General features: G+C 73.5%; 9 protein-coding genes and 1 pseudogene. 6 read left to right on the top strand and 4 right to left on the bottom strand.

Annotated features, from left to right (window positions below):
* Positions 1-26: 26 nt before the first annotated feature.
* From CU044_RS06605 to CU044_RS06595, 3 genes and pseudogenes are all read left to right on the top strand, one after another.
* Positions 27-11,645: pseudogene (locus CU044_RS06605) on the top strand (type I polyketide synthase); the annotation flags it as partial.
* A gap of 51 nt (positions 11,646-11,696) precedes the next feature.
* Positions 11,697-17,870: a type I polyketide synthase gene (locus tag CU044_RS06600; protein WP_129767499.1), complete on the top strand. Its 6,174-nt coding sequence runs from the start codon at positions 11,697-11,699 to the stop codon at positions 17,868-17,870.
* Positions 17,871-18,004: 134 nt separating this feature from the next.
* Positions 18,005-19,189, top strand: a complete 1,185-nt coding sequence (locus tag CU044_RS06595) for a cytochrome P450 (protein WP_129767498.1) — start codon at positions 18,005-18,007, stop codon at positions 19,187-19,189.
* An 88-nt stretch (positions 19,190-19,277) separates the two neighbouring features.
* Here CU044_RS06595 and CU044_RS06590 read toward each other — a convergent pair whose 3' ends face one another.
* From CU044_RS06590 to CU044_RS06575, 4 genes are all read right to left on the bottom strand, one after another.
* Entirely contained in the window at positions 19,278-19,472 is a 195-nt protein-coding gene (locus tag CU044_RS06590) for a ferredoxin (protein ID WP_129767742.1), read from the bottom strand.
* Between the two features lie 59 nt (positions 19,473-19,531).
* Positions 19,532-20,707: a cytochrome P450 gene (locus CU044_RS06585; RefSeq protein WP_129767497.1), complete on the bottom strand. Its 1,176-nt coding sequence runs from the start codon at positions 20,705-20,707 to the stop codon at positions 19,532-19,534.
* A 71-nt stretch (positions 20,708-20,778) separates the two neighbouring features.
* Entirely contained in the window at positions 20,779-21,834 is a 1,056-nt protein-coding gene (locus tag CU044_RS06580) for a DegT/DnrJ/EryC1/StrS family aminotransferase (RefSeq protein WP_129767496.1), read from the bottom strand.
* Positions 21,835-21,845: 11 nt separating this feature from the next.
* Positions 21,846-23,309: a glycosyltransferase gene (locus CU044_RS06575; RefSeq protein ID WP_129767495.1), complete on the bottom strand. Its 1,464-nt coding sequence runs from the start codon at positions 23,307-23,309 to the stop codon at positions 21,846-21,848.
* A gap of 204 nt (positions 23,310-23,513) precedes the next feature.
* On the opposite strand from CU044_RS06575, the gene CU044_RS06570 reads away from it, so the two are divergent.
* The 3 genes from CU044_RS06570 to CU044_RS06560 form a co-directional block, all read left to right on the top strand.
* Positions 23,514-27,758, top strand: a complete 4,245-nt coding sequence (locus tag CU044_RS06570; RefSeq protein ID WP_275670180.1) for a beta-ketoacyl synthase N-terminal-like domain-containing protein — start codon at positions 23,514-23,516, stop codon at positions 27,756-27,758.
* A 44-nt stretch (positions 27,759-27,802) separates the two neighbouring features.
* On the top strand, positions 27,803-37,420 hold the full coding sequence (locus tag CU044_RS06565; protein ID WP_129767493.1) for a type I polyketide synthase: 9,618 nt from the start codon (positions 27,803-27,805) through the stop codon (positions 37,418-37,420).
* Positions 37,421-37,531: 111 nt separating this feature from the next.
* Positions 37,532-50,997, top strand: a 13,466-nt coding sequence (locus tag CU044_RS06560; RefSeq protein ID WP_129767492.1) for a type I polyketide synthase, incomplete at its 3' end; no start/stop codon positions are given.

Here is a 50,997-nt window from a genome sequence, read left to right as displayed (position 1 = left end):
TGCTGAACTCGCTGGCCGGTGAGTTCGTGGACGCGTCGCTGCGGCTGACCGGTCCCGGCGGCCGGTTCCTGGAGATGGGCAAGACCGACATCCGGGAGACAGCCGACCTGCCCGACGGCGTGCACTACCAGTCCTTCGACCTCGGCTGGGTCGACCCCGAGGGCATCCAGCGGATGCTGCTCACGCTGGGCGAACTGTTCGAAATCGGCGTACTGGAGCCGCTGCCGGTGCGGTCGTGGGACGTACGCCGGGCGCGCGACGCGTTCCGCTTCATGAGCATGGCCAAGCACATCGGCAAGATCGTGCTGACCATGCCGCCCGTATGGAATCCCGAGGGCACGGTCCTGATCACCGGTGGTACGGGCGGTCTGGGCGGTGTGCTGGCCCGCCACCTGGTGGCCGAGCGCGGCGTACGGCACCTGCTGCTCACCAGCAGGCGCGGAGCGGAGGCCCCCGGAGCCGCCGAACTGGCCGCGGAGCTGCGGACCCAGGGGGCCGAGGTCTCGGTCGCCGCCTGCGACGTGGCGGACCGGGCGGCGCTGGCCGGGCTGCTGGCGTCCGTGCCCGCCGCGCACCCGCTGACGGCCGTGGTGCACACGGCGGGTGTGCTGGACGACGGCATCGTCGGCTCGCTGACCCCCGACCGCCTGGCCCGTGTGCTGCGTCCCAAGGTCGACGCGGCATGGAATCTCCATGAGCTGACCCGCGATCTCGACCTGGCCGCGTTCGTGCTGTACTCGTCCACCGCCGGTGTCATGGGCAGCCCCGGACAGGCCAACTACGCGGGAGGCAACACCTTCCTGGACGCCCTGGCCGCGCACCGCCGCGCCCATGGGCTGCCCGCGCTGTCACTGGCCTGGGGCGCCTGGGAGCAGGGCGTGGGCATGACCAGCACGCTGGAGGACCAGGACGTACGCCGGGTCAGCGGCGGCTCCGGAATGCCGCTGCTCCCGGTGGAACAGGGCCTGGCCCTGTTCGACGCCGCCACCACGAGCGACGAGCCGCTGATCGTCCCGCTCTCCCTCGGCGACGGCGCGATCCCCTCGGCGGCCGGTGTCCCGGCCCTCCTGCGCGGACTCGTACGGACCGGCCGCCGCGCCGCGAAGAGCGGAGCCGCCGGAGTGTCCCGCGCGGGCCTCGTCGAGCGGCTGGCCGCGCTGCGCGAGAACGAGCGGCCCCGGCTGCTGGCCGATCTCGTCCGCGCCGAGGCGGCGGCGGTGCTGGCGCACTCCTCGCCCGAGGCCATCGCCGTGGAACGGGAGTTCAGGCAGCTCGGCTTCGACTCCCTGACGGCTGTCGAACTGCGCAACCGGCTGGCGTCCGCCACCGGACTGACCCTGCCCGCCACCCTCATCTTCGACTACCCGACACCGGCCAGGCTCGCCGCGTACCTCCTCGATGAACTGGTCGGCGAGGACGACATCGCGGCCGTCACCGCGCGCGAGTCCCGCGACAGCGCCGACGCCACCGACGATCCGATCGCGATCGTCGGCATGAGCTGCCGCTTCCCCGGCGGCGTGGAGTCCCCCGAAGGACTCTGGGAGCTGGTGCTCTCCGGCGGCGACGCCATCTCCGGCTTCCCCGACGACCGGGGCTGGGAGGCCGACGCCTCCATCGGCGCGATCGAGGGCCAGGGCGGATTCCTGCGGGACGTCGCCGACTTCGACGCCGGATTCTTCGGCATCTCGCCGCGCGAGGCCCTCGCCATGGACCCGCAGCAGCGCGTCCTGCTCGAAGTCGCCTGGGAGGCGGCGGAACGCGCGGGCATCGCCCCGGCCACCCTGCGCGGCAGCCGCACCGGCGTCTTCGTCGGTGTAAGCGGCCAGGACTACGCCGGTCTTGTCATGCGGTCGAAGGACGACATGGCGGGCCATGCCACCACCGGCCTCGCGGTCAGCGTCGTCTCCGGCAGGCTCGCCTACGCGCTGGGGCTGGAAGGCCCGGCGATGTCGGTCGACACGGCCTGCTCGTCGTCGCTCGTCTCGCTGCACCTCGCCGCCCAGGCGCTGCGCGGTGGTGAGTGCTCGCTCGCCCTCGCGGGCGGTGTGACGGTGATGACCACCTCCGCGAATTTCGCCGGCTTCTCCCGGATGGGCGGACTGGCCGGGGACGGCCGCTGCAAGGCGTTCTCCGAGTCCGCCGACGGCACCGGCTGGTCCGAGGGCGCGGCCGTGCTGGTCCTGGAGCGGCTGTCGGACGCGCGGCGCAACGGACACCGGGTCCTGGCGGTCGTACGGGGCAGCGCCGTCAACCAGGACGGCGCCTCGAACGGTCTGACGGCCCCCAACGGGCCCGCGCAGCAGCGGGTGATCCGGCAGGCGCTCGCCAACGCCGGGCTCTCCCCGGCCGAGGTGGACGCGGTGGAGGCGCACGGCACCGGCACACCGCTCGGTGACCCGATCGAGGCACAGGCGCTGCTGGCCACCTACGGCCAGGACCGCGACCAGGACCTGCCGCTGCTGCTGGGCTCCGTGAAGTCCAACATCGGCCACACCCAGGCCGCCGCGGGCGCCGCCGGTCTGGTGAAGATGGTGATGGCGCTGCGCCACGGGACGCTGCCGAGGACGCTGCACCTGACCGAGCCGTCGAGCCATGTCGACTGGTCGGCGGGGGCCGTCGAACTGCTCGCCGACACCACCGCGTGGCCGGAGACCGGACGCGCCCGCCGGGCGGGCGTCTCGTCCTTCGGGATCAGCGGCACGAACGCGCATGTGGTGCTGGAGCAGGCGGGCACCGAGCGGCAGGCGGACGGGGCGGAGCAGGCCGGCCCGGACCGGCAGGCGGACGGGGCGGAGCAGGCCGGCCCGGACCGGCAGGCAGGCCCGGAGACGGACCGGGACAGCGCCGACAGCGCGCCGGTCGCACCCGTGGCCGTCCCGCGCGCCGTGCCGTGGCTCGTCTCGGCCAGGAGCGAAGCGGCGCTGGACGGACAGCTCGAACGGCTCAGGGCCTTCGCGCGGAAGCACCCCGAGTGCTCCGCCGTGGACGTCGGCCACTCGCTGGCGACGAGCCGTTCGGTCTTCGAGCACCGCGCGGTACTGCTGGCGACCGACGAGGGCGTCTCGGACGTCGCCCGCGGCCTCGCCACCGAGCGCTCATCGGCGGTGCTGTTCTCCGGCCAGGGTGCGCAGCGGCTGGGCATGGGCCGTGAGCTCTACGGCCGGTTCCCCGTCTTCGCCGAGGCGCTGGACTCCGTACTGACCGCGCTGGACGCCGAGTTGACGTCCGGGCCGGAGCGTTCGCCGCGTGACGTGATGTGGGGCGACGACGCGGAGGCGCTCAACGACACCGGCTTCGCGCAGCCCGCGCTGTTCGCGGTGGAGGTGGCGCTGTTCCGGCTGGTGGAATCGTGGGGTGTGCGCCCGGACTTCGTCGCCGGTCACTCGATCGGTGAGATCGCGGCGGCGCATGTGGCGGGGGTGTTCTCCCTGGCCGACGCGGCCCGTCTGGTGGCGGCCCGTGCCCGGCTGATGGCGGCGCTGCCGGCCGGCGGCGCGATGGTCGCCGTACGGGCCACCGAGGCGGAGGTGCTGCCGCTGCTGTCGGCCGGGGTGTCGATCGCCGCCGTCAACGGCCCCTCGTCGGTGGTGATCTCCGGCGCGGAGGACACCGTGCTGGAAGTGGCGGCCCAACTGGAGGCCCAGGGGCGCAGGACGAGCGGGCTCCGGGTCTCGCACGCGTTCCACTCGCCGCTGATGGACCCGATGCTGGACGAGTTCCGCACCGTCGCGGAGGGCCTTGCCTACGCCGAACCGTCCCTTCCCGTCGTGTCGGGACTGACGGGCGGACCGGCGCCGGCAGGCGAGCTGTCCTCGGCCGAGTACTGGGTACGCCAGGTCCGCGAGGCCGTGCGCTTCGCCGACGGGGTGCGCGCGCTCGCCGACCGCGGTGTCGGTACGTTCCTGGAGCTGGGCCCGGACGGGGTGCTCTCCGCGATGGCGCGCGAGTCCCTGCCCGCCGGCGCCGTGGTGGTTCCGGCGCTGCGCAAGGACCGTGACGAAGAAGCCGCGCTGGTCACCGCGGTGGCCCGGCTGCATGTCGCGGGCGTCGCCGTCGACTGGACCGGGGTCCTCGCGGGCACCGGCGCGCGGCAGGTCGATCTGCCCACCTACGCCTTCCAGCGCGAACGGTTCTGGCCCGAGGTGGTCGAGGCCGCGCCCGCCGACGGCACGGACCCGGCCGACGCGGAGTTCTGGGCCGCGGTGGAGCGGGAGGACCTGGAGTCCCTCGCGGCCGGCCTCGACGTGGACGGCGATTCGCTCGGGGCCGTACTGCCCGCGCTGTCGTCGTGGCGTAACCGGCGCAAGGCCCGTTCCACCGTGGACGCGTGGCGCTACCGGGAGAGCTGGAAGCCGCTGACCGTCAGCGGCTCCGCGGCCGCCCTGGCCGGCACCTGGCTGGTCCTGGCGCCCCCGGCACCGGTCGCCGGCGCGTGGGTGACCGCGCTGATCGACGGGCTCGGCCCGGCGGCCGTACGGGTCGACATCGACGCTTCCGACATCGACGCGTCCGGCGTCGGCCCGTCCGGCAGTCTGGTCGCCCGGATGGCCGAGGCCGCCTCGGGCGCCCCGGCGGAGATCACGGGTGTGGTGTCGCTGCTCGCCCTGGACGAGACGGCCGGCCCCGCCGGTGTGCCCGCCGGGCTGATCGCCACCGCCGCGCTCCTGCGCACGCTCGGCGACGCGGGGATCGCGGCCCCCCTCTGGGCCGTCACGCGCGGCGCCGTCTCACCCGTACGCTCCGAGCCGCCCACCAGTCCGGCGCAGGCCGCCGTCTGGGGCCTCGGCCGGGTCGCGGCGCTCGAACACCCCCGCCAGTGGGGCGGGCTGGCCGATCTGCCCGAGGAACTGGACGAGCGGTCCGTACGGCGGTTCCTCGCCGTCCTGGGCGGCCGGGACGGCGAGGACCAGGTGGCCGTCCGCGCCTCGGGCGTGTTCGGCCGCAGGATGGTGCCCGCGCCCGGCACCGAGGAGGGCGCCGGGTCAGCCGAGGAGCGGTGGCAGCCGTCCGGCACCGTGCTCATCACCGGCGGTACGGGCGCGCTCGGCGCCCGGGTCGCCCGCCGGCTGGCGAGCGAGGGCGTCCGGCATCTCGTCCTCCTGAGCCGCCGCGGCCCCCGGGCGCCCGGCGCCGAGGAACTGCGGGCGGAACTGACCGCTCTCGGCGCCCGGGTCACCCTCACCGCCTGCGACGCCGCGGACAGGGAGCAGCTCACGCGGGTCCTCGCCGAGGTCCCCGAGGACAGCCCGCTGACGGGCGTGGTGCACACGGCGGGTGTCCTGGACGACGGCGTGCTGGCAGGGCTGACGGCCGAACGGTTCGAGACGGTGTTCCGCGCGAAGGTCGCCTCGGCGCTGCTGCTCGACGAACTGACCCGGGATCTCGACCTGACGGTGTTCGCGCTGTTCTCCTCGGTGGCGGGCGCCGTGGGCAACCCCGGCCAGGCCAACTACGCCGCCGCCAACACCGTTCTCGACGCTCTGGCCGAGCGGCGCAGGTCGCTCGGTCTGCCGGCGACCTCGATCGCCTGGGGCGCGTGGGACGGCGACGGCATGGCCGCGCACGGCACCCACCTCGGCATGGCCGCCCACCAGGCGGACGGCGCCACTTCGAAGACAGGCTCCGGCGCGCTCGACCCCGCCCTCGCGGTCTCCGCGCTGCTCCGTGTCGTGGTGGAGCCCGAGCCGACCGTGGTCCTCGCCGACCTCCAGCAGCCGCGGCTGCTGAGCGCGCTGCTGAGTCTGCGCCCCAGCCCGCTGCTCGCCGGTCTGCCCGAGGCGCGCACGGCGCTGACCGCGGTACGGGAAGCGCGGCGGGAGAGCGAGTCGGCCGCGTCCGGGCTCCGTGAGCGGCTGCGCGCGGCGGCCGGGGCCGACCGGAGCTCCGTACTGCTCACCGTCGTCCGTACCCAGGCGGCGGCCGTACTGGGACACACCGGAGCCGACGCGATCAGGGGCGACAAGGCCTTCCGCGACCTCGGCTTCGACTCGCTGACCGCCGTCGAACTGAGCAACCGGCTCACGGAGACGACCGGTCTGGCCCTCCCCGCCGGCCTGGTCTTCGACTATCCGAACCCGCTCGCGCTCGCCGGTCATCTCCTCACCGAACTGCTCGGCGAGGAGGCCGGGGAGCGGACGGGCCCCGACGCCCCCGGCACCGTTTCCCCCGCCTCCGCCGAGGCCACCGACGACCCGGTCGTCATCGTCGGCATGGCCTGCCGTTTCCCCGGCGGCGTGCGCTCGCCCGAGGATCTGTGGCGGCTGCTCACCGAAGGCCGGGACGGCATCGCGGAGTTCCCCACGGACCGCGGCTGGAACCTCGACGTCCTCGCGGGCGACGGCCAGGGCCGCAGTGCCACGCGCGAGGGCGGTTTCCTCTACGAGGCCGCCGACTTCGATCCGGACTTCTTCGGCATCTCGCCGCGCGAGGCCCTCGCCATGGATCCGCAGCAGCGGCTGCTGCTGGAGACCGCGTGGGAGGCGTTCGAGCGCACCGGGACCGACCCGGCCTCGCTGCGCGGCAGCCGGACCGGGGTGTTCGTCGGCACCAACGGACAGGACTACGCCAACCTGATCCTCCGGGCGAACGAGGACGTGGAGGGGCACGCGGGCACCGGTCTGGCCGCAAGCGTCATCTCCGGCAGGCTCTCCTACGCCTTCGGCCTCGAAGGCCCCGCCGTCACCGTGGACACCGCCTGCTCCTCCTCGCTGGTCGCGCTGCACTGGGCCGCCCAGGCGCTGCGCGCGGGGGAGTGCTCCATGGCGCTGGTCGGCGGTGTCACCGTCATGTCGACCTCGACCAGCTTCGCCGGGTTCACCCGCCAGGGCGGGCTGGCCCCGGACGGGCGCTGCAAGGCGTTCTCCGACTCGGCCGACGGCACCGGCTGGTCGGAGGGCGTCGGCGTGGTGGTCGTCGAGCGGCTGTCCGACGCCCGGCGCGCCGGCCACGAGGTCCTGGCCGTGCTGCGCGGTTCCGCCGTCAACCAGGACGGCGCGTCGAACGGACTGACCGCCCCCAACGGCCCCTCCCAGCAGCGGGTGATCCGCCAGGCCCTCGCCGCCGGCGGGCTCACCCCCGCGGACGTGGACGCCGTCGAGGCCCATGGCACCGGCACCACCCTGGGCGACCCCATCGAGGCGGGCGCCCTCCTCGCGACGTACGGACGTGACCGCGACCCCGGGCTGCCGCTGCTGCTCGGCTCCGTGAAGTCGAACCTCGGGCATACGCAGGCCGCCGCGGGCGTCGCCGGTGTACTGAAGATGGTGCTGGCGCTCCGGCACGGCGAGCTGCCCCGGACACTGCACGTCAGCGAGCCCTCGACCCGGGTCGACTGGTCGTCAGGCGCGGTGGAGCTGGTCACCGGGCGGCGGGAGTGGCCGGAGACCGGGCACGCCCGCAGGGCCGGTGTGTCGTCCTTCGGGATCAGCGGCACCAACGCGCACGTGATCCTGGAACAGGCCCCGCCCGCCGAGCCGGTGGCACCGGCCCCGGCTTCCGAGGTGACGCCGGCCGCCGTGCCGTGGCCCGTCTCGGCCAAGAGCGAGGCCGCGCTGGACGCGCAGCTGGACCGGCTGCGCTCCTTCGTGGCGGACCGCCCCGGGCTCTCCCCGCTCGACCTCGGTTTCTCGCTGGCCGGGAGCCGGTCGGCCTTCGAGCACCGGGCCGTGCTCATCGCTCCGGGCGACGGCGCGTCCGCGGACCCGTCCGCGCCGCAGGTCGCCAGGGGAGTGGCCGGGGAACGGCCGACGGCGGTCCTCTTCTCCGGCCAGGGCAGCCAGCGGCCGGGAATGGGCCGCGAGCTGTACGAGCGCTTCCCGGTCTTCGCCGACGCGCTCGACTCCGTACTCGCCCATCTGGACGGCGAGTTGGACCGCCCGCTGCGCGAGGTGATCTGGGGGGACGACGCCGGCACGCTGAACCGCACCGCGTACACCCAGCCCGCGCTGTTCGCGGTCGAGGTGGCGCTGTTCCGGCTGGTGGAGTCGTGGGGTGTGGTCCCGGACTTCGTGGCGGGTCACTCGATCGGTGAGATCGCCGCCGCGCACGTGGCCGGAGTGTTCTCGCTCGCGGACGCGGCCCGGCTGGTCGCGGCCCGCGCCCGGCTGATGGAGGCGCTGCCCGAGGGCGGTGCCATGGTCGCCGTGGAGGCCACCGAGGACGAGGTACGGCCGCTGCTCTCCCCCGAGGTCGCGATCGCCGCCGTCAACGGACCCACGGCGGTGGTCGTCTCCGGCGCCGAGGACCAGGTCCTGACGACCGCGCGGCGCCTGGCGGACGGCGGACGCAGGACGAACCGGCTCCCGGTGAGCCACGCGTTCCACTCGCCCCTGATGGACCCGATGCTCGACGCGTTCCGGGTGGTCGCCGAGAAGGTCACCTTCGAGGAGCCCCGGATCCCGGTCGTCTCGAACCTGACCGGCGAGCCGGCCACGGCCGGTGAACTCTCCCGCGCCGACTACTGGGTACGGCACGTCCGCGAGGCGGTCCGCTTCGCCGACGGCGTACGGACCCTCGCGGGCAAGGGAGTCGGCACGTTCCTGGAGCTGGGCCCGGACGGCGTGCTCTCCGCCCTGGTCCGCGCGTCCGTACCGGACGACACGGTCGTCGTGCCCGTCCTGCGCAAGGACAGGTCCGAGGAACTGACAGCCGTCACCGCGCTCGCCCAGCTGCACGCGCACGGTGTCCCCACCCACTGGGCCGGGATCTTCGCCGGCACGGGCGCGCGCCGGGTGGAGCTGCCGACCTACGCCTTCCAGCGCGAGCGCTACTGGCCCTCGGTGGCACAGGCCGCGCCGGGCGACGCCTCCGGCCTCGGCCTGGTGGCCGCGGGACATCCGCTGCTGGGCGCGGCGATGACGGTGGCCGGCTCCGACGACGTGGTGCTGACGGGCCGGCTGGCGCTCCCCGCGCTCCCCTGGCTGGAGGCTCACCGGATCTCCGACGGGCCCGTGCCGCTGCCCGCGGCGGCCTTCGCCGAGCTGGCCGTACGCGCCGGTGACGAGGCGGGCTGCGGGCTGATCGAGGAACTGACCGTGGAGACCGGGCTGTTCGTGCCCGAGAAGGGCGCGGTACGGATCCAGGTACGGGTGGGCGCAGCCGACGGGACCGGCCGCCGCACCCTGGACGTGCACGCCCGCCCGGAGGCCGGACCGGATCTTCCGTGGATCCGGCACGCCACCGGCGTGCTGGCCGCCGGTGGCGGGGCCGCGGCACCGGACACGGAGTTCGACACCTCCCTCTGGCCGCCGGCCGGTGCCCAGGCCGTCGCGTTCGAGCGGGACGACGCCGGTCCGCGCACCGCCTGGCGGCGGGACGGCGCGGTGTTCACGGAGGTCGCGCTGGACGAAGAGGCCGGCGGCGCCGGCGCGTTCACGATCCATCCGACCCTGCTGGACGCCGCCGTCCGCGCGGCGGGACTGCTGGACGACGTCACCACGGCCGGGGACGTCGAAGCGTTCGCCTGGCACGGGCTGACCCTGCACGCGGGCGCCGCCACGGCGCTGCGCGTACGGCTGACCGCCACCGGCCGTGACACCGTGTCGCTGGCGGCCGTCGACGTGGACGGCGCGCCGGTGATCTCCGTACGCTCGCTCGCCCTGCGCCCGGCCGCCGCCGCGGCTCCCGTCGCGGCGGGAGCGGGCGGCGAGGCGGCCTCGCTGTTCGGCGTGGTCTGGGAGGCGGCGCCCGCCCCGGCGCCCGCCCCAGCGGTCCCCGTGTCCCCCGCCGGCCTCCGCTGGGCGGTCGTCGGCGCGGACCCGGTGGGCCTGGCGACCGCGCTGGACGCGGCGCGTACGGCGGACGGAGTGCCCGCCGTACGCGCCGGATCCCTGGCCGAACTCCTCGGCACCGAAGGGGTGTTGCCGGACCTCGTGCTGGCACCGGTCATCGGGGACCCGTCCGGCGCCGGGCCGATGTCCGCGGCACTGCGGACCACGACGGCCGCCGCCCTCGACCTGCTGCACGCCTGGTCCGCCGATCCACGGACCGCGCGGTCGCGGCTGGTGTTCGTCACCCGCCGCGCGGTCGGCGTCGGCGCCGAGGACGTACAGGACCTGGCCGCCGCCCCCGTATGGGGCCTGGTCCGCTCCGCCCAGTCGGAGGAGCCCGGCTCCTTCCCGCTGCTCGACCTCGACGACCTCGACGCCACCGATGTCCTGGGCAAGGCCCTCGCCGCCCTGCCCGGACTCCTGGAGGCAGGTGAGACCCAGGTGGCGCTGCGCGACGGCGCCCTGCGGGTCGCCCGGCTCGCCAGGATGCCCGAGAGCGGCGTCACCCCGCCGTCCGGCCGGGCCCGCTCGTGGGACCGTGACGGTACGGTCCTGATCACCGGCGGCACCGGCGGCCTCGGCAGCGCACTCGCCAGGCATCTGGTGACCGCGCACGGCATGAAGCACCTGCTGCTGGCAGGCAGGAGCGGCCCCGACGCGCCCGGCGCCGAGGAGCTGCGGGCCGAACTGACCGCACACGGCGCCGAGATCACCGTCGCCGCCTGCGACGTCGCCGACCGTACGGCGCTCGACGCGCTGCTGGCCGCCGTACCGGCCGCACACCCGCTGACCGCCGTGGTGCACACCGCCGCCGTGCTCGGCGACGCCACCATCGGCTCGCTCACCCCCGCGCTGATCGACCGGATACTGCGTCCGAAGGCGGACGGGGCCTGGGAGCTGCACGAGGCGACCCGCGAACTCGCCCCCGATCTGGCCGGGTTCATCCTGTATTCCTCGTTCGCGGGGATCACCGGAGGACAGGGACAGGGCAACTACGCCGCCGCCAACACGTTCCTGGACGCGCTGGCGGGGCACCGCGCCGCCCTCGGTCTGCCCGCCCTGTCGCTCGCCTGGGGCCCCTGGACCTCGGACACCGGGATGACGGGCACCCTGAACGACACCCAGCTGCGCCGGCTGTCCCGCTCGGAGCTGGCCCCGCTCTCGGTGGAACAGGGCCTCGCGCTGTTCGACGCGGCGAGCGCCCGCGACGACGTACTGGCCGCGCCGGTACGGATCGCGTTCGGCACGGGCCCGGAGACGGCATCCGCGACGGCCGAGGTCCCGGCGATCCTGCGCGGCCTGACACCCGCCAAGCGCCGTACGGCCGCCGCCCGGAGCCGTGCCAACGGTCTGACGGAGCGCCTGGAAGCGCTGGACGCGGGGGAGCGGGAAGCGGCCCTGGTGGAGCTGGTGCGGACCGAGACCGCCGCCGTACTGGGACACGCCACCCCGGACGCCGTCCCGGCCGACCGGGACTTCAGCCGACTGGGCTTCGACTCGCTGATGGCGGTGGAACTGCGCACCAGGCTGACCACGGCCACGGGGGTACGGCTCTCCGCCACGCTCGTGTTCGACCACCCCACGCCCCTCGCCGTCGCCGCGCATCTGACGCCGGCGCTGTTCGGCGCGGACACCTCCGGCACGGACGGCTCGCCGCTGGCCGCGCTCGAAAGGCTGGAGGCGGCGCTCACCGACGGCGAACTCGACGAGGTCACCAGGACCGGAGTCACCGGACGGCTGCGCAGGCTGCTCGCGCGGTGGGACGGAGCCGCCCCGGAGACCGGCGGGGCCGTGGTCACCGAACGGATCGAGGCCGCGAGCGCCGACGAGATCCTCGCCTTCATCGACAACGAGCTCGGCAGGTCGACGGATTCCTGACAGGGGCCCACTCCCTTCGCACGCGATACATCTGAGGAAGGTTCACGGACGATGCCGGACGAAAAGAAACTCGTCGAATACCTGAAGTGGGTCACGACGGATCTGCACCAGACCCGCCAACGACTCGAAGAGGCCGAATCCGGCCGCCACGAACCGGTCGCGATCGTCGGGATGGGATGCAGGTTCCCGGGCGGGGTCCGGTCTCCCGAGGATCTGTGGGCGCTGCTCGCCGACGGCCGGAGCGCCATCTCCGGATTCCCCGACGACCGCGGCTGGGACCTGGACGTACTCGCCGGCGGCGGAGAGGGAAGCAGCGCCACCCAGGAGGGCGGCTTCGTCCACGACGCACCCGGGTTCGACCCGGGCTTCTTCGACATCTCGCCGCGCGAGGCCCTCGCCATGGACCCGCAGCAGCGGCTGCTCCTGGAAGTGGCCTGGGAGGCCGTCGAGCGCTCCGGCATCGACCCGGCCACCCTGCGCGGCAGCAGGACCGGTGTGTTCGTCGGCACCAACTCCCAGGACTACGCGCACCTGGTGCTCGCCTCGCGCGACGACATGGGCGGCTACGCGGGCAACGGCCTCGCGGCGAGCGTCCTGTCGGGCCGGCTCTCGTTCGTCCTCGGACTCGAAGGCCCCGCGGTCACGCTCGACACCGCGTGCTCGTCCTCGCTGGTGACCCTGCACCTCGCCGCGCAGGCCGTACGCAACGGCGAATGCGCGCTGGCGCTGGCCGGCGGGGTGACCGTGATGGCGACCTCCTCCAGCTTCGCCGGGTTCAGCGTCCAGGGCGGGCTGGCCGCCGACGGGCGCTGCAAGGCCTTCTCGGACGCGGCGGACGGCACCGCCTGGTCCGAGGGCGCCGGCCTGCTGGTCGTCGAGCGGCTGTCCGACGCCCAGCGCAACGGGCACCCCGTCCTCGCGGTACTGCGCGGCAGCGCGGTCAACCAGGACGGCGCGTCCAACGGCCTCAGCGCGCCCAACGGCCCCTCCCAGCAACGGGTGATCCGCCAGGCGCTGGCCGGCGCCGGACTCTCCCCGTCCGATGTGGACGCGGTCGAGGCACACGGTACGGGCACCACCCTGGGCGATCCGATCGAGGCGGGCGCCCTGCTCGCCACCTACGGCCAGGACCGCGAGCCGGAGCGCCCGCTGTGGCTCGGCGCGGTCAAGTCGAACATCGGACACACCCAGGCGGCGGCGGGCGTCGCGGGTGTCATGAAGATCGTGCTCGCGCTCCGCAACGGCGTGCTGCCGAGGACGCTGCACGTGGACGCGCCCTCCTCGCACGTGGACTGGACGGCCGGTCACGTACGGCTGCTGACCGAACCGGTGGCGTGGCCGGAGGGCGACCGGGTGCGCCGCGCCGGCGTGTCGTCGTTCGGTATCAGCGGCACCAACGCGCATGTGGTCATCGAGCAGGCGCCGCCCGCCGGGGCGGCGGACGAGCCCGAGCCGGAGCCGGAGCCCGCCGTGACGGCGAAGGCAGTGCCCTGGCCGGTGTCGGGCCGTGGCGGGGCCGCGCTCGACGCACAGCTGGACCGGATCCGCGCCTTCGCGGACGAGCCCGGCGGCGACCCGCTCGACATCGGCTTCTCGCTCGCCACGACCCGCACCGCCTTCGAGCACCGCGCGGTGCTGCTGGCCACCCCCGGCAGCGAAGGCGGGGCGCCCGTCGAGGTGGCGCGCGGGACCTCGGGCAAGGGCGCGCTCGCCGTGCTCTTCTCCGGGCAGGGCTCGCAGCGCATCGGGATGGGCCGGGAGCTGTACGCACGCTTCCCCGTCTTCGCGGAGGCCCTGGACGCCGTACTGGCCCAGCTGGACGGCGAGTTGGACCGTCCGCTGCGCGACGTCATCTGGGGCGACGACGCGGACGCGCTGAACGACACCGGCCGTACCCAGCCCGCCCTGTTCGCCGTCGAGGTCGCGCTGTACCGGCTGGTCCGCTCCTGGGGCGTCACACCGGACTTCCTGGCCGGGCACTCCGTCGGCGAGATCACGGCCGCGCATGTGGCCGGGGTGTTCTCGCTGGAAGACGCCTGCCGGCTGGTCGCCGCACGCGCCCGGCTGATGCGGGCGCTGCCCGCCGGGGGCGCGATGGCCGCCGTCCGGGCCACCGAGGACGAGATCACACCGCTGCTGACCGACCGGGTGTCGGTCGCCGCGGTCAACGGCCCCGACGCGGTGGTCGTCTCCGGCGACGAGGCCGCGGTGCTCGACCTCGCGGCCCGGCTGGCGGCCGACGGCCGCAAGACCACCCGGCTCGCGGTCAGTCACGCGTTCCACTCGCCGCTGATGGAGCCCATGCTCGACGCGTTCCGCGAGGTGGTGGCGGGGCTCGCCGTCCAGGAGCCGGCCGTACCTGTCGTCTCGAACCTGACCGGTGAGGTGGCCACCACCGGCGAACTCACCGACCCCGGCTACTGGGTCCGTCATGTCCGCGAGGCCGTGCGGTTCGGCGACGGTGTGCGCACGCTGGCCGGACGCGGCGTACGGACCTTCCTGGAGCTGGGCCCCGACGCGGTGCTCTCCGCCCTCGTACCCGAATCCGTCCAGGACCCGGCCGTCACGGCGCTGCCGTTCCTGCGCAAGGACCGGTCCGAGGAGACCACGGCCGTCACCGCGCTCGCCGCGCTGTACACGCGCGGTGTCGCGGTGGACTGGGCCGGGCTGTTCGCCGGCACCGGCGCGCGCCGGGTGGAGCTGCCGACGTACGCCTTCCGGAGCGAGCGGTACTGGCCCACGGTCCGCGCGGTCGGCGGCGACGCCCCGGGGCTCGGTCTGGTGGCCGCCGCGCATCCTCTGCTCGGCGCCGCCGTCACCATCGCCGAGTCGGACGAGATCGTGCTGACCGGCAGGCTGTCGGCGCAGTCGCATCCGTGGCTCGCCGACCACCGGATCTCCGGCAGGACCGTGCTGCCGGGCGCGGCCTTCGCGGAGTTGGCGATCCGGGCGGGCGACCAGGCGGGCCTGGACCGGGTGGCGGAACTGACGCTGTCCGCGCCCCTCGTACTGGCCGGGCGCGACGCGGTCACCGTGCAGGTACGGGTGGGCGCGTCGGACGACGCCGGCAACCGGACGCTGACGGTGCACTCCCGGCCCGCCGGCCGCGACACGGACGGCTGGACGCCGCACGCCCGAGGTGTGCTCACGGCCGCCGGGCAGACCGAGGAGACCGGCGGGTTCGACACCTCCGTATGGCCGCCGCGCGATGCCGAGCCCGTCGCGCTGGACGGACTGGACGCACGGCTCACCGCCGCGGGCCTGGAACACGGGCCGGTGTTCCAGGGGCTGTCGGGCGTCTGGCGGCGCGAGGGCGAGATCTACGCGGAGGTGGCGCTGCCCTCGGCGGCCGAGGACGCCGGCGCGTTCGGGATCCACCCGGCGCTGCTGGACGCCGCCGTCCGCGCGGCGGGCTGCCTCGACCCCGACGGCGCACCCGCCGCCGTCCCGGTGTCCTGGAGCGGACTGACCCTGCACGCCGCCGCGGCCTCCGCCCTGCGCGTACGGCTCACCGCGACCGGCCCGGACGAGGTGGCGCTGAGCGCGGTCGACGCGACGGGCGCTCCGGTGCTCTCGGCCGACTCGCTCGTCCTGGGCCCGCCCTCCGGCGAGCCCCGCCGGGCCACGCCCACGGCCGGCGGCACCGAGCGCGGCCAGTTCCTCACCCTCGACTGGGTGCCCGTCCCCGAGCAGGTGGCCGCCACCGGCACCCGCTGGGCGGTCGTCGGCGTCGACGAACTCGACCTGGGCTACGCGATGCACCGCGCCGACGAGACCGTCACCGCGTACGCGGAGTCCCTGACCGGCGCGGTCGGCGACAGCGGTGTCGCCCCCGATGTCTTCCTGGTGCCCGTGGTCGGCGACCCGGCGGCGGCGGGACCCGAGTCGGTACGCGCCCTCACCACCTTCGTCCTCGGCCTCCTCCAGGAATGGCTGGACGAACCGGCGCTGGCGCGCGCACGGCTGGTCTTCGTCACCCGGGGAGCCGTCGCCGTCGACGGCGAGGACGTCAGGGACGTGGCCGCCGCCGCGGTCTGGGGCCTCGTACGGTCCGCGCAGACCGAGAACCCCGGCAGCTTCCTGCTGGTCGACATGGACGACGCGTTCCTGTCGGCGGGGGTCCTGCCCGGACTGCTCGGCCTCGACGAACAGCAGCTGGTCGTACGCTCCCACACGGTCAGGGCCGGCCGTCTCACCCGGCTGCCCGAGAACGACGGGACCCCCACGGCCGGCGGCGCGGCGCGCCCCTGGGACCCCGAGGGCACCGTTCTGATCACCGGCGGCACCGGCGGCCTCGGCAGGGAACTGGCGCGCCATCTGGCCGCCGAGCACGGCGTACGGCATCTCCTGCTGGCCAGCAGGAGCGGCCAGGACGCCCCGGGCGTGCCCGAACTGCTCGCGTCCCTGGCCGAGCGGGGCACCGAAGCCTCCGTGGTCTCCTGCGACCTGGGCGACCGCGCGTCGGTGACCGAGCTGATCGCCGGTGTGCCCGGGGAACATCCGCTCACCGCCGTCGTCCACACCGCCGGTGTGCTGGGCGACGCCCTGACCGGCTCGCTGACGCCGGAGCTGCTGGAGCGCGTACTGCGGCCGAAGGTGGACGCCGCCTGGTATCTGCACGAGGCGACGCGCGGTCTCGATCTGGCCGCCTTCGTGCTCTACTCCTCCGTCTCCGGTGTGCTGGGCGGCCCCGGCCAGGGCAACTACGCCGCGGCCAACGCCTACTTGGACGCACTCGCCCAGCACCGCAGGAGCCAGGATCTGCCCGCGGTCTCCCTCGCCTGGGGTCCCTGGGGCCGGGGCAGCGGCATGACCAGCCATGTCAGCGCCGCCGACCTGGAGCGGATGGCCCGGGGCGGCATGCCTCCGCTGGCCATCGACGAGGGTCTGGCGCTCTTCGACGCCGCGCTCGTCCGGGACCTGGCCACGGTGGTCCCGACCCGGATCAATGTCGCCGGACTCCAGGAGCAGCAGGCCCTGCCCGCGCTGTGGCGGGAGCTGGTGCCCCGTACCCGCCGCTCCGCCGCCGCGGCCGACCGCTCGCCCGTCACCCTGCGCGAGCGGCTGCGGCTGCTGGCCCCGGCCGAGCAGGAGGGCCTGCTCACCGAACTGGTGGTGGGCTACTCCGCCGCGCTCCTCGGCCACCCCGACCCGAGCGGTGTCGACCCCGAACGAGGCTTCCTGGAGCTGGGGTTCGACTCGCTGGTCTCCGTCGGGCTGCGCAACCAGCTCGCGGAGGCGCTCGGGCTGCGGCTGCCCAGCTCGGTGGTCTTCGACAACGCGACGCCCGTGAAGCTCGCCCGCCGGCTCCACGCGGAGCTGGCCGGGCAGCTGGCCGCCGGTACCCCGGGCACCGCCGCCGGAGCCCCCGCCGCCGCGCGCGGCACCCTGAACCGGGACGAGACGCTTGAGGGACTGTTCTACGCGGCGGTGAAGGCCGGGAAGATGGTCGAGGGCATGCGCATGCTGAAGGCGGTCGCCAACACCCGGCCGACCTTCGAGACCCCCGCCGACCTGGAGGAGCTGTCGGCGCCCGTCGTCCTGGCGGACGGCCCGAGCAGCCCCCGGCTGGTCTTCGTCAGCGCCCCGGGCGCCACCGGCGGCGTACACCAGTACGCGCGCATCGCGGCGCACTTCCGCGGCAAACGGCATGTGTCCGCGCTGCCGCTCATGGGGTTCGCCCCCGGAGAGCTGCTGCCGGCCACGAGCGAGGCCGCGGCCCGCATCGTGGCGGAGAGCGCCCTGCACGCCAGCGACGGCGAACCCTTCGTCCTGGTGGGCCACTCGACGGGCGGCTCGCTCGCCTATCTGGCCGCAGGCGTGCTGGAGGAGACCTGGGGCATCCGCCCCGAAGCGGTGATCCTGCTGGACACCGCGAGCATCCGGTACCAGCCGGGCGAGGGCAAGGACCTCGACAGGACCACCCGGTACTACCTGGCCGACATCGACTCGCCGTCGGTGACGCTGAACAGCGCCAGGCTCTCCGCGATGGCGCACTGGTTCATGGCGATGACCGACATCGAGACGGTGCCCACCACCGCGCCGACGATGCTCGTGCGGTGTGTGGAGTCGCTGGACGGCTTCCTGTTCGACACCGCGGGCGTCCCCGCGGACGACATCCGCGAGATCCGCGCCAACCATCTGTCCCTCGCCAAGGAGCACTCCGCGCTGACGGCACGGACGATCGAGGAGTGGCTCGGCGGCCTGCCCGACGGCGAGGCATGACCCCCTGGCGGGGCCGGGCGGGGCGGTGGCCGTACGAGGCCGCCCCGCCCGGCCCCGCCCCCACAGGCAGCGGAGACCGGACAGGACCTGGCACCCGCGCACCACCGACCGACCGTCCAGAGGAGAGACACCCCATGACCACATCCCGCGAGCTGCCGTCGCTCAGGGGCGTGCCGCCCACCGTGCTGCGGCTGAGTCCGCTGCTGCGCGACCTCCAGACCCGGAGCCCCGTCTGCAAGGTGCGGACCCCCGCAGGCGACGAGGGATGGCTGGTGACCCGCCACGCCGAACTCAAGGAACTGCTCCGTGACGAGCGGCTGGCCCGCGCGCACCCCGACCCGGCGAACGCCCCGCGCTATGTCCAGAACCCGTTCCTGGACATGCTCGTCAGCGACGACGCCGAGCTGGCACGGAAGCTGCACACCGAGACCCGCGCGATGCTCACCCCGAACTTCTCGGCCCGGCGTGTGCTCAATATGATGCCGAAGGTCGAGGCCATCGCGGAGGGCCTGCTGGAGGGCTTCGTCGCCCAGGGGCCGCCCGCCGATCTGCACGGCGGGTTCTCCCTGCCGTTCTCGCTGTCCGTGCTCGGTGAACTCATCGGTGTGCCCGCCGAGGACCGCGGCCTGCTCGTCACCCTGCTGTCCCGGATGGGCGGTCTGGACGACCCGGACACCGTCCAGGACGGACAGCAGGACCTCTTCGGCTATCTGGTGGAGCTGGCGGGCCGCAAGAGGGCCGAGCCCGGCGACGACGTGATCTCCCGGCTGTGTGTGAACGAGCCCTCGGACGAGCGTATCGGGCCGATAGCGGCCGGGGTGCTCTTCGCCGGTCTGGAGGCCGTCGCCAGCCATATCGACCTCGGTGTCGTGCTGTTCGCCCTCTACCCCGAGCAGCGCGACGCGGCGCTGGCGGACCCGAAGCTGATGTCGGGGGCCGTGGAGGAGATCCTGCGCGCGGCGAAAGCGGGCGGGTCGGTGCTGCCGCGGTACGCCACCGAGGACGTCGAGATCGGCGGGGTCACCATACGGTTCGGTGACCTGGTCCTGCTCGACTTCACCCTCTCCAACTTCGACACCCAGGTCTTCGACGACCCGGAGCTGTTCGACATCACGCGCTCGCCCAACCCGCATCTGACGTTCGGTCACGGGATGTGGCACTGCATCGGCGCCCCGCTGGCCCGGATGCAGCTGAAGACGGCGTACACCCTGCTCTTCACACGCCTGCCGGGACTGCGACTGGCCCTCCCGGTGGAGGAGCTCCAGGTGCTGGGCGGCCAGCTCTCGTCCGGCCTCACCGAACTGCCGGTCACCTGGTAGCACGGACCCGGTCCCGGCGGGACATCACCACGGGCTCTGCCCCCACCGCCGGTGGGGGCAGAGCCCGTGACGTGTGTGCGGCGTCCGTTCAGCTCTCGTCGACGGTGATCGCCCGGGACGGGCAGATCAGCCCCGCCTGCCGCGCGGCCTCCCGCCCCGGCTCGTCCCCGGGCTCCTCCAGGACCATGACGATCCCGGAGTCGTCCTGGTCGAAGACATCGGGAGCGGACAGCACACACTGCCCCGCTCCCACACAGCGTTCGGTGTCCACGCTGATGCGCACCATCATTCCTCCGTCGGTTACCTGCGGTCGTGCGTCTTCCCTCACCTGCGCCGGCCGGTCTACCAGCGGACGGGCAGGGCGTGCAGCCCGTACAGCACTCCGTCGTACTTGAGCGGCAACTCCTCGACCGGCACGGCCAGTTCCAGCGTCGGGATCCGCTCGAACAGGGTCCGGTAGGCGATGTCCATCTCGACCCTGACCAGGTTCTGGCCCAGGCACTGGTGCACGCCGTAACCGAACGCCACATGCGAGCGTGCGGACCTGCTCGGGTCGAACTCGTCGGGGCGCTCGAAGACGGTCCCGTCGTGGTTGGCCGCGGCGACCAGCGGGATGATGCCCTCGCCCGCCCTGATGAGCTGTCCGCCGATCTCCACGTCCTCGACGGCCACCCGGAAGGCGACCAGGTCGGCGACCGAGTAGTAGCGCAGCAGCTCCTCTACCGCCCGTTCGTCGCCGATCCACCGCGGGTTGGACAGCAGGGTGACGACCCCGAGCCCGATGTTGTTCGCCGTCGTCTCGTGCCCGGCGATCAGCAGCAGCATCGAGACACCGGACAGTTCCTGCTTGCTCAGCGTCCCCTCGGCCAGCAGCTGACTGATCAGATCGTCGCCCGGCCGCTTCTGCTTGATGGTGATCAGCCGGTTGAGATAGCGCAGCAGCGCCGTGGACGCGGCCTGCCGCTGCTCGTCCGTGGAGGTGAGCGTCACCAGCACCCGGGTCTTGGTCTCGAAGAAGTCCCGGTCGGCGTTGGGCACCCCGAGCAGACTGGAGATGACCAGGGACGGTACGGACAGCGCGAAGTCCGCGATCAGATCGGCGGTGTTGCCCGCCGCGAGCATCGCGTCGACGCGCTCGTCGACGATCTGCTGGATGGCCGGCCGCATCTCCCTGACCTTGCGGACGGTGAACTCCGGAATCAGCGTCTTGCGGAACCGGCCGTGCTCCGGCGGGTCCAGCGCCACGAACCAGCCGGGCACCTCGTCCTGGGACGGGACGCCCCCGGTCTTCGCCGCGCGGGGGAAGCCCGGGTGCGAGGGGTTGGAGCTGATACGCGGATCGGTGAGGACCGTACGCACGTCTTCGTGCCGCGTCACCAGCCACACCGGGACCCCGGAGGGCAGCGTCGTACGAACCAGCCCGTCCCGCTCGCGGAAGCCCTGGTACTCCGGCGGCGGAAAGGACTGGCCGGGCCGCCGCAGCGGGAAGGCGACCGGGCACCTGTCGGTAGTTGTCATCTTCTCAATTCCCCTGGGGATCGGAACGTCGCGGGTCGCAGGTCACGGGTCGCGGGTCGCGGGTCGCGGGCCTAGCCGCCGTAGAACTTGCGGATCTTTCCCGTGATGAACTCCTGGTCCTCCGCGGTGAGCCCGGTGTGGGTCGGGAGGTAGAAGCCGTCCTCGCTGAAGCGGCTGGCCTTCAGCGAGGGCCAGTCGGGGTGGAGGTATCCGGGCTGCCGGCTCATCGGCTTGAAGAAGAGCCGTGTCTCGACGCCCTCGTCGGCGAGGAAGTCCCGCAGCTCCTCCCGGCGTTCGGCGCGCAGGTCGTACATCCACAGCACATCGCGCGGCGGCATCAGGGTGATCCCGCCGATACCGCTGAGGCCCTCGTCGTACCGCCGCTCGATCTCGCGGCGCGTCTCCAGGATGGCGTCGAGCCGCTCGGTCTGGGCCAGGGCGACGGCCGCCTGCATGCTCGTCATACGGAAGTTGTAGGCCAGCTTCTTGTGCAGGAAGCTGTGGTCCTTGGTGAAGGCCATCGCCCGCAGATGCGCCATCTGACCGGCGAGGTGCTTGTCGTCGGTGAGACAGATACCGCCCTCACCGGCGGTGATGATCTTGTTGGCGAACAGCGAGAAACAGGCGATGTCGGCGACCGGCCGGACCCCGTGCGCCTCGGCGGAGTCCTCCACGACCCGCAGGTTGTACTCATGGGCCAGATCCATGATCGTGTCCATGTCGCAGCGACGGCCGTAGATGTGCACCGGCATGATCACCTTGGTGCGGGGGGTGATCTTCCCCTCGATCAGCGAGACATCGATGTTGAGATCGTCGCCGCAGTCCACGAAGACGGGCGTGGCACCGGTGTAGGTCACCGCCCACGCCGTCGCGATCATCGTGAACTCCGGGACGATCACCTCGTCGCCGGGGCCGACACCGAGGGCGCGCAGGGCCAGCGTGAGCGCCGTCGTACCGGACGAGCAGGCGACGCCGTGCGCGATCCCGTTGTAGTCGGCGAACGCGCTCTCGAACTTGCGGACGTAGGGGCCCTGCGAGGAGATCCAGCCGCCGCTGACGGCGTCCGTCACATACTCGAGCTCACGCCCGCCGAGCCAGGGCTTGGAGACAGGATGGGTGTAGGACATGGAAGCCTCGATCAGTCGGTGGCGGGAGCCTGGTCGGAATGGGCCGGATCGGAAAGGGCCGGATAGGAAAGGGCCGGGTCGGACGGGGCCGCACCGGTGAGGGCCGGAAGGCCCAGGAGCAGATCCGCGGCGGCGGCGCGTCCGCCCGCGGCGCGCAGCAGCTTCGCGAAGTGCTCGGCACGCTCACGGAACGCGCTGTCGTCGAGCACCCTGGTGAGCTTGTCGAACACATCGTCCGGATCGACGGTCTCCGGACGGTCGAGGGTCAGACTGACCCCGAAGTCCTGGCCGCGGATGGCCTGGTCGTCGCAGTCGACCCAGAGCGGACGCACCACCAGCGGCTTACCGAAGTACAGCCCCTCGTGGTAGCCGTTGCCGCCGGCGTGCGTGAAGAAGACCTTGACGTTCGGGTGGGCCAGCACATCGAGCTGGGACGGGACCCAGTTCTCGATCCGCAGATTGTCCGGCAGCTCGTCCGCGGGGGGCAGCAACTCCTGCTGTTCCTTGGGGAGTTTCCACAGGACCGCGTGCTTGCCCGCCAGCCGCCGCGTCACGTCCACCAGCGCCCCGACCTGTTCCCCGGTCAGCCGGGTGATCGTGCCGAACCCCATGTAGACCACGGACTTCTGGGCGTCGAGCCACTCGGAGAGCCCGTCGTCGTCCGGGGCCTGCGGCAGCGGCGGCACCATCGCGCCGACCAGCCGCATCTTCTCCGGCATCGGGAACGGATAGTCCAGCTCCGGCACCGAGTAGCAGAGGACCATCTCGGCATGGTCGATCCTGGCCATCATCTGGCGCGCCTCGGGCGCGATCCCCAGCTCCGCGCGGATCCGGTTGTCCTCCTCGACCACCTCGCGCACCGAGGACGTCATGAACATCCCCAGCGTCCGCAGCCGGAACAGCTGGTTCTCCACCCGCTGCGCGAACGTCATGTCCAGCGGCAGCCCCGAGTGCGGCACCGGGAAGCCGCGCGGCGTGTACGACGTGGCGAACGGCACGTGCGAGGTGAGCACATTGCTCGGCACGAACGGCACGCCCAGCACGAAGGGGATCTTCTTCGTGATGGCCAGCTCGTACCCGAACTGACACATCGACTCGATGACCATCAGCGCCGGCTTCACCTCGTCGACGACGGCTTCGAGACGCTTGTACTTCTCCACCCGCGACTCCGGCGCGAAGGAGTGCTTGATGACCGCGCGATGCGCCTTGAACCGGGAACGCTGGGTCACCTCCCGGTATGTCTCGTCGTCCCAGGTGACGGCCGACATCTGCGACACCACATCACCCAGTGAAGCGAACTCCACGGGCGTTCCCGCTTTGGCCGCGCCGATATCGGAGCGCCCCTTTTCGTCGGTCGCGAACCACAGATCCTCCACCCCCCGGCGGGACAATTCCTCCGCCAGTACGAGCAGCGGGTTCAGAAGACCGCTTTCGGCATAGCTGACGAACAGGATCGGCCGCCGAATCGAGCCCATGGACAACACCCTTCGGAAGTGGCAGCCGGAGCGTTCGGTGCCACAGGTACCCACACGGCCGGTCGCCGGGTGGCCGCGCCGCGCGAGGAAGCGGAACAGTTACTTGGTCTCACACCACGTTCCGGAGAATCCCTAGTCTTCCGCGGTCCTCCGCGCGGAACCGCCGAATTCCTTAGGGAAAAGTACAGCCTTGACACCCATACGATCCGGCACGGAGAGGTGTCCGAGGCCCGACTTTCCCTAGGGGTGTGCAACGTCATGACGATCGGAGCCGACGAAGACCCGGTAGTGGTCGTCGGGATGGCATGCCGCTGTCCGGGAGGGGTGCGCTCCCCCGAGGAGCTGTGGGACCTGGTCCTGACGGGCCGTGACGCGATCTCCGGCTTCCCGGCCGACCGCGGCTGGGACCTGGACGCGCTGGCCGGCGAAGGGCCGGGCCGCAGCGTGACCCGCCATGGCGGATTCCTGCACGACGCCGCCGACTTCGACGCCGGGTTCTTCGGCATGTCACCCCGCGAGGCCGTGTCCACGGACCCGCAGCAGCGGCTGGTGCTCGAAACCTCCTGGGAGGCCGTCGAACGGGCCGGGATCGACCCGTACGCGCTGAACGGCAGCCGTACCGGCGTGTTCGTCGGCACCAACGGCCAGGACTACGCCACCGTCACCCAGCGGTCCGGGGAAGACCTGGCGGGCCACGCCATGACCGGGCTCTCCCCCAGCGTCGCGTCCGGACGGCTCGCCTACACCCTCGGCCTCGAAGGACCGGCGGTCACCGTCGACACCGCTTCCTCCTCCTCGCTGGTCGCCCTGCACTGGGCGGCGCGCTCCCTGCGCGCGGGGGAGTGCTCGATGGCGCTGGCCGGCGGCGTCACCGTGATGTCCACCCCCGTGGGGTTCGTCGGCTACTCCCGGCAGGGCGGGCTGGCCCCCGACGGCCGCTGCAAGGTGTTCTCCGACGACGCGGACGGCACCGCCTGGGCCGAGGGCGTCGGCATCGTCGTACTGGAACGCCTCTCCGACGCCCGCGCCCAGGGGCACCCCGTACTCGCCGTCATCCGCGGCAGCGCCACCAACCAGGACGGCGCCTCCAACGGCCTGACCTCCCCGAGCGGCCGGGCACAGGAGGACGTCATCCGCCGGGCGCTCGCCGACGCGGGCCTCTCCGGAGCCGATGTCGATCTCGTCGAGGCACACGGCACCGGTACGAAGCTGGGCGACCCGATCGAGGCACAGGCGCTGCTCGCCACCTACGGGCGCGACCGTACCCCCGGACGCCCGCTGCGGCTCGGCTCCCTCAAGTCGAACATCGGGCACGCCCAGGCGGCGGCCGGGGTCGTGGGCTTCATCAAGACGGTGATGGCCATGCGGCACGGGCTGATGCCGCGCACCCTGCACGTGAACCGGCCGACCACCCAGGTGGACTGGTCGGGCGGCGCCGTCGAGCTGCTGACCGGGCCGGTCCCGTGGAACGCGGACGGCCGGCCCCGGCGTGCGGGCGTGTCGTCGTTCGGGATCAGCGGCACCAACGCGCATCTGATCGTCGAACAGGCCCCGGACGCGGGCGAACAGGCCCCGGACACGGTCGGACCCGCCCTGAGCGCGAGCGGACAGGCCCCGGGCGCGGGCGAGTCGGTCCCGTCCGTTCCCGTACCGGGCACCACGCCCGCCGTGGTGCCCTGGCTCGTCTCGGCCAGGACGGAGGCGGCGCTGAAGGACCAGCTGGCCCGGCTCACGGACTTCGTGGCGGGCGCCCCCGGCCTCGCACCGGCCGACATCGGGTACTCCCTGGCGACCGGCCGGGCCGCGCTGCGGCACCGGGCCGTACTGCTCGCGGACGGCCAGGACGTGACGGAAGCCGCCCGGGGCGAGGCGGGCGACGGCACCACCGCGATCCTCTTCCCCGGCCAGGGCAGCCAGCGCCTGGGCATGGGGCGCGAACTGTACGCGCGCTTCCCGGTCTTCGCCCGCGCCCTCGACGAGGTGCTGGCCGAGCTGGACGGACATCTCGACCGGCCGCTGCGCACGGTCATGTGGGGCGACGACCCGGAGACGCTGAACCTCACCGGCTGGACCCAGCCCGCGCTGTTCGCCGTCGAGACGGCGCTGTTCCGGCTGGTGGAATCACTGGGCGTGCGCCCCGCCGTGGTCGGCGGCCACTCGGTCGGCGAGATCGCGGCGGCCCATGTCGCGGGCGTCTTCTCGCTCGCCGACGCCTGCCGGCTGGTCGCCGCGCGCGGCGCCCTGATGCAGGCGCTGCCCCCGGGCGGCGCCATGATCGCCGTACAGGCCGCCGAGGACGAGGTCCTCCCGCTGCTCGCGGACCGCGCGGACCAGGTCTCCCTCGCCGCCGTCAACGGACCGACGTCCGTCGTCGTCGCGGGGGAGGAGAGCGCCGTGGAGGAGATCGCCGCGCACTTCACCGGGCAGGGCCGCAGGACGAACCGCCTGTCGGTGTCCCACGCCTTCCACTCGCCGCTGATGGACCCGATGCTCGACGCCTTCCGGCGCGTCGTGGACACGCTCACCTTCCACGAGCCGGCCGTACCGGTCGTCTCGAACCTCACCGGAGAACCGGCCGGCGCGCGGCTGCTGTGCACCCCCGACTACTGGGTGCGGCATGTACGCCACGCCGTACGCTTCGCCGACGGTGTCAGGGCGCTGCGCGACGAGGACGCGGACGTCCTGCTGGAACTGGGGCCCGGAAGCGTGCTCTCCGCGATGGCCAAGGACAGCCTCGGCGAGGCCGCCCGGCGCATGACCGTCGTACCCGCGCTGCGCAAGGACCGTACGGAGGAAGCCGCTCTCGTCGCCGCGCTTGGCCGGCTGCACACCGCCGGGGTCCCGGTCGACTGGCGGGCCTTCTTCGCGGACACCGCCGCCCGCCGCGTCGACCTGCCCACCTACGCCTTCCAGTACGCACGCTTCTGGCCGGCCCCGCCGTCGGCCGGCGCGGGCGACGAGGGCGCGGGCGCCACCGGACACCCCCTGCTCGGCGTCACCGTGGAACTCGCGGGCGGCGAGGGCCTGGTGTTCACCGGCCGGCTCTCCATCCGCACCCACCCCTGGCTGGCCCAGCACGCGATCGCCGGACGGATCACGCTGCCGGGAAGCGCCCTGCTGGAGCTGGCGATCCGGGCCGGTGACGAGGCGGGCTGCGACCGGATCGAGGAACTGACCCTCACCGAAGCCCTCGTCCTGCCCGAGCACGGCTCCGTACGCCTGCAAGTACGCCTCAGCACGCCGGACGGCATCGGCTGGCGCGCCGTCACCGTCCACTCCAGGCCGGAGGGCGCCGTCCACCAGCCGTGGACCCAGCACGCGACCGGCGTCCTGACCCCGGTCCCTGGCGAGCCGCGCACCGCCGCCGACCTCGGCTTCGGCACGGGCGTCTGGCCGCCGGAGGGCGCCGAGCCGGTGGACCTGGCGGACCACTACGAACGCCTCGCCGACCGCGGCTTCGACTACGGCCCGGTCTTCCAGGGGCTGCGGGCGCTGTGGCGGCGCGGCGCCGAGACCTTCGCCGAGATCGCCCTGCCCGCCGAGGTGGCGGACGCGGAGGCGTACGGACTGCACCCCGCCCTGCTGGACGCGGCGCGGCACGCCGCCATGACCGACGAGGGCGGTCTTCCCGACCGCTGGCGCGGCGTGTCCCTGCACGCCTTCGGGGCCTCCGCACTGCGCGTACGGCTCGCCCCGCGCGGCGACGGCGGCGCCGCCGACGACAGCGTGGCCCGCGAGCTGGAGCTGACGGCCGCGGACTTCTCCGGGACACCGGTGCTCACGGCCGAGACGCTGCGCGTACGGCCGCTGACCGCACGGGAGTTGCTGCCCGCCCCCGCATCGCCCCGGAACGGGGCCCGTACGGTGTCCGCGGGCGCCCGCACCACCCGGCCGCCGGCCGCCAGGCCGGGCGCACGGGACGGAGATGTCCCCACCCTGGTCAAGCGGCTGGCAGAGATGCCCGAGGCCAAGCGGGCACGGTATCTGCTCGATCTCGTACGGACCGAGGCCGCCGCCGTGCTCGGCCACGGCGGCGCGGACGCCATCGGCGCCCGGCACGCCTTCAAGGAAATGGGCTTCGACTCGCTCGCGGGCGTCGAACTCCGCGACCGGCTCGGCCTGCTCACCGGCCGGGAGCTGCCGACCACGCTCGTCTTCAACTTCCCGACGCCCGTACGGATCGCCGATCACCTCGCGGCGCTCCTCACCGCGCCCGCCGCCCCGGCGACGGGCTCGGCGGACGACGAACTCACCAGATTCGAGGCGGTCATCCACTCGGTGTCGTCGGACGGCGGTGAACGCCAGGTGATCGCCGACCGCCTGGAGAAAATCATCTCCACCCTTCGGCAATCCACGCCCTCCGCACTGCGCACTTCCGGCGAGGACATCGAGACGGTGTCGGTCGACAGACTGCTCGACATCATCGATGAAGAGTTCGAAACCACATAGAGAATTGCTGCTTTCGTTCGCGACCCGATGATGAGGACGGACCGGTGCCAGAAGACCAGCAGGACAAAGTCGTCGACTACTTGAGGCGGGTCACTTCCGATCTCCGCCGCGCACGGCAGCGCATCGGCGAACTGGAGCTCAAGAACAATGAGCCCATCGCCCTTGTCGGAATGAGCTGCCGGCTGCCCGGAGGCGTACGTTCCCCGGAAGCCCTCTGGGAACTCGTCGAGTCCGGTGGCGACGCCATATCGGTATTTCCCGCGGACCGCGGCTGGGATCTCGACCGGCTCACCGGGACCGGCGAAGGAAACAGCGCCACCCACGAGGGCGGCTTTCTCTACGAGGCGGCCGAATTCGACGCGGGCTTCTTCGGGATCTCGCCGCGCGAGGCGATCGCCATGGATCCCCAGCAGCGGCTGCTGCTCGAAGTGACCTGGGAGGCCCTGGAGCGGGCCGGGATCGCCCCGGGCTCGCTGCGCGGCAGCCAGGCCGGTGTGTTCGTGGGCGCCTACCACTGGGGAGCGCCCTCGGCCGCCGCGGCCGGTGAACTCCAGGGACACGCGCTGACCGGCACCGCCGCCAGCGTGCTGTCGGGACGGCTCGCCTACACCCTGGGGCTCGAAGGCCCCGCCCTCACGGTCGACACCGCCTGCTCGTCCTCGCTGGTCGCCCTGCACGTGGCGGCGCAGTCGCTGCGCAACGGCGAGTCCTCGCTCGCCGTCATCGGCGGCGTCACCGTACTCACCGAGCCCTCCGTCTTCGTGGAGTTCAGCAAGCAGGGCGGACTGGCCCCCGACGGACGGTGCAAGGCGTTCTCCGACGACGCGGACGGCACGGGCTGGGGCGAGGGCGTCGGCGTCCTCGTCGCGGAACGCCTCTCGGACGCCCGCCGCAACGGGCACCAGGTCCTCGCCGTGCTGCGCGGCTCCGCGGTCAATCAGGACGGCGCGTCCAACGGGCTCACCGCGCCCAACGGCCCTTCCCAGGAACGGGTGGTCCGTCAGGTCCTGGCGGCGGCCGGACTCTCCCCGTCCGACGTGGACGCGGTGGAGGCGCACGGTACGGGTACGAGGCTCGGTGATCCGATCGAGGCGCAGGCGCTGCTGGCCACGTACGGCCAGGACCGTGAGCCGGAGCGTCCGCTGTGGCTCGGCTCGCTCAAGTCGAACATCGGTCACACGCAGGCCGCCGCCGGAGTCGCGGGCGTCATCAAGATGGTGATGGCGCTGCGCAACGGCGTGCTGCCCAGAACACTGCACGCGGAGAACCCCTCGTCGCACGTCGACTGGTCCTCCGGCGCGGTACGGCTGCTCACGGAGGCCGTCCAGTGGCCGGAGACCGGACGGCCGCGCCGGTGCGCGGTGTCGTCGTTCGGTATCAGCGGCACCAACGCCCACGCACTGCTGGAGCAGGCCCCGGTCCCGGCGGAGGCGGAGGCGGCGGGAGACGGGGAAGACGCCCCGGCACCCTTCGCGGGCCCCGCCGTGCCCTGGGTCGTGTCCGGCCGCGGTGAGGCCGCCGTACGCGACCAGGCGAGCGCGCTCGTGGCCCGGCTGGAGAACGACCCGTCGGCGCGGCCCGCCGATGTCGGCCACTCCCTCCTCTCGTCGCGCTCGGTGTTCGAGAACCGCGCGGTCGTGGTCGGCGCGGACCGTGCCGGACTCCTCGACGGAGCACGGGCACTGGGCACCGGCCAGTCCTGGCCGGATCTCGTCTCGGGCCTGGCCGACGTCGAGGGCAGGACGGTGTTCGTCTTCCCGGGACAGGGCTCGCAGTGGGCCGGGATGGGCGCCGGACTCCTCGCGGAGTCACCGGTCTTCGCCCGGCGGATCGCCGAATGCGCGACCGCGCTGGGCGAGTTCGTGGACTGGTCACTGGAGGATGTGCTGCGCGGGGCGCCGGACGCCCCGTCGCTGGAGCGGGTCGATGTGGTGCAGCCCGCGTCCTTCGCCGTGATGGTCTCCCTCGCCGCCCTCTGGCGTTCGCACGGCGTGGAGCCCGCGGCGGTCGTGGGCCACTCGCAGGGCGAGATCGCGGCGGCCGTCGTCGCCGGAGCGCTCTCGCTGGAGGACGGCGCGCGGGTGGTCGCGCTGCGCAGCCAGGCGATCGGCCGCACCCTGGCCGGCCACGGCGGGATGATGTCCGTCCCGCTGCCCGCCGACGAGGTGGACAGCAGGCTGGAGGCCTGGCCCGGCCGGGTGTCGGTGGCCGCCGTCAACGGGCCGCGCTCGGTCGTCGTCTCCGGCGAACCGGACGCGCTGGACGAGCTGTCGGCCGAACTGACCGCCGAGGACGTACGGGTCCGCCGGGTCGCGGTGGACTACGCCTCGCACTCCGCGCGGGTCGAGGACCTGCGTGACGAACTCCTCGACGTCCTGGCGCCGGTGCGCCCCCGCGCCTCCGACGTCCCGTTCTTCTCCACGGTGACCGGCGACTGGCTGGACACCGAGCGGATGGACGCGGGGTACTGGTTCCGCAATCTGCGCCAGCGCGTGCGGTTCGCCGAAGCGGTCGGTGATCTGCTGGCCGACGAACACCGTGTGTTCATCGAGGTCAGCTCGCATCCCGTACTGACCATGTCGGTACAGGACATGACCGAGGCGTACGGCGAACCGGCCGTCGCCACCGGCACGCTGCGCCGCGACCGGGGCGGCCTCGCGCGCTTCCTGGTCTCCGCCGCCGAGGTGTTCGTACGCGGCGTCGAGGTCGACTGGGCCGGACTCTTCGCCGGTACGGACGTCCGCCGGATCGATCTGCCCACCTACGCCTTCCAGCACGAGCGGTTCTGGAACATCCCCGCCGTCCTCGACCGGGTCGACGCCATCGACCCGCTGGACGCCGAGTTTTGGGCGGCCGTGGAGCGGGAAGACGTGTCCGCGCTCACCACGGCACTGCGTACGGACGAGAACTCCGTGGCCGCCGTACTGCCCGCGCTCTCCTCCTGGCGCAGGTCCCGCAACGACCGCTCCACCGTCGACTCCTGGCGCTACCGCGTGACCTGGTCGCCGGTGGGCACCGTCCCGGCGCGCTCGCTGACCGGTGCATGGCTCGTCGTCTCCGCCGCGGGCACCGACGACAGCGAGACCGCCGGCCTGCTGGAGGGCGCCGGAGCCGAGGTGACCCGGCTGGTCCTGGACGATCCGTACACGGACCGCGCCGTGCTCGCCGAACGGCTGTCCGGTATCGGCCGGCCCGCCGGAATCAGCCAGTTCACCGGGATCGTCTCGACGCTCGCCGCCGCCGAGGAGCGCGGCGCGCGCCACCCCGGTCTCACCCTCGGCCTCGCGCTGACCGTCTCGCTCGTCCAGGCCCTGGGCGACGCCGGAATCGAGGCGCCGCTGTGGTTCCTCACCCGGGGCGCGGTCTCCACCGGCCGCTCCGACGCGCTCACGCACCCCGTACAGGCCCAGGTCGCCGGAGTCGGCTGGACCGCCGCGCTGGAACACCCCCGGCGGTGGGGCGGCGTCATCGACCTGCCGCCGGCCCTGGACCGGCGCACCGCCGGACACGTGGTCTCCGCCCTCGCGGGCGCGCTGGGCGACGAGGACCAGCTCGCCGTCCGCCCCTCCGGTGTCTTCACCCGCCGTATCGTCCGCGCCGGAGCCGGCGGACAGGGCCCCTCTCGTACCTGGACACCACGCGGCACGACACTGGTCACCGGCGGCTCGGGCACCCTCGCCCCCGGCCTCGCCCGCTGGCTCGCCGACCGGGGCGCGGACCATGTGGTGCTCGCCAGCCGCCGGGGCACGGACGCCCCGGGCGCCGCCGAACTGGTCGCGGAACTGGCCGCGTCGGGTACCGAAGCCGCCGCCGTCGCCTGTGATGTGACCGACCGCGACGCCGTCGCCGCGCTCCTCGCGGACCTCAAGGCGCGGGGCCGTACCGTACGCACGGTCATCCACACCGCCGCCGTCATCGAGCTGTACACCCTGGCCGAGACCACGATGGAGTCCTTCTCGGACGTCGTGCACGCCAAGGTCACCGGTGCCCAGCACCTGGACGAACTGCTCGACGACGACGAACTCGACGACTTCATCCTCTACTCGTCCACCGCCGGCATGTGGGGCAGCGGCCACCACGCGGCCTATGTCGCGGGCAACGCCTACCTCTCCGCGCTCGCCGTCAGCCGCCGCGCCCGCGGCCTGCGCACCACCTCGGTGCACTGGGGCAAGTGGCCCGACGACATCGAACGCGAGCTGGCCGACCCGCACCACATCCGCCGCAGCGGTCTCGCATACCTCGACCCGCGGCTGGCGCTGGACGGGCTCGGCACGGTCCTGGACGACGACGAGACCGTCATCGGGCTCACGGACATCGACTGGGACACGTACTACCCGGTCTTCACCGCGGGCCGGCCCACCCGCCTGTTCGACGAGGTGCCCGAGGTCGCCCGTCAGCTCACCCGCGCCGCCGAACAGACCGGCGGACGGCCGGAGACGAGCGATCTCGCGGCGCGGCTGCACGATCTGCCGGGCCCCGAGCAGGAGCGGCTGCTGCTCACCCTGGTCCGTACGGAAGCCGCCGCCGTCCTCGGCCACGCCTCCGCCGAGTCCTTCCCCGAGCGGCGCGCCTTCCGTGACATCGGCTTCGACTCCGTCACCGCCGTGGACCTGCGCAACCGCGTCGTCGCGGCCACCGGGCTGACCCTGCCGTCGACCATGGTCTTCGACTACCCGAACGCCGTCGCACTGGCGGGCTACCTGAAGTCCGCCGCCCTGGGCGGCGGCCAGGAGACGGCCGTGGCGGCGCGCACCACGCCCGCCGGGGCCGATACGGACGACGACCCGATCGCCATCATCGGCATGAGCTGCCGCTACCCCGGCGGCGCGGGCTCGCCCGAGGAGCTGATCCGGCTCGCCCTGGACGGCGCGGACGTGATCTCCGAGTTCCCCGCCGACCGCGGCTGGGACGCCCAGGGGCTCTACGACCCCGACCCCGACCGGCAGGGCAGGACCTACTCCACCCGGGGCGGGTTCCTGCACGAGGCCGCGGAGTTCGACCCCGGCTTCTTCGGCATCTCACCGCGCGAGGCCGTGTCCATGGACCCCCAGCAGCGCCTGCTGCTGGAGACCTCCTGGGAAGCCTTCGAGCGCGCCGGGATCGACCTGGACTCGCTGCGCGGCAGCGCCGCCGGCACCTTCATCGGCGCCAGCTACCAGGACTACTCGACCAGCGTGCAGAACGGCACCGAAGGCTCCGAAGTGCACATGGTCACCGGCACGGCGGCCAGTGTGCTGTCCGGCCGGATGTCCTACCTGTACGGGTTCGAGGGCCCGGCCGTCACCGTCGACACCGCCTGCTCGTCCTCGCTGGTCGCGATCCATCTGGCCTGCCAGTCGCTGCGCGGCGGCGAGAGTTCCCTCGCGCTGGCGGGCGGCGCGGCCGTCATGGCCACCCCGCACGCCTTCGTGGGCTTCAGCCGGCAGCGGGCGCTCGCGCTCGACGGCCGCTGCAAGCCGTTCTCCGAGGCCGCCGACGGCATGACCCTGGCGGAGGGCGTCGGTGTCGTCCTGCTGGAGCGGCTGTCGGACGCCCGGCGCAACGGCCACCGCGTCCTCGCGGTCGTACGCGGCTCGGCGATCAACCAGGACGGCGCGTCCAACGGGCTCACCGCCCCCAACGGCCCCTCCCAGCAGCGCGTCATCCGCCAGGCCCTCGCCAACGCGGGACTGACCGGCGCCGAGGTCGACGCGGTGGAGGCGCACGGCACGGGGACGAAGCTCGGTGATCCGATCGAGGCGCAGGCGCTGCTGGCCACGTACGGCCAGGACCGTGAGCCGGAGCGTCCGCTGTGGCTCGGCTCGCTCAAGTCGAACATCGGTCACACGCAGGCCGCCGCCGGAGTCGCGGGCGTCATCAAGATGGTGATGGCCATGCGCGCGGGCGTCCTCCCCGGAACGCTGCACGCCGACATCCCGTCGTCGCACGTCGACTGGTCCTCCGGCGCGGTGGAACTGCTGACCGGGCAGACCGTGTGGCCGGACGCCGGCCGGCCGCGCCGCGCGGGCGTGTCGTCCTTCGGGATCAGCGGCACCAACGCCCATCTGATCCTGGAGCAGGCGCCGGCGGCCGAGGCCGCGGCGGCCGACGGGGAAACGCCTGCGGACGGCGAGCCCGAGGACGAGCGCGTCGTGCCCTGGCTGGTCTCGGCCAAGTCCGAGGCGGCGCTGCGCGACCAGGCGGCCCGGCTGCTCGCCCTCGCCGACGCCGACCCCGGCCTCTCACCCACCCGCGTGGGCTGGTCCCTGGCGACCACCCGCTCCGCCTTCACCCACCGCGCGGTGCTGCTCGGCAGGACCCGCGGCGACTTCCTGCGCGCCCTCGAAGCGCTGGCCACCGGGCGCGGCGCGGCGGGCGTCGTCCACGGCACCGTCGCCGAGGCCCCGACAGGTCCCGTGTTCGTCTTCCCCGGCCAGGGCTCCCAGTGGTGGGGCATGGGCCGCGAACTGCTCGCGCGCTCCGCGGTGTTCCGGGAGACCGTGGACGCCTGCGCCGGCGCGCTCGCCCCGTACATCGACTGGTCGCTGCACGACGTACTGGCGGGAGAGGGGGACCCCGCGCTGCTCGAACGCGTGGATGTCGTCCAGCCCGCGCTGTTCTCGATGATGGTGGCGCTCACCGCGCTGTGGCGCTCGTACGGAGTGGAGCCCTCGGCGGTCGTCGGCCACTCACAGGGCGAGATCGCCGCCGCCCACGTGGCGGGCGCGCTGACCCTGGAGGACGCCGCCGCCGTCGTGGCCCTGCGCAGCCGGGCACTGCCCCGGCTCTCCGGCCTCGGCGGCATGATGTCGGTGGCCGCGCCCGTCGAGCGGGTGACCGCGCTGCTGGAACCGTGGGGCGAACAGCTCTCGGTCGCGGCCGTCAACGGCCCCTCCTCGGTCATCGTCTCCGGCGACGCCGGTCCACTGGACGAACTGCTCGCCGCCTGCGAACAAGAGGGCGTACGCGCCCGCAAGGTGTCCGTGGACTACGCCTCGCACGGCGCGCACGTCGAGGCCGTACGCGACGAACTCACCCGCGTACTCGCACCGGTCCGCTCCGAGGCCCCGCGCGTGCCGTTCTACTCGACCGTGACCGGTGCCCGGCTGACGGACGCCGCGTTCGACGGCGCGTACTGGTACACGAACCTGCGCAGGACCGTACGGATGGAGGAGGCGACCCGGGCGCTGCTGGCCGACGGGCACCGCGTCTTCATCGAGATGAGCCCGCACCCGGTGCTGGCCGCCCCCATCCAGGAGACCCAGGAGACCGTGGCGGAGGCCGTCGCCGACTCCGCGGTGGTGCTCGGCACCCTGCGCCGGGACGAGGGCGGCCTCAGGCGCTTCCTGGCCTCCCTCGCCGAGGCGCACACACATGGCACGGCGGTGGACTGGCGCGCGGCGTTCCCCGCCGGCGGTGCCGTCCCGGTCGAACTGCCCACGTACGCCTTCCAGCGCCGCCGGTACTGGCCGGAGCCCCGGCCCGTCGCCGGGACAGGCGCCGGTGGTGGCATCTCTGGCGGTGGTACGGACGCGGACACGGCGTTCTGGGCTCTCGTCGAGAGCGAGGACCTGGAGTCGCTGGCCGACGAACTCGGCGTCGGCGCCAACGGCGCACGCTCCTCGCTCGGTGACGTCCTGCCCACGCTGTCGGCGTGGCGCGCCATGTCACGTGAGCGCTCCACCGTCAACGCCTGGCGCTACCGCGTCGACTGGACCCGGCTGAACGAGCCGGGCGCCAACGCCACAGCCGGCCGCTGGCTCGCGGTGGTCCCGGCCGGCCACGCCGACGACGCCTGGATCTCCGCCACGCTGGCCGCGCTCGGCCCGGACACGGTCCTGTTCGAGGCGGAGGACGGGGCCGGGAACGGCACCGACGGCGCCGACCGCGCGGCCTGGGCCAAGCGGATCACGGAACTGACCGCCGACGGGACGGAGTTCACCGGCGTCCTGTCCCTGCTGGCACCCGTCGAGCAGCGCCTCCGGGACCACGTCTCCGTGCCCGTGGGGCTGGCCCTGACGCTCACCCTCGTCCAGGCACTGGGCGACGCGGGACTCCGCGCCCCGCTGTGGTGCGCCACCCGGGGCGCCGTATCGGTGGGCCGGGACGACCCGCTCACCCGTCCCGTACAGGGCGCCCTGTGGGGTCTCGGCCGGGTGGTCGCGCTGGAGCACCCGGACCGCTGGGGAGGTCTCGTCGACCTCCCCGAGACGCCGGACGCGCGGGCCGCGGCCCGGCTGACGGCCGTCCTGGCCGGCCTGGACGGCGAGGACCAGATCGCCATCCGCCAATCCGGGGTCCACGGCCGCCGCATGACCCACGCGGCGCCCGCCGCCGACACCCCCCGGCGCCGCTGGCGGGGCCGGGGTACGGCACTGATCACCGGCGGCACCGGCGGCATCGGCGGCCGGGTCGCCCGCTGGATGACCGAACGCGGCGCCGAGCACGTGGTGCTGACCAGCCGCCGCGGCGAGGACGCGCCCGGCGCGGCGGCGCTCCGCGCCGAACTGGAGGAACTGGGCGCCCGCGTCACCATCGCCGCCTGCGACGCCGCCGACCGCGACGCGCTGGCCGGCGTACTGGCCGCGATCCCCGACGAGTTCCCGCTCGCCTCCGTGTTCCACGCGGCGGGCGTGGCGGACGGCGACGCCACCGTCGAGTCGCTGACGCTGGACCAGCTGGACGCGCTGATGCGGTCCAAGCTGACCGCCGCCCTGCATCTGCACGACCTCACCCGCGGCCTCGACCTCGACGCCTTCGTCCTGTTCTCGTCGGGCGCCGCGACCTGGGGCAGCGGCGGCCAGCCCGGCTACGCGGCGGCCAACGCGTTCCTCGACGCCCTCGCGGAACACCGCAGGGCCGAGGGCCTGACCGCCGCGTCCGTCGCCTGGGGCACCTGGGCCGAGGTCGGCATGGCCACGGTCGACGAGGTCCACGAGCGGCTGCGCCGCCAGGGCGTCATGCCCATGGAACCGACGCTCGCCATCGCCGCGCTCCAACGGATGCTGGAGGACGACGACACGGCGCTCACCGTGACGCTGATGGACTGGGAGCGGTTCACGCCCAGCTTCACCGCGACCCGGCCCAGCCCGCTGCTCTCCGGGATCCCGGAGGCGGGCCGGGCACTGGCCTCCGGCGAACCGCCGGCCGGCGACGGCGCACCGGCCGCCCCGCCGCTCAGGCAGCGGCTCGACTCGCTGCCCACGGCCGAACGCGACCGCGCGCTGCTCGAAGCGGTACGCGCGGAGGCGTCCGCGACGCTCGGCCACGACGCCGCCGACGCCATCCCCGCCACCCGCGCCTTCCGCGACGTCGGATTCGACTCCGTGACCGCCGTGGAACTGCGCAACCGGCTGCGGACGGCCCTGGGCCTGCCGCTGCCCGCGGCCCTGGTCTTCGACCACCCGACCCCGGCCGCCCTCGCCCGGCACATCGGCTCGCTGCTCTTCGGAACCGCCCCCGGGCACGCCCACGAGAACCGCGCCGACGATCCCGACGCGGAGATCCGCGACGCCCTCGCCTCCGTTCCCATCAGCCGACTCCGTAAAGCGGGACTTCTGGACATGGTGCTCGAACTCGCCACCGCCGACGCCGCCGAGGCGACCGATCAGGCCGCCGACGGCGAGGACTCACTCGACGACATGGACGCCGAAAGCCTGTTGCGGCTCGCCACCGAGATGTAGCCCCTCCCGGCGACGTCCGCCCCGCCCCGCCGTGCCGGGCGGACGTCGCCGGTCGCGCGGTACGCGCGACATGTGCGGCCCCTGCGAACCGAAAGAGATCTGGAGAGTCCGATGAGCACGTCCACCAACAAGTACGTCGAGGCGCTGCGGTCCTCCCTGAAGGAGATCGAGCGGCTCCGTCAGCAGAACCAGCGGCTGGTGGCGGCTGCCGAGGAGCCCATCGCCGTCGTCGGGATCGGCTGCCGCTACCCCGGCGGAGTGACGTCTCCCGAGGACCTGTGGGAGCTGGTCACCGAAGGCCGCGACGTCATGGCCGGTTTCCCCGCCGACCGCGGCTGGGACCTGGAGCGCCTCGCCGGGGACGGCCCCGGCCGCAGCCTCGCCCAAGAGGGCGGGTTCCTCTACGACATGGCGGATTTCGACCCCGGGTTCTTCGGGATCTCCCCGCGCGAGGCCGTCGCCATGGACCCCCAGCAGCGGCTGCTGCTGGAAGTCGCCTGGGAGGCCCTGGAGCGCGCCGGGATCGACCCGGTCACGCTGCGCGGCAGCCGGGCGGGCGTGTTCGTCGGCACGGCCGGGCAGGACTACGCCACGGTCATCAAGGCGTCCGACGAGGACGCGGAGCTGTACTCGACCACCGGGCACGCGGCGAGCGTCATCTCCGGCCGGCTCTCCTACACCTTCGGCGCCGAGGGCCCCGCCGTCACCGTCGACACCGCCTGCTCCTCCTCACTGGTGGCGCTGCACTGGGCCGCGCAGTCCCTGCGCAACGGCGAGTGCTCCATGGCCCTCGCGGGCGGCGCCTCCGTGATGGCGACGCCCGGCCCCTTCGTCTCCTTCACCGCCCAGAGCGGCATGGCCGCCGACGGCCGCTGCAAGTCGTTCTCCCAGGACGCCGACGGCACCGGCTGGGGCGAGGGCGCCGCCGTCCTCGTACTGGAACGCCTCTCGGACGCCCAGCGGGCCGGGCACCCGGTCCTGGCCGTCCTGCGCGGCAGCGCGATCAACCAGGACGGCGCGTCCAACGGCCTGTCCGCGCCCCACGGCCCCTCGCAGCGGCGCGTCATCCGCGCCGCCCTGGAGAACGCCCGGCTGGCACCCGCCGACGTGGACATCGTCGAGGCGCACGGTACGGGGACGACACTCGGCGACCCGATCGAGGCACAGGCCCTGCTGGCCACCTACGGCCAGGACCGCGAACACCCGCTGCGGCTGGGATCGGTCAAGTCGAACATCGGGCACACCCAGGCGGCCTCCGGCGCCGCCGGTGTCATCAAGATGATCATGGCGATGCGGCACGGACTGATGCCCCGCAGCCTGCACGTGGGCGAGCCCTCCCACGACGTGGACTGGACCACCGGCTCCATCGAACTGCTCGACCGGCCGCTCGCCTGGCCCGAGACGGGCCGCGCCCGGCGCGCCGCCGTCTCCTCCTTCGGCGTCAGCGGCACCAACGCGCATGTGATCCTCGAACAGGCCCCGCCGGCCGCCGAGCACGTCCCCGCCGAGAACGCCTCCACCGAGCACGTCCCCGCCGAGAACGCCTCCATCGAGGACTCCGCGCTGCCCGGTGTCATCCCCTGGGCCCTCTCGGGCCGGACCGCCGCCGCCCTGGCCGACCAGCGCGCCCGGCTGCTCTCGTTCATCGAACGCGTCCCCGGGACCCGGCCCGCCGACATCGGCCACTCCCTCGCCGCGGGGCGCTCGGTCTTCGAGCACCGGTCCGTGCTGCTCGCCGACCCCGCCGGCACCACCGAACCCCTTACGGTGATCGCGGAAGGCGTCGCCGACGAGGGCGCGCTCGCCGTCCTCTTCTCCGGGCAGGGCTCCCAGCGCCTCGGCATGGGACGTGAACTCCACGCCCGATTCCCGGTGTTCGCCGAGGCGTTCGACGCCGTCGCCGACGTACTCGACACCCACCTCGACCGTCCGCTGCGCGACATCGTCTGGGGAACCGACCCCGGCCCGCTCGACGAGACCCGCTGGACGCAGCCCGCGCTCTTCGCCGTCGAGGTCGCGCTCTACCGCCTCGTCGTCTCGCTCGGCGTCACCCCCGACTTCGTCGGCGGGCACTCCATCGGTGAGATCGCGGCCGCGCATGTGGCGGGCGTCTTCTCGCTGGAGGACGCCTGCCGCCTCGTCGCCGCCCGCGCCTCGCTGATGGCGGCCCTGCCCGCCGGCGGCGTCATGGCCGCCGTACGGGCCACCGAGGACGAGGTCGCCCCGCTGCTCACCGGAGTCACCGAGCGGGTGTCGATCGCCGCCGTCAACGGACCCGCGTCCGTCGTCGTCGCCGGTGACGAGAGCGCCGTACAGGACATCGCCGCACACTTCGAGGCGCGGGACCGCAGGACCAGCAGGCTGCGCGTCTCGCACGCCTTCCACTCGCCGCTGATGGAACCGATGCTGACGGAATTCCGCGCCGTCGCGGAGAGCCTGACGTACGAGGAACCCGCCATCCCCGTCGTGTCGAACGTGACCGGCCGGATCGCCGAGGTCGCGGAGCTCTGCTCCGCCGCCTACTGGGTACGGCACGTACGCGAGGCCGTACGGTTCGCCGACGGCGTCCGCACCCTCACCGGACGCGGCGTCACCACCCTGCTCGAACTGGGCCCCGACGGCGTGCTCTCCGCCATGGCCCAGGACTCGCTCACGGAGCGGGAGGTGATGGTGCCGCTGCTGCGCAAGGACCGCCCGGAGGAACTTGCCGCCGTCACCGCCCTCGCACGGATCCACGTCCGGGGCGCCACCGTGCGCTGGTCCGGCCTCTACGAAGGCTCCGGCGCCCGCCGCGTCGACCTGCCCACCTACCCGTTCCAGCGCCGGCGCTTCTGGCCCGCCGTCACCCTCGACACGGCCGGCGACATGCGCGCCGCCGGACTCGGCTCCGCCGGACACCCGCTGCTCGGCGCGGCCGTCGAACTGGCCGACGGCGAGGGCGCGCTGTTCACCAGCCGGCTGTCCACGCGGTCCCACCCCTGGCTCGCCGACCACGGCGTGCGCGGTCGCGCCCTGCTGCCCGGAACGGCCTTCGTCGAACTGGCCATCCGCGCCGGTGACGAGGTCGACTGCGGCCGTGTCGAGGAACTGGCCCTCGCCGCACCCCTCGCACTCCCCGAGCACGGCGCCGTACAGCTCCAGGTGCGCGTCGGAGCGGCCGACGCCGCCGGACGACGCCCGCTGGGCATCTACTCGCGCGTCGAGGACGGCTTCGACCTCCCCTGGTCGCAGCACGCCACCGGTGCCGTCGCCCCCGGCACGGGCGCCCCCGACCCCGGCTTCGACGCCACCGTATGGCCGCCCGCCGGCGCGGAACCCGTCGACCTCGACGGCTGCTACGAACGGCTCGCCGGACTCGGCTTCGACTACGGCCCCGTCTTCCAGGGCCTGCGCGCCGCCTGGCGGCGCGGCGACGAGGTGTACGCCGACGTCACCCTCCCGGAGGACGCGGGCACCGACGCGAGCGCCTTCGGCCTCCACCCGGCACTGCTCGACGCCGCCCAGCACGCGGCGGCCTTCACCGACCTCGGCGCCATCAGCCGGGGCGGCCTCCCGTTCGCCTGGGAGGGCGTGTCACTCATCGCCTCCGGTGCCACGGCGGTACGCGCCCGGCTGTCCCCGGCGGGCGACGACACCGTCTCCATCGCGGTCTACGACGCGGCGGGCGGCCCGGTGCTCTCCGTGGACTCCCTCGTCTCCCGTACCGTCCCCACCGAGAGCCTCGACGGCACCGGCGTGGTGCACCGCGACTCCCTGTTCCGCGTGGAGTGGACCGCGGTGAAGGGCCCGGTCCCGGCCGGACCCGGCGCGGTGGCGGTGATCGGCGCCGACCCGCTCGGAATGGCCGACGCGCTGCGTGCGGCAGGCACCACGGTGACGGCCCATCAGGACCTCACCGCGCTCGCGGCCACGGACGGACCGGTTCCCGGCATGGTCCTGATCGCCGCCTCCGGCGCACCCGACGGCCGGGGCGCCGGCAAGCGCGACGGTGAGGACGCGGGTGTCGGTGAGGACGCGGGTGTCGTAGCGGCGACCCACGCCCTCGGCGCCCGCGTCCTCGGAGACGTACAACGCTGGCTGGACGAGGACCGGTTCGCCGACGCGCGCCTGGTGTTCGTCACCCACGGCGCGCTGACGGGCCACGACCTCGCCGCCGCCTCGGTCCACGGCCTCGTACGGACCGCCAGGACCGAGAACCCGGGACGCTTCGGCCTGCTGGACCTGGGACGTCCGTCGCACGCCCCGGACACCGGCGCGGCCCCGCTCCCCCCGGAGGCCGGGCCGGCCGTCCTGCCCTCCGCCCTCGCGGTCGCGGCCGACGAGCCCGACCTCGCGGTACGGGACGGAGAACTGCTCGCCGCCCGCCTGACCCGCGTCCCCGTCCCCGCCCCGGGGGAGCGGGCCGCCTGGGATCCCGAGGGCACCGTCCTCATCACCGGCGGTACCGGCGGACTCGGCGGCGTCCTCGCCCGGCACCTGGTCGCCGAGCGCGGCGTACGGCACCTGCTGCTCGTCAGCCGCCGCGGCCCCGCCGCCGACGGCGCCGAGACGCTCAAGGCCGAACTCACCGCACAGGGCGCCCACGTGACCATCGCCGGCTGCGATGTCACCGACCGGACCGCCCTCGCGGAACTGCTGGCGGCCGTCCCCGCCGCACACCCGCTCACCGCCGTCGTCCACACCGCCGGTGTCGTCGATGACGGTGTGATCGGCTCACTGACCCCGGCGCGGCTCGACAGCGTGCTGCGCCCCAAGGCCGACGCGGCCTGGAACCTCCACGAACTGACCAGTGGACTCGACCTGGCCGCGTTCGTGCTCTTCTCCTCCGTCGCCGCCACCCTCGGCAGCCCAGGCCAGGCCAACTACGCGGCCGGGAACGCCTTCCTGGACGCGCTCGCCACCCACCGGCGCGCCGGCGGACTGCCCGGCCTCGCCCTCGCCTGGGGCCCCTGGACCCAGAGCGTCGGCATGACCAGGACACTCACCGACATCGACGTGGAGCGCATCGCGCGCTCCGGCATGCCACCGCTCACCGTCGACCAGGGCGTGGCGCTCTTCGACGCCGCCCTCGCCACCGGCATGCCGGCCGTCGCCCCCGTACGCCTCGACCTGCCCGTCCTCCGTACCCAGGGCGAGATCCCGCCCCTGCTGCGCGGCCTCATCCGCACCCCCGGCCGGCGCACCGCCGCACAGGTCTCGGAGACGGCGGGCGGCCTCGCCCAGCGGCTCACCGGACTGAACGCCGCCGAACGCCGCGAGCTCCTCCTCGACCTCGTACGCGGCCAGGTCGCGCAGGTGCTCGGCCACGCCGACGCCGCGGAGGTGGAGGCGTCCCGCCAGTTCCAGGACCTCGGCTTCGACTCCCTTACGGCGGTCGAACTGCGCAACGGCCTCAACACCGTGACCGGCCTGCGGCTGCCCGCGACCATGGTCTTCGACTACCCGACCCCGAGCGCCCTCGCCGACCACATGCGCGACGAACTGCTCGGCACCGGGGCCGAAGCACCGGCCGCGCCCGTGGCCGCGCCGCCGCCGGTCACCGACGACCCCATCGCGATCGTCGGCATGGCCTGCCGCTACCCGGGCGGGGTGACCTCGCCCGAGGACCTCTGGCGGCTCGTCACGGAGGACGGCGACGCCATCTCCGGCTTCCCCACCAACCGCGGCTGGGACCTCGACGGTCTCTACGACCCGGACCCCGACCACCCCGGCAGGACCCATGTCCGCGAGGGCGGATTCCTGCACACGGCGGGCGAGTTCGACCCGGACTTCTTCGGGATGTCACCGCGCGAGGCGATGGCCACCGACTCCCAGCAGCGCCTGCTGCTCGAACTCTCCTGGGAGGCCGTCGAGCGCGCCGGTATCGACCCCGTCTCGCTGCGCGACAGCCGGACCGGCGTCTTCGCCGGTGTCATGTACAACGACTACGGGCCGCTGCTCACGGGCGAGGAGTACGAAGCCTTCCGCGGCAACGGCAGCGCGCCGAGTGTGGCCTCCGGCCGTGTCTCGTACACGCTGGGGCTCGAAGGCCCGGCGGTGACCGTGGACACCGCGTGCTCCTCCTCCCTGGTCGGCATGCATCTGGCCGCGCAGGCCCTGCGGAGCGGTGAATGCTCGCTGGCACTGGCCGGCGGTGTCACCGTCATGTCCACCCCGAGCACCTTCGTCGAGTTCTCCCGGGCACGCGGTCTGGCCCCCGACGGCCGGTCCAAGGCGTTCTCCGAGTCGGCCGACGGCGTCGCCTGGTCGGAGGGCGTCGGCATGCTGGTGCTGGAGCGGCTGTCCGACGCGCGGCGCAACGGCCACCAGGTGCTCGCCCTGCTGCGCGGCAGCGCGATCAACCAGGACGGTGCGTCGAACGGGCTGACGGCGCCGAACGGTCCGTCGCAGCAGCGCGTGATCCGTCAGGCGCTGGCCAGTGGCGGACTCGCGGCCGACGACGTCGATGTGGTGGAGGCGCACGGTACGGGGACGACGCTCGGCGACCCGATCGAGGCGCAGGCACTCCTCGCGACGTACGGGCGCGATCGCGACCCCGAGCGTCCGCTGCTGCTGGGCTCGGTGAAGTCGAACATCGGTCACACGCAGGCCGCGGCCGGTGTCGCCGGAGTGATCAAGATGGTGATGGCGATGCGGCACGGGGTGCTGCCGCGGACGCTCCATGTGACCGAGCCGTCGTCGCATGTCGACTGGTCGGCGGGTGCCGTGGAGTTGCTGACGGAGCCGGTGGAGTGGCCGGAGGCCGGCCGCGCGCGGCGGGCGGCTGTCTCGTCGTTCGGTATCAGCGGGACGAACGCCCACGTCATCCTGGAACAGCCGCCCGCCGTCATCCGGGGAACGGTCCTCGCCGGGTCCGGCGCCCCGGCCGAGGTCCCGGGTGTGGAGCCGGGCGTGGTGCCGTGGGTGCTCTCGGGCAGGACCCCACAGGCGCTGGCGGATCAGGCGAGGCGGCTGCTGCCCCTCGTCGGGACGGGCCCGGGAGCGCGTCCGGTGGACGTCGGCTTCTCGCTGGTGACGGGCCGTTCGGTGTTCGAGCACCGCGCGGTCGTACTGGCCGGCGACCCCGCCGACACGGAGCGCGCGCTGACGGCACTGGCGGCCGGCGAACCGGACGCGGCCGCTGTGGCGGGCGTGGTGACAGCCGGTAAGCGTGCCTTCCTCTTCTCCGGTCAGGGCAGTCAGCGGCTGGGGATGGGCCGCGAGCTGTACGGGCGGTTCCCGGTGTTCGCGGAGGCGCTGGATTCCGTACTCGCGATGCTGGATGCCGAGTTGGGGAGGTCTCTGCGTGAGGTGATGTGGGGCGAGGACGCTGATCTGCTGAATGACACCGCGTTCACTCAGCCGGCGTTGTTCGCGGTGGAGGTGGCGCTGTTCCGGCTGGTGGAGTCGTGGGGTGTGGTCCCGGACTTCGTGGCGGGGCATTCGATCGGTGAGGTCGCGGCGGCGCATGTGGCGGGGGTGTTCTCGTTGGAGGACGCCTGCGCGTTGGTGGTCGCCAGGGCGCGGCTGATGGGGGCGCTGCCGTCCGGTGGTGCGATGGTCGCGGTCCGGGCGACGGAGGACGAGGTCCTTCCGCTGCTGTTCGAGCGTCAGGACCAGGTGTCGGTCGCCGCCGTCAACGGCCCCTCTTCCGTGGTGATTTCGGGCACGGAGGACTCCGTGCTGGAGGTCGCGGCACGCCTGGGGGAGCAGGGCCGCAAGACGAGCAGGCTCCGGGTCTCGCACGCGTTCCACTCACCATTGATGGACCCGATGCTGGACGAGTTCCGCGCGGTGGCGGAGGGCCTGTCGTTCGAGGCGCCGCGTATCGGAGTGGTGTCGAATCTGACCGGTGCTCCGGCGTCGGCCGAGGAGCTGTGCTCGGCCGGGTACTGGGTGCGGCATGTCCGCGAGGCGGTCCGGTTCGCGGATGGTGTGCGGACGCTCGGCGAGCAGGGTGTGACCGCCTTCCTGGAGCTGGGTCCTGACGGTGTGCTGTCGGCCATGGCCCAGGAGTCCGTACCGGACGGGGCCGTGACCGTACCCCTGCTCCGCAAGGACCGGGCGGGCGAGTCCGCCGTGCTCACCGCCCTGGCGCGACTGTACGTACGGGGCGTTCCCGTGGACTGGTCGGCCGTGTTCGCCGGAACCGGCGCGTCGCGGGTGGATGTGCCCACGTACCCCTTCCAGCATCAGTGGATCTGGCCGGCCGGCTCACAGGCCGGCGCCGCCGGTGATGTGCGGGCCGCCGGACTCGGCTCCGCCGGGCACCCGTTGCTGGGCGCGGCGGTCGAACTCGCCGAGGGCGAAGGCGCGTTGTTCACCGCGCGGCTGTCCGTCCAGTCACACCCCTGGCTCGCCGATCACGCGGTGATGGGCCGCATCCTGCTGCCGGGCACCGCCCTGCTGGAACTGGCGTTCCGCGCCGGTGACGAGGTCGGCTGCGACCGGGTCGAGGAGCTGACGCTCGCGGCGCCGCTGGTGCTGCCGGAGGGCGGCGCGGTCCAGGTGCAGGTGCGTGTCGGGGTCGCGGACGACGCGGACCGGCGCTCCCTCACGGTGCACTCCCGGCTCGACGGCGCCGACGAGCGGTCGTGGACACAGCACGCCATGGGGGTGCTGACAGTCGGAGGCCGGACCCCGGCCGACGGCTTCGACGCGACGGTATGGCCGCCTGAGGGCGCCGAGGCGCTGGAAGCGGCGGGCTGCTACGAGCGGTTCGCCGAGCTGGGGTTCGCGTACGGCCCGGTGTTCCGGGGCCTGCGCGCGGCCTGGCGGCGTGACGGCGAGATCTTCGCCGAGGTGAGCCTTCCGGAGAGCGCGGAGGGTGACGCGGCCGCGTTCGGTCTGCACCCCGCGCTGCTCGACTCCGCGCTGCACGCCTCGCTCCTCGCGGGCGACGGCGAGGAGGGCGACGGAGGACTGCCGTTCTCGTGGGAGGGCGCGTCGCTCCACGCCACGGGTGCCTCCGCGCTACGGGTGCGCATCGCCCCGGCCGCGGGCCGGGACGCGGTGTCGATCGCGGCCGCCGACCTGTCAGGAGAGCTGGTCGCCTCGGTCGATTCACTGCTCGTACGCGCCGTGTCGCGCGAGGAGTTGAGCGAGGACGCGGCGCTGGCCAGGGACGCGCTGTTCGGCCTCGACTGGGTGCCGGTGCCGGCGGCGTCCGGTACGGATGTGCCCGAGGCCGTCGCGCTGGTGGGGCCCGACGCGCTCGGGCTCGCCGACGGACTGGCGGACTCCGGGACGCGCGTCGAGACCCACGCGGATCTGGCGTCGCTGGCGGCGGGGGAGTCCCCGGTGCCGGACGTCGTGCTCGTCGCCGTGTCCGGGGACCGGAACGGGGACGCGGGCGCGGACCGGAGCGGGGACCCGCGCGGGGTGGCGGAGTCCGCCCACGCGCTGACCACGGGCGTACTGGCGCTCGCGCAGGACTGGCTGGCCGAGGAACGGTTCGCCGGCTCGCGGCTGGTGTTCGTCACCAGGGGCGCCATGGCGGCCGGTGACGAGGAGGCCGGCGATGTCGCGGCGGCCTCGGTATGGGGACTGGTGCGCTCCGCGCAGACGGAGAACCCCGGCTGCTTCGGCCTGGTGGACCTCGGCAGCACGGACGACGGCGCCACGCCGCTCGCCCGGTCCCTGACCACGGACGAGCCCCAGGTGGCGATCCGCGACGGCGCGATCCTGGCGGGCCGGCTCGCACGGCTGGCGTCGGGCACCGGTCTTGTACCGCCGGCCGGGGTGCCCTGGCGGCTCGACAGCGCGACCCAGGGAAGCCTCGACGGGCTGACCCTGGCCCCGTTCCCCGAGGTCCTCGAACCGCTGACCGGCAGCGGCGTACGTATCGACGTACGGGCCGCCGGGGTCAACTTCCGCGATGTCCTCAAGGCCCTCGACATGTACCCGGGCGACGCCGGACGCATGGGGCGCGAGGCCGCGGGCGTGGTGACCGAAGTGGGTCCCGAGGTGACCGGGCTGCGGCCCGGCGACCCGGTCACCGGCCTGGTGTCCGGCGGCTTCGGCTCGCTGGTGGTCGGCGACGCGCGGCTCCTCACCCGGCTGCCCGACGGCTGGTCGTGGGAGACGGCGGCGTCGATGCCACTCGTGTTCCTGACCGCGTACTACGCGCTGGTGGAGCTGGGCGGTTTGCGGCGCGGCGAGAAGGTGCTGATCCATGCCGGTGCGGGTGGTGTGGGTATGGCGGCGATCCAGGTGGCGAGGCATCTGGGTGCCGAGGTGTTCGCGACGGCGAGCGAGGGCAAGTGGGATGTCCTGCGGTCGCTGGGTGTGGCCGAGGATCACCTCGCCTCGTCGCGTACGACGGACTTCGAGGCGGCGTTCGCCGGGGTCACGGGCGGCCGGGGTGTCGATGTCGTGCTGAACTCGCTGGCCGGTGAGTTCGTGGACGCGTCGCTGCGGCTGACCGGTCCCGGCGGCCGGTTCCTGGAGATGGGCAAGACCGACATCCGGGAGGCCGACGAACTGCCGGACGGCGTGGACTACCAGGCATTCGACCTGGGTTGGGTGGAACCGGACGGCATCCAGCGGATGCTGGTCGCCGTCATGGAACTGTTCGAACGCGGCGTGCTGGAGCCGTTGCCGGTGCGGTCGTGGGACGTACGCCGGGCGCGCGACGCGTTCCGCTTCATGAGCATGGCCAGGCATGTCGGCAAGATCGTGCTGACCATGCCGCCCGTATGGAATCCCGAGGGCACGGTCCTGATCACCGGTGGTACGGGCGGTCTGGGCGGTGTGCTGGCCCGCCATCTGGTGGCCGAGCGCGGCGTACGGCACCTGGTGCTCACCAGCAGGCGCGGGCTCTCCGCCGAGGGAGCCACGGAACTCGTCGCCGAACTGACGGCACAGGGCGCCGCGGTGTCCGTGGAGGCTTGTGACGTCGCGGACCGCGACGCCCTGGCGGGCCTGCTGGGCGCGGTCCCGGCCGAGCATCCACTGACGGCGGTCGTCCATACGGCGGGTGTGCTGGACGACGGCATCATCGGTTCACTGACCCCCGAACGCCTGGCCCGCGTGCTGCGTCCGAAGATCGACGCGGCCTGGCATCTGCATGAGCTGACCCGCGGTCTCGACCTGGCCGCGTTCGTGGTCTTCTCCTCCGTCTCCGGTGTGATCGGCGGCGCGGGACAGGCCAACTACGCGGCGGGCAACGCTTTCCTGGACGCACTCGCCGCACACCGGCAGGCCACGGGCCTGCCGGGGGTCTCGCTGGCGTGGGGCGCCTGGAACCAGGGCGCGGGCATGACGAGCGGCCTCGGCGAAGCCGATCTGCGCCGGGCCGCCGAAGCCGGTATGCCCCTGCTCTCGGTCGACCAGGGCGTGTCGCTGTTCGACGCCGCGCTGGCCACCGGCCAGGCCGCGGTGGCACCCGTACGGCTGGACCTGGCGGTGCTGCGTACGCGGGGAACCGTCCCGCCGCTGCTGCGCGGGCTGGTCCGTACGACCGGCCGGCGTACGGCGGTCGCGGGACCCGGAGCGGGCACCGACGCCGGGCTCGCCGAGCGTCTCGGCAGGCTGGAGCGCGCCGAACGCCACGAAACGCTGCTCACGCTCGTACGCGGCCAGGCGGCGCTGGTGCTCGGCCACGCGAGCGGCGACGGGGTCGACCCGGCGCGGGCCTTCCGTGACCTGGGCTTCGACTCGCTGACGGCGGTGGAGCTGCGCAACCGGCTCAACACCGCGACCGGACTGCGGCTGCCCGCCACGATGGTCTTCGACTACCCGACGGTCGAGGCGCTCGCCGAGCACCTGCTCGACGAACTGGTCGGTCCCGAAGCGGACATGGACACGGAGACGGCGGCGCCGGCACTCTCCCGTGCCCTGCTCGACGACGATCCGGTCGTGGTCGTCGGCATGAGCTGCCGCTTCCCCGGCGGCATCGGATCGCCGGAGGATCTGTGGCGGGTGGTCACCGAGGGCGCCGAGGTGGTCTCCGACTTCCCGACGAACCGCGGCTGGGACGTCGACGCGCTCTACAACCCCGACCCGGAACACATGGGCACCTCGTACACGCGGCAGGGCGGATTCCTGCACGACGCGGGCGAGTTCGACCCCGGCTTCTTCGGGATGTCACCGCGTGAGGCGATGGCGACGGACTCGCAGCAGCGGCTGCTGCTGGAAACGTCGTGGGAGGCGATCGAGCGGGCGGGTATCGACCCGGTGTCACTGCGCGACAGCCAGACCGGTGTGTTCGCGGGTGTGATGTACGGCGGCTACAACACCGCTCTGAGCGGCAAGGAGTTCGAGGGCTTCCAGGGCCAGGGCAGCGCGCTGAGCGTGGCCTCGGGCCGGGTCTCGTACACCTTCGGTTTGGAGGGGCCGGCCGTCACGGTGGACACGGCCTGCTCGTCGTCGCTGGTGGCGATGCATCTGGCCGCGCAGGCGCTGCGGAGCGGTGAGTGCTCGCTGGCGCTGGCCGGCGGTGTGACCGTGATGTCGATCCCCGACACCTTCGTGGAGTTCTCCCGGCAGCGGGGCCTGGCCCCCGACGGCCGGTCGAAGCCGTTCTCCGAGTCGGCCGACGGCGTCGGCTGGTCCGAGGGCATCGGCATGCTCCTGCTGGAGCGGCAGTCGGACGCGCGGCGCAACGGCCACGAGATCCTCGCCGTGATCCGGGGCTCGGCCGTCAACCAGGACGGTGCGTCGAACGGGCTGACGGCGCCGAACGGTCCGTCGCAGCAGCGCGTGATCCGTCAGGCGCTGGCCAGTGGCGGACTGTCGCCCGCCGAGGTGGACGCGGTGGAGGCGCACGGTACGGGGACGACGCTCGGCGACCCGATCGAGGCCCAGGCGCTGCTGGCGACGTACGGGCGCGATCGCGACCCGGAGCGTCCGCTGCTGCTGGGCTCGGTGAAGTCGAACCTGGGACACACACAGGCCGCCGCGGGCGCCGCCGGTGTGATCAAGATGATCATGGCGATGCGGCATGGAATGCTGCCGCGGACGCTGAACGTGACCGAGCCGTCGTCGCATGTCGACTGGTCGGCGGGCGCGGTGGAGTTGCTGACGGAGCCGGTGGAGTGGCCGGAGGGTGGTAGCCCGCGTCGGGCGGGTGTCTCGTCGTTCGGTATCAGCGGGACGAACGCCCATGTGATTCTGGAACAGCCGGCCACGGTGCTCCAGGGAACGGTGCTCGCCGGGTCCGACGTCCCGGATGAGGTCCTGGGTGAGGTCCCGGGTGTGGAGCCGGGGGTGGAGCCGGGGGTGGTGCCGTGGGTGCTCTCCGGCAAGACGCCGGAGGCGCTGCGCGGGCAGGCGGGGCGACTGCTCTCCTACATCCAGGCACGGCCCGAACTGCGGCCGGTCGACATCGGGTTCTCGCTGGCGACGGGCCGGTCGGTGTTCGACCACCGAGCGGTGGTCTCGGCCGGCGGGCGCGCGGAGACGGTGCGCGCGCTGGCGGGCCTCGCGGTCGGCGAGCCGGACGCCTTGGCGGTGTCGGGTTCGGTGGTTGGTGGGAAGACGGCGGTGCTGTTCTCGGGGCAGGGCAGTCAGCGGTTGGGGATGGGCCGTGAGTTGTACGGGCGGTTCCCGGTGTTCGCGGAGGCGCTGGATTCTGTACTCGCCGTGCTGGATGCCGA

It is taken from the genome of Streptomyces sp. L-9-10 (assembly GCF_004151105.1).
Classification (GTDB): domain Bacteria; phylum Actinomycetota; class Actinomycetes; order Streptomycetales; family Streptomycetaceae; genus Streptomyces.
The sequence above is the reverse complement of the archived record's forward strand: the minus strand, read 5'-3'. Positions and strand labels throughout refer to the sequence as shown.

What these genes read in the sequence shown, in the direction of transcription:
- CU044_RS06600 (WP_129767499.1), top strand. Translation starts at nt 11,697, where the DNA reads ATGCCGGACGAAAAGAAACTCGTCGAATACCTGAAGTGGGTCACGACG.
- CU044_RS06595 (WP_129767498.1), top strand. Translation starts at nt 18,005, where the DNA reads ATGACCACATCCCGCGAGCTGCCGTCGCTCAGGGGCGTGCCGCCCACC.
- CU044_RS06585 (WP_129767497.1), bottom strand. Translation starts at nt 20,707, where the DNA reads ATGACAACTACCGACAGGTGCCCGGTCGCCTTCCCGCTGCGGCGGCCC.
- CU044_RS06580 (WP_129767496.1), bottom strand. Translation starts at nt 21,834, where the DNA reads ATGTCCTACACCCATCCTGTCTCCAAGCCCTGGCTCGGCGGGCGTGAG.
- CU044_RS06575 (WP_129767495.1), bottom strand. Translation starts at nt 23,309, where the DNA reads ATGGGCTCGATTCGGCGGCCGATCCTGTTCGTCAGCTATGCCGAAAGC.